We start from the raw sequence: 57,671 nt of genomic DNA, 5'->3' as shown, positions 1-57,671 counted from the left end.
TTCGACAACTAATTCACTGGATGTTTTCTCTAGATTTTGAATTGCTGATGATTCTTGTAACCACTTTTCAGCAGTTTGAAGATTAAAATTAAGTTTTTCTAGTTGTTGCAAGCGCTCGATTAAATGAGAGCGTTCAGCATCAATTCTGCTTGCTTCTTTTTGGAGGGGTGGTGATTGCAAATCGGCAATACATAACTTTTGTGTCATGGCACGAATTGCCGGTGAGTTGCCATCATCTAATACATAAACGTGCAACTTAGTAGCAGGATAATCTATAGCTAACGCGGACTGAGCAGTTTGTTCGATAATTTCTGCTGGCTCATTGTAGCAGGTGATAAATACATCTACTGTTGGCCAGTCAATTTGCGGCAGAGGTGGCATCATTTGGTCAAGAGACTTAACTTGTCTGACTAAAGGCCGCCATAAACCAATGACAAACATCACACCACCACAATAGCTATAAATTTCTGCTAATAGCAGCGGTATTGAAAGCCACAAAGCATCAAAATTAATCGAATGGGTGATGCGCCATTGTAAATACCAAAAGCCAAAAATTAAATTAATTTCGGCTAGATAGCGAAATAATAGAGTTCTTTTTTTGAGGATTGAGCAACTGTTACCAAAAAAGTTGACAGAATTATTAATAGATGCAGAATTCATGGGAACACCAAAAATAAAAAAACCGTCTAAAATAATCTCGAATCCTTACGATTTATCTGTGGGGTCAGTCCAAAATCTAAAATTATTTGACTTGATTATTTGGTAACTTTTGTATTTTCACTAGATGCCCAATAATTGCCATAACTATCAGAAATTAAGCGAATTTTGGGTTTAGCAATCCTGGGGAGACCGCGGCCGGAATCTCCTTGGGCGACAGTTTCCCACCAGGGAGAGTTAAGGGAAGTCGTTGGCGAAATTAAGGGTTGATGATTTGTGAGTGTGTACAGTAAGGATTGCAAAATCATGCTGTTGGTGCTGCTGGTGAAACCCACGGCTGTCTTACCTGTAGTTTCATAAAAGCCTTCGTAAAAACCTGTCAGCGGATTATATAAGTCAGTGGTTCCTTGCAGTAACTTTTGACTATATTGATTGTCTGGCAGTAGGGCATGATAGGCAAAAGCTACGGCTGTACTGACCATTCGCCCTTGAGGTAAAGTTTTTCCGTCATCGCCTATAGCTTCCCAAGATTTACCCTGGGCGGTAATGGCGCTATGGACTGTGTAAGGCTTGCGGTCAATTAAGGTAGTCGCCGAGGCTGTGAGAGTGCCAGTGCGGCGGTAGCGTTCGGCTTGGGCTTGGAAAATTGGCTCAAAGAGCGATCGCATTTTTGGATCTAAACCAAACTCTAACCCATAAAGAATGAAAGGATTGCTAACAGTATATTGATTGACTTTGGAGTTGGTATCTTTGCGTTGGCGCTGAGTTGGTATTTTCACTCCTTCTACTACACTAGTTTGATATTCACCGCCCACAGCGGAACCTTCTACGTCAAATCCCCACAATTGAAAAGCCCGCGCCGCATATTCTTCATAACCCAAACGAGTATCCAGGTTAACACGGGTCAGATATCGCCCTTGAGTATTTTTAATTACAGTCGCACTGGAGAGAACTCCATCCCGAACTATCCGCAGGTATGACCAATCCAAAACAATTTGATCAACGGCTTTGGTATATTCGGGATGATTGCTTTTTAAGTTATACAGCCCGGCTAAAAGTCTGCCAATATCCAGGGCTGACCAACCATTGCCTTCGATTACTGGGTTTCCGCCGTAATCTATAGGTTGGAGTGTCCGCGTATCATAACCGCGATTCGGTAATTCCCCAGCAAACAACGGTAGTTTTCCTAACGCTGCTAAAATATGGCGGGTGCGCTGGTCAAATTCTTTAGCAGAAATTACATCAAGCGATCGCGCGGTGTGCAGTGCGGCGAGATAATCTCCTAATCCCCACAGAGTTGCACCTTTAAAATCGCTGCGATCGTCAGTTAACCCATTCTTAGGATGATAATTTGCTTGAAAATACCTCCATGCGGCCTCTGCATAACGCCTTTCCACCACTGTTAAAGGTCGAGTTAATTTCAACTTAGATGCAGCATCTGGTTGATCAACTGGGGGAATCGGTGTAACCGCCACTTCCTCGACTTGAGAACTATTGGCTGGTGGCGTGGGAACTTTTACCTCCACCACTTTCGGAGTATTCCCAGATGTTTGCGGCGGATTTGTGGGTGTAGGTGTGGGAGTCGCCGCAGAAGTATTGTTACTTGGCGCTTTGGCTGTTGTATTTACATAACCAGCAATTAAAGAACGATTCCCTCTGGCTTTGTAGTACAAAATCTCTAAAATTAGCCCGTTAGTATTACCAGTTAACGCTTTATTTGGCTGCTTCGATTCCTCATAAATACCTGCATAATAACCACTGTCATCAGGACTGCGGAGATCCTTAACTGCATCAAACAGTTTTTGGGCGTAAGTATTATCTGGGTAGAGATAACGCCAACCAAAAGCAGCTTTTGTACTCACGCTGCGAAACTGGGGGTAAGGTTGGTTGTTGTCTGTAATTGTCGCCCAGGCGTTACCGTTGGCGTAAACAGTGTTATAGAGAAAATAAGGTGCTTGGTCGATGTTGTCTTCTGTGACTGCTGTTAACTGACCTGTAGCTTCGTAACGCCGCTTCTGCACTTCGAGAACTCTCGTAGCAAAATCGGCTAACTCACCTTGTAGACCAAATTCGATGCCATCTAAAATATAAGACTCGCTAACAACGTAATTGTTGGCGTTAGTACTTTGGAAATCACGGGTATCAACAGGAATTTGTACACCATTAATCTCAACCATTTTATAGGGTTCTAAAGCCAGCGCCTTGGGCGCAGCAAAACCCCAAAGTTGATATCCCCTAACGGCATATTCTTCGTAACCCAGTCGCCCTTCTTGGACTAATAATGTTTTACTATCTGGGAGAACAGTAGCGCCATAAAGTTGTCCATCTTTGAGCGATCGCGCTACTTGCCATTTTGCGACAATTCCTTTGAGCCAATCATTATATTGAGGATGACAAGTGCGAATGACATCAAAGGCTGCTAAAACCCGACCAATATCTAAAGCAGACCAACCAATACCGCGTTCAATCGGATTGTTGCCATAATCAACCATCTGTCCGGTAGCTGTGTTGTAAACTTTATTGGGTAAAGCATCTTCAAACAACTTGAGATTGCCCAAACCCGTTAAAAACTTATTCAGACGAGAGTCAAAATCTGCTTGGTCAGTGAGATTCATCCATCGCGCCGCATTCAACGCCATCAGGTAATTCCCCATATCCCAAAGTGTTCCCGAAGGATAACCCCCAGCAGCATTGGTCAATCCCGTTGCTGGCTGATAATTTTTGACAAAATACTGCCAAGCCGCACGAGCATAAATTTGTTCTTCAGGGGTGAGTGGGGCTGTAATATTGCTACAACTACTAGAATTTTGGGACAAGACTGGTGTCGGGATGTAAAACAATAATTGCAGAAATGTCCCAGCTAGGAACAATGCAATCCATTTCAACAGCTTTTGTTGATGGTGCTTGTATGGATACATAAATAAGGAGTTAGGAGCGTTATAGCGCGATCGCACAGATGAGTCAAGTAGCGCTAGTGAATGATATTCGTAAAAACTCTGAGTAGCAGGGTGAATAATACGGAAATTTTCTATATCGTCTTTTTAATAGGGTCTGTATACGGAAAAAGTTGATATTTTGCTCAGATAGAAATTTGATAGTGTTAGGTATGCTTATCCATAAGATACTTAGACGAAAATTTTATATTTAATGAATAATTTGTTTTTGCTGTGTTTCTGGTTTTGGTTCGTGGGAATACTAGTTTGTGTTAATACATTAGTCCCAATACCATGATGAAGTCAGAAATTAAAGATATTCGTCCCTCAAAACACAAAGATGGCAGCTTTTATGGATTTATTGCCGCACTGGATAATGGAAATGATTACTACTTTGCAACGCAGGATATTTTAGAAAACCAGCCTATTAATCTTGGAGTAAAAGTAGAATTTGAACCCATTGAAGAAGGTGGAAAACGAAAAGCTCGTAATGTCCGTGTTCTTGAAGCTACTGTAAGTGAAGCAAAGCTGATCAAAAAGAAAAAAATTATCCCTGAGTTAGTTCAAGCACCTGAGGCAATCAAAACTTGTGAGGAATTAAAATCAAGAGTCCTTGCTCAAGTTGAAGTTTTATCTTCTATTACTGATCCTTATTTGTTCGAGGATGGAGTTTTTCTGTTACTGCGTTTATTGGGAATTCATACTGCTTACCAATATCCACGTTCAGAACAATCAGGAGAAGCAGATGGATTTTTCATGATCGAAAGCCTTGCTGTCATGTACGACTGCACACTCCGAGATAATTTTGAAAGCCGCAAGCAAACTCAGATAGAAAACTATAGGAATAGGCTTTCCCAGAAAACTCAACTCACTTTTGAGTTTCGTAAACCAGACGGTGGAGTGGGCAGAAAAACAGTACCTCTACCAGGAAAAAAGCAAGTTTGGATTATTACAAGAGGTGAAACTCGTGAGTTAGAAGATTTTGGAGGAATTAAAGTTAAAGAGATTGCCGTTGCTGACTTGTGTCAGGTTCTAGAGCGGAGACTTCGTGATATTGCTTATGATGTTGATCGTTTAGCAACTGATTTAACACTCATAGGAAATGCCTAATTAGTTATTTTTCTGCAAGGTGTAACAATTCTGGTACGGTGGGCTGATCGAAGCCGCTTGAATAAGATACAAGGCTCTTGGCAATCACTGACCAGGAACGTTATGCATCTTAGAGCTAAATTCCAACCGAAAGATAAAGTTATGCAAGCTAAATTTCAAGAGCAACTGTCTCTAGCTGATGCCGGAAGTAATTTTGGAACGTTTGCCTCAAAGGATTCGAGAAGCTCTATTTGCTCGTGGTGCTGAAATTGAATATCCAATTGAAGCTGTAATTGAGATGGCGTTCACGTAGTGTCTCTGAAAGAGAATCGCCAGTTTCTTAGATACGGAGGCATTAGGCTTTGCAGATTGCAAAGGCTTTGTTGCATGAAAGAAAAAAAAGACATATCAATCCTGCATTAGAGCAGAAGTTAGTTTTCCACTTTGTAACTGTCCGGCTTGCCCAACTGGATCATGCGATTAAGGGCAGCACATTGTAAAAATAACTCGACAGCCTGATTATCAAAAAAACGTCGTCTTAACTTACCACCAAAGATGATTTTGAGCCGAAAAATTGCATTTTCGGACGCATATCGGCGATGATAACCAGACTCTTGTTTCCACTGCTTATGTCCCACTTGGTTACAGTAGCGCAGGTTTTCATCTCTAGGATGCGGCTGTACCATCTCGTCTGGTTGTTGAATTTTGGCGTTGCTACGAGGTGGAATTGTGGCTTTGGCTCCTCGTTCGGCAATAGTGTCATAACAACCAAATGTGTCATAGCCACCATCACCAGAAACTTGCTCTATCGGCTTCACAATCTGCTCCAATATGTCAGGTAGTACCTCACAATCAGCTACATCATTAGTCGTTACAACCGCACCGAGAATTTCGCCACTGCTCTCATCAATTCCTAGATGCAACTTGCGCCACGTCCGTCGTTTTCCTACTCCATGTGTGCGGACTTTCCACTCGCCTTCACCATAGACTTTTACACCAGTTGAATCCACTACCAGATGAACAGGTTTGTCCTTTGGTATAACTGGCAGTTCCACAGACAGCTTGCTCAAACGACGAGATAGCGTGGAATGGTCTGGTACTTCTAGCTCAATTCCCATGAGCGTGAACAGCGATTCTAAAAACCCCTCTGCTTGTCGCCCTGGTAAATGAAACACTGACTGAATCGTTCCCATTGTGGCAATCGCCGTATCAGAGTAATAATTCGATGCTCCCTTTTTTCCTGTTTTCTGTTCGTTGTGCCACTGCTCGATTACTTCTTCATTCACCCAGAAAGTTATACTGCCTCGTTGCTTTAGTGCTGCATCATAGGCATTCCAATTCTTGACTTTGTACTGGGCTTTCGTTTTCATCTTTCAACGGCGGTGGGCAGAATCTATAGGTGATAAGTAAAATTTACCATCTTCCCTATTCATGCAACAACGCCGATTGCAAACCAGGACGTGGACAGTAAAGTAGTAACGCGTTATACCCAATACCTAATAACATTGCAGGAATTGCAAAACCGAGCATTGCAGTTGCCAATTAGCGATCGCTGCTTAAACAAGATAACAACAAGCGATCGCATTAACGACTATAAGAAAATAAAGAAGTTGCACATTTTCTCATCAGTGGAAGTTTCAACACTGCTAGATAATACAAAAGGCTACTACACAAGTTTCTTACAGATGCAACCAGTTATCTAACACTTGCTCTTGCAAGCTATCTTACTTTATTTTTGATGTAGTCTTTTGTGTTGAGAATTTTTTGGGCATCCTAAACCTAAACACTAATCTTTGCTGCCCCATGCTTATCCAGTTTAGGAATACCCTTGTCAAACAGTGGTCTACAATATGCAATTATTTTAACAAAAAGTACCCTAACTCACTGACTCACAAAACGCTGATCAATATGACTCTACGAGTCACAGGGGTCATACTCGTATCGGCGGGGGTCAGCTATGTTCATGTCATCTCTAATTTGGAAACCCAAACCCAAAAGCAGCTAGAAAAATACATTGGCGGTCGAGGAAAGCAAGAAAGCAGCACCTTTCAATTGGCGCATGATAATCTGCTACTGCTGCGCGAGCAACTTTTGTTCAGACTCAAGCAACCCATAACAATTAATCTCCAAGCGGAATTCAAGCGACATTATTTCCGGTGGAACGATGGAACCTGGCGCAATTTTCCGCAAAATCGATCGCCCAAAGAGTTTGATTCGGTTCGATATACCGGAGTATACATTGGGCGCAATGTGCAAATTACTCAAGAACTACAACATCGCTTGCTAATGGCTGACCCCTTAGTTAGTGCCTACGGACTGGCGTGGTCGAATCGATTTGTCGATACCTATTTCGTTATGCCAGAAAATGCGGCGGTTACTTATTGGAAAGGGATACCGCTTGTATTGGAAGCACCTCCTGATGTGTATAATCCGGAGCAAGAATATTTCTATATTGCTGATCCTACCCATAACCCTTCTCGGCTACCCAAGTGGACAGGCGTTTATCTCGATCCAAGTATTAACGTCTGGATGGTTTCAGGAATTTTACCTGTATATGATGGCGATCGCTTTTTGGGCGTTGTGGGTCATGATGTGGTGTTGAATGAATTGATGGAGCGCACAATTAAAGATCAGTTACCAGGCACTTACAATCTAATTTTTCGGGCTGATGGGCGCTTAATTGTTCACCCCCAACGCACGGCAGAAATTCAGCAATCCCAAGGTCAACTCAATATTGATAAGATTAACGATCCTCATCTCAAACGCATTTTTCAGTTAGTCACCAACGCTCAATCAGTGACTCACGTTCTGGAAAATACCCAAGACCGTGAATATTTAGCAATTACTCGCCTTGCAGGCCCAGAATGGTATTTTGTGACAGTTTATCCCAAATCACTGCTATCAGAACAAGCTTGGAACACGGCTCGATTTATCTTAACTTCCGGTGCAGTGGCACTGTTGATTGAAGTGTTGTTACTTTTGTCGGTGTTATATCAACAAATTACCAAACCCCTCCAGCAACTCACCATTGCGAGCAACCAACTTGCCAAAGGTGATTTTGAGATTGATCTGGATACCTCACGGCGAGATGAATTTGGTCAACTCGCAAGTTCTTTCAACAGTATGGTTAGTCAATTAAAGGCTTCCTTCACCCAGCTAGAACAAGCTAATAATGAATTAGAGCAACGAGTTGAGGAGCGCACAAAAACATTAAAACAGACCGTGCAAGAACTACACCGTACTCAAGCACAGATGGTACAAAGTGAAAAAATGTCAGCCTTGGGACAAATGGTAGCGGGAATTGCTCACGAAATTAATAATCCGATCAACTTCATTCATGGCAATCTTACCCATGTCAATACTTACACACAAGACTTGTTGAATTTAGTGTGGGTTTACCAACAGAATGTACCTCATCCTCCAGAAGTTGTTCAAGCACAGTTAGAAGAAACAGATCTCGACTTCATTAGTCAAGATCTGTTCAGTTTGCTGCAATCAATGCGAGTTGGATCTGATCGCATTCGAGAAATTGTCTTATCCTTACGCAACTTTTCTCGCTTAGATGAAGCAGAATTCAAAGCGGTGAATCTGCATGAGGGCATTGATAATACGCTGCTAATTTTACGTCATCGTTTAGAGGCAACCGTCGCTCGTCCTGCTATTCAAATTATCAAAGATTATGGTAATTTTCCCCTGGTAGAATGCTACGCTGGACAGATTAATCAAGCGTTTCTGAATATCTTGAGTAATGCAATTGATGCTCTGGAAGCATCTAACACAGGGAAAGATTATAAAGTTATTGAAGAATCTCCAAATATTATAAACATATCTACAAAGTTGACTCAAGAGAATTACGTTCAGATCATCATCTCCGATAATGGTGTAGGAATTCCAGAGCAGATCCAATCAAATATCTTTGATCCATTTTTTACGACCAAACCTGTTGGCAAAGGAACAGGATTAGGACTCTCTATCAGCTATCAGATTATTACAGAGAAACACAACGGTAAATTATTCTGTTATTCCATGCAAGGACAAGGAACCCAATTTATCATAGAAATCCCAGTTCACCACTAACGAACAGCGACTCGCGACTCGCGATCGCAGTTGTCCGCCTATACAATAATCTGCATGGAAGAACATAGAACATTCTTTTCTAGGCTAATATTTCCACAGTGTTAGCGATCGCTTCATAAATCTATTTTTGCAACTCGCTAACTTGCTTTTCTAATTAATTTCAGCAAAAATAATTTTCTTTATGGAAATTTATTTAACCCAACGCTTTGATCATACCAAAAGAAAGCATGTCAAACAGCTAATCAAACAGTAATATCTGCCGAGTAATACCATTTCACCAAATAAATGATCCAAATAATTTCTCCTCTGCTCACGCCAGTCGCTACAAGTCGGGAAACCCGCCCAACGCGCTGGCTCCCCTGCGGCCTATTTGTATCAAACTTAAAGTGAAACGGTATAAGGCATTCTGTGATTTTGTTTTGCTAGTTTTCAGGATATTTAAGCCCCTCTCCGCGTCGGAGAGGGGTTGGGGTGAGGTTCATGAATTCAGGTTAATTCTTAACGCCTGCCCAAACAGTCAATGGTTTACCAACTTGCTTGTAAAGTAAACTCTCTAAAATTACACCATTATTGTTAGCTGTGAGAGATTTATTTGGCTGACGTAGATATTCGTATAAGCCGTTGTACCAACCTTTATCAGATTTTAGTTTGGTGAAAACTGTATCAGCGAGAGAACTTGTGTAATCAGTGTTGTAAAGTACGTGCCAACCGATCGCAGCTTTGGCACTGAGAAAACGTAAATTATTATGCTGTGCTTGAGTATCGGTAATTGTCGCCCAAGGTTTACCATTCACAAATAAGCTGTTATAGACAAAGTAAGGGGGACGATCTAAATTGTCTTCTGTCAGGGCAGTTAATTCTTGTGTGGCTTGATAACGCGCTGCTTGAGCAGCTAAAATTCTATCAGCGTAAGCTTTTGGTAGTGCTTGAAATCCTGTTTCTATGCCATCAAGAATATAAGGTTCACTGAGGACGTAGTTATTCCCCCCAGAGTTATTCGCGTCCCGGCGATCGTAGGGAATGCCTTGACCGTAAAGATTCACAAAGGCCGTATTTGACTGATAATCTAAGGCTTGTTTGACATCTAAACCCCACAGTTTCAAACCGTAGGCGGCGTAGTTTTCATAGCCCAAGCGACCTTCTTGGTTATACTGTTCTTTACCTTGAACAACAGATGTACCGTACATTTGTCCGTTTTTTGTCAGGCGCTTGACTTTCCAGTGTTGCCAAACAGCTTGTACAGGCGATCGCATTTTCGGATACTTGGCTTCGACAATTTTCAGCCAAATCGCCATTCGTCCCAAATCAATCGCTGACCAACCAATTTCTTCTTGTTTATCTAGCTGACCGTAATTCACCGGGATGAGAGTTTGGGCGTTGTAGACTTTGTTCGGCAGTTCACCTTTATATAAAGGTAGGGATGCGAGAGTCTGCAACATCCGAGTCATCTTCACTTCAAATTCTTTGGTGGTAATAATGTTGAGTTCTTTCGCACTCACCAAAGCGGCGATCGCAGCTGCTTGATCCCAAATAGTGACAGATGCAAAACCATCCGCAGAATTCACTAAGCCAGTTTTATCATTCCAGTTATGTTGGAAATATAACCAAGCCTGACGCGCAGCTGCTATGTCAACTGCATCCAGTTTTTTGAATCCAGGCGTAATAAAAGGTGTTTTGCTTACTAGTTCACTAGGAGTAATTGGCGTTCCTGGTGAAACTACAGAGTTAGCATCCAGCTTGGCTACTTTTTGCGCTTGTGTTTTCAAGTTTGCTGTAGAAGTAACAGTTTTAGGTGTTGATACTGCTGTAGTTTGTGTCTTTTGAGCAAGATGTCCAGACCAAAAATTTAAACCTGCGATCGCAATTACCGCCGTCACCACCCCTCCGACAGAAGTAAGGATGGATAAGCCTTTTGGCGGTGGTTGAAAGTCAGAACTCATGCTTTCTAAAGCCTTATTTTGTAAATCATTTTTGCTGTTAAAGTCTTAACAACTTCATTTTTCCCTGCTTTCAGCGCTAACTAACATCCTTTTCAAAGTTAAAATTTGACACGAAGCTGTCCTGTGAAAGAGTTACCACTGTAGGCACTTCCCCCTGTGTTCTGATTCCGCACATTAGTAAAGCCATAGTCAAGATCGGCTTCTAATTGGGGCGAAAGCTTGGCTGTACAGCGAGATTCATAACCATAAGCGTTATCAAATTCTCCATTCAGGCGTTGCTGTCCTACAGTTGCAGACAGGCGACAACGCAAGAAACTAGTAATTTCTCCTTCCCAAGCCACTTCTGCGTTGTATACCAAAAAATCTGGGGGAGAAAAATAGCCATTTGTGGTTTCTACATTGCGATCGTAACTCCAGTTGAATAAGTTAGCCACTAAAGAAAATTGTCCTAACTTGCGTTCTAACCGACTGAACGATTGAATTTCCGCGTTCCCATCGTTGTAGTTACCCAAGCGCAAGGAAGAGAATAAACTCGTATCTCGATTAATCTGCCAATATAAATCAGGGCCAAAGCGCCAAGCCGTAATTTGATTGTCTAAAGTAAGAGCATTAAATTTATAAGGACTTTGGTCTAAGTTGGCTGATATAGTTAAACCCGACAGTAACTTTCCAGTGGAGGACACTTTCGGCGGGACAATTGGGATTTCAACTTTAGTATGGAAATTGATCGCTGTGGGTAAGCGATCGAAAACATCAACCCCGGCTGCTGTTTGTAAAGTTATTTGGCCAATTTTTCCTTGCCAACCAATTTGTAAAGGAATATTACTAACTGATTCCACACCTCGTTGTTCAAAAAAATCAAAGCCTGTTTTGAAAAATATTTTATTCCCATTAGGCGATCGCCACTGAAATGTGGGTTCAATAAACAAATTACGTTGACCGAAATTATCTGTATCATTCCGAAAGTTAGTCTGAATCCCTTCTAACACTGCAAATGGCTTAACTGGTTCTGAAGGAGTTGATACTGGAGGTGGACTAGGCTTTGGTGGTAATGGTGGCGGTACACGCAAACCAGGATTAAAATTTTCAGGCGCAGCAATCAAAATGGGTGCTGTGTCTAATTGCTTAAGCAATCTTATTTCATCATTTTCTTCGGACTTGCTAATTGAGTTTACTTGTTCTTTCAATCCTGAGAGTAAAGCCAAACTTTGATACGTTTGAGCAGCTTGTGAATTAGCTCCTGATAAAGTCCAAAAGCTCAATATCAAAATTAATTTTCCTGGAATATGTTGAGAAATCCAAATCCAGTTTGTGTAAAAATTACCGCGAAACCCAAAATTGTAACATCTAAATTCATCTGTCATTAGTCAACACTACAATTTAATACAGAAAAAGTTACCAACCAATTATTTGGTAGCAACTAAATTTCTGAGACTTGGCATTATAATTCCCAATAAATTACTCTTATCAAGCCACGTAACTCATGAAGTTGTAAAAAGTTCAATGCAACTATATAGCTTTTCCGACTCTGGTGAGGTATAAAATTACCCCTCCCCAACCCTCCCCTTGCCAAGGGGAGGGTTGGGGAGGGGTGTATTTTATGTGCTTGGAAATTGCTATATCAGGACTTACGCACCAAAATTGTCTGTGGGGATTGGGTGTAGGGGTGTAAGGGTTTTGAATACTGCACCCTTACCCTTACACCCTGCTCTAAAACCTTAATTTTCCGTTTTTTTGCGTAAGCCATATAAGCTTTTTGACTTTTGACTTCCCCCTTGCTAATTTTCTATTCAGCCCTCATCACTTTGCAATACTTAATGTTCGACAAACTAACAATTAGGCTTTCATGATATTGTGTTTTACAGCACATATTTTTTGAGTCTATATGTGTAAACTGTATATGCTGAGTCAGACTACTACATATATTTGTGGTTGTTTGATCGCCAAGCAACAGCAAAACTAGTAATGCTGTGATATTAACCTGACTTACAGTTTGGTTATTTAATTTCTTGTAGAGCAATTAATCGGCTTCTGCAAACAAGTTTGGTTGTTGAAAGAGCATTTCATTACTACATCCAGTGTCTGGCAAGAGGTGAACACCGCAATGCCTGATACAAATTCCGTAAAGCTTTACAAGAAAAAATTTTATTGATCTGCCATTCGAGTAGTTTTTGAGCAGACATCAGCGGTTAAAAGCCTAATCTTGTCACTGTCTCATCAGTAACTTGCCATATAACCATGCACATTTAACAAAGATGATCAGGTTCCGGCAAAAGTGAATATATGAGTTTTGACTAGTTAGGAATTAGCCAACTTATCGTAGCGTCATTTATTTGACTGACGTTGCACAAACAGCCTTTAGCTATACGCATAGAAAAGAAAAAAGCAGATGAGCAAAACACGCAAGTTTCGTTTAGGTGCATTTATTCAAGCCACTGGACATCATGTTTCCGCATGGCGGCACCCCGATTCACAAGCAGATGCTGGGTTTAATTTTGAGCATTACAAAGAAATTACCCAGACCGCCCAACGTGGCTTGTTCGATGCAGTTTTTCTGGCAGATAGCCCAGGAGTTTGGGGTGGCGCTCCAGAAACACAAAAACGCAATGGTAAACTTGTGCATTTTGAGCCAGTCACGCTCTTTTCGTCCTTGTCTTCTGTAACTCAAAACATTGGCTTCATTGCTACCGCCTCGACTACTTACGAAGAACCTTACACCCTCGCACGTAAGTTTGCCTCGCTGGACTACCTAAGCAACGGCCGAGCAGGCTGGAATGTAGTCACCACAGGTAATGAAAACGCCGCCGCAAATTTTGGCTTGCAACATCACCCAGAACATAGCCAACGATATGAACGGGCTGAAGAATTTGTCGAAGTAGTCAAAGGTCTGTGGGATAGCTGGGACGATGATGCTTTTATCCGTGACAAAGAATCGGGGATTTATTTTGATCCCGATAAACTACACATACTCAACCACCAAGGCAAACATTTTTCCGTCAAAGGCCCTTTAAACGTTGGTCGTCCGCCTCAAGGTTATCCTGTCATTGTCCAGGCTGGAGCCTCGGAAGCCGGAAGAGACTTAGCAGCACGTACCGCTGAAGTCATCTTCACCGCCAATCAAACCCTCGCTGATGCCCAAGAATTTTATGCTGATGTTAAAGGTCGGTTGGCGCAATATGGGCGCTCTCCAGAGGATCTGAAAATCATGCCTGGAGCTTTCCCCATCATTGGCCGCACTGAAGCAGAAGCCCAAGAAAAATACGAATTTCTGCAATCGTTAATTCATCCTGATGTAGCTTGGGGTATTTTAAAAACCTATTACAAAGGTGTCGATCTGTCGAAATATTCCTTAGATGATCTAGCCCCCGAACTGCCCAACGAAACCAACAACAACAAGAGTCGTCTAAAACTAGTCAAAGATTTGGCAACTCGTGGCACTCTAACACTCCGCCAGTTATATCTTGCTCTGGCGACTGCGCGGGGTCATCGCACCATACTTGGTACTCCAGAAACCATTGCCGACCAACTAGAAGAATGGTTCACCAATGGTGCCGCAGATGGCTTTAATATCATGCCGCCCGTCTTACCTACAGGGTTGGATGACTTCGTGAACTTAGTCGTTCCCGTCCTCCAAAAACGCGGACTATTCCGCACCGAATACGAAGGTAGTACCTTACGGGAAAATCTCGGTTTGCGTCGTCCAGTCAATCGTTTTGTTACCAAACAACTGGATGAAAGATTAGTTTTAGCGTAAATAAGTTTTTCATGTATGCACAAGGTTTACCTGAAGCATAAATCAAGGTTTTAGAGATGGTTAAACCACACCTTTTAAAGAAATCCTTCTGTAGATCTCCACCCTACAGAACTTGAAAATCCTAGTCATTAGTTAATGGTATTTACGAAGGACTAATGACAAAGGAAAATTCTCCGCTCCATTGGATGGAAAAAACTGTGATTTTTTGAAGGAAAAAATATGACTGAATATAGCAGATTGAAAACTTCTCCCTCTGCCGCAATCAGAGCCACTCTTGATTATCCAGTAATCGATACTGACGTTCACACTAATGATTTCACCCCAGCTTTTGAAGATTACATTGCTAAGTACGGCGGGTCAAAACTGGTAGATGAATTACGCAAGGCAGAATCTTCTCGGCTGAACTCTAAGAGCAATGGTAAAGACTGGTATCAACAAACTCCAGAGGAACGTCAATACAACCGCACAATTCGATCGCCTTGGTGGGCGAGAGTCACCCGCAATACTCTAGACCTCGCTACTTACACTTTGCCTGCACTACTCTATGAACGCCAAGCAGAGCAAGGTTCAGACTATTCGGTATTGTTTCCGAATAATGTGCTTGCACCTGCTGGAGCCAGCCCAGAAAACCGTCAGGCATTGCAACGAGCGGTGAATCATTACCACGCTGATATCTATCGCAAATATAGCGATCGCTTGACACCTGTAGCTGGTATCCCGATGGGTAATCCTCAAGAAGCCATTGAGGAGCTAGAATTTGCTGTAAAAACACTAGGTTTAAAAGTAGCAAATATTCCTGGTGGCGTGAAACGACCAATTAAGGCGATCGCGGATAAATATCCCGCAGATAAATTCCCCGAAATCGCCAGATATGCTTCTTACATTGACTTCTATGGATTAGATAGCGAATACGACTACGATCCATTCTGGGCTAAGGCTGTGGAATTGGGTGTGCCAATTACTACCCACTATGGTAGCCAAGGTTGGACGGGACGCTCTTCCATCAGTAACTATATGAACAACCACATCGGTCACTTTGCCGATGGTTCCCAAGCATTTGCCAAGGCGTTGTTCTTCGGCGGTGTTACCAGACGTTTCCCTCAGTTGCGTGTGGGGATGCTGGAAGGTGGTGCAGATTGGGGCGCTCACGTCTACATTCATTTAGTAGACCGCTTCTCCAAGCGCAATCTCAAAGCACTGCAAAACTACAATCCAGACCTCACCAATGCAGATGAGTTGTTCGAGTTGTTTGAGCGTTTCGGTGGCGAGATTACTGAAGGATATTCCCTCAGTAAAGAAGAATTAACCAAGACTGTACTCGGTTCTTCCTTTAGCCGTCATAGCCGTGCGCCAATTGGTAGCGAACTGGAAGATTTTGCTGCGGCTGGAATTGAAACCATTGAAGACATCCGCGATCGCTGGGTGAATAGCTTCTTCTTTGGTTCTGAATCTGATGATCGCACCATCGCCGCAGCATTCAACAACCGAGCTAATCCCTTGGGTGTGAAGATTAACGCCATCTATTCTTCTGACGTGGGTCACTGGGATGTACCCGACCTCACCTCCCCATTGGCTGAAAGCTGGGATCTCGTGAAAGAAGGCGTAATTTCTGAAGACGACTTCAAAGCTTACGTATTTGGCAATCCCTACAAGTTCTATACCGAAGCTAACGCCAATTTCTTCAAGGGTACAGCCATTGAATCGAAGGTAGGTAACATCGAATCTACACAAGTAGATAAGAGTTTGGTCGTGGTTTGAAGAATTCAGAAGTCAGAATTCAGGAGTCAGAATACAATCAGTGGGGGATTCAGACCCGCCACTGATTGTAGAACACCAAATCAGAGATTTGGCTCCGTGCTTAAACCCATTTATACTCCTACGGAGAAGCAAGCTACATCCACCAGCGATGCACTGAGCCGGTCGAAGTGTCGCACAGAATTCAGTATGAATTCTGGCTCCTGACTACTGAATTCTGTTTGATAAGGGACTGTCAACATCCAAAGAAAGCCTCTCTAATCCTTTAATTCTTGTGGGGCGGGCAAAGATTGCCCACCCTGAATCTAGGAAACCCCACAAGATGTTTCTTACCTAAATACATACTTCAGGAGTCAAAACTATGGCTATCGAACAACGCTCCGGTTTATTGCCTTATCTGTTCTCGGCTGTTTCTGAAGATGCTAACAAACCTGCGCCTTTAGTATTGTTTTTGCATGGCGCACGCGATCGCGGTAATGATTTAAATGTGCTGCTGAAATGGGGTTTACCTCGGTTTGTGAATGAATCAAGCTCTTTACCTTACTTCTTTTTAGCGCCTCAACTTCCTGAAGGGCAGACTTGGGTAGAGCGAGAATCAGATGTCATTGCTTTGTTGGATAATTTTATCGCCTCCCGTTCCATCGACCCGTCCCGTGTGATTATCTCTGGGTTCAGCCTGGGAACGACTGGGGCTTGGCATATCGCTGCTTCCCATCCTGGTCGCTTTGCTGGTTTGGTAGCGGTGTCTGGTCGTGTTCCTCAAACCTTAGAATCGAAGCAACTAGATGCACTCAAGGAAATTCCCATCCAAATATTCCAAGGTGCTAAGGACGAAAAACTCTCAATTGAGAGTACACAGCAGATTGTGGATACCTTGCGCGGACTAGGTGGAACAGTGGATTTTACGGTACTACCTGAAGGTGATCACTTTATTGCCGATGAAGTTTACACTGACTTGAAATTGCAACAGTGGCTGATTTCACAGAGCCGTCGTGCATCTGTAGCTGTTTGAAGTGAAGTGTATATCTAGAAACTCAGATGTTATCACTCTTACGGTAGACATTTTTATCCAAGATCAAAATCAGTAAGTATTTGCGTGAGGTGAAAAACAAAATTATGACTATCATACTTAATTCTAAGTAAAAATCGTAAAATTTCAGTTGACTCATGTCAGACTCTCGCAAAGAAATCAGAATTTGTTTTATTGGTGAGTCATTCGTCAATGGCACAGGTGATCCAGAGTTTCTCGGTTGGACAGGTAGAGTATGCCGCAATGCTGAATTAAAAGGATATGCAATCACCCACTACAACTTGGGAGTGCGGGCTGAGACAAGTCGTTATCTCAAACAACGTTGGTACTCTGAAGTTTCCTATCGTCTTCCGCGTGAATATGATGGTCGAGTAGTCTTTTCTTTTGGGGTAAACGATTCAGGATGGGCAGGTAAAAAGCAAGGAATCGAACTTTCAGAATCTATTGCAAATGCTCGCAGCATTCTGACTGAAGCAAAACAAATTTATCCTGTCTTGATGGTAGGCCCGCCCCCATGTGGTGATGTCGAGCAAGAGAAAAGAAATCAAATTATCGCAAATATGTCACAGGAATTTGCCTTGGTTTGTGATGAATTAGATGTTCCATATCTCGATGTATTTTCCAGTTTATTGAAATCACCAATCTGGCTAACAGAAGCAAAAGCTAATGATGGCGCTCATCCAAAGGCAAGTGGTTATGGAGAATTTGCAACGCTCGTCCAAAACTGGGAAGGTTGGTTAAATTGGTTCACATCTTAGTCACTGCATCATATACGCATTCTATTTAACGCCGTGCAACTTTATCTCAAACCTAACCCCCAGCCCCTTCCCTACAAGGGAAAGGGAGCAAGAATCAAAGCCTCTCTCCGTTGCGGGGCTGTGGTATACACACAAATAAATGTTCGTTAAGTGCATCTGTCCCGCCTCGGAATTCATTCCGAGTCTCATAGCGTAAGTCATCTTCAGATGACTCAACCAAAAATCTCTTCCAGTCCACGCTTTGTGGACTTTGGCTATGAGCCTGGAACTTTAGTTCTAGGCGGAATACGGTTTCAGACTGCAAATTCTCGACTTGTGTGTACACGGTAGCCATTGCGGGAAGAGGAATGGAAGTGGGGTTTCAAAAATAAGTCGCACATCGCGTTATCGAGGAATGCCAACACTTTTTCACTCAGCAACTTTTAATTAACAACATCACTATGACATTACCAACTACTAAGCTTGGTCAAACCGGATTGACTGTTTCCCGCCTTGTTCTAGGCACAATGACCTTTGGGTTGCAGACTGATGAAGAAACTTCGATTAAAATTCTCGATACTGCGGCTGAGGCGGGAATTAACTTTTTAGATACAGCCGATGTTTATCCCCTTGGGGGTGGATTACCTACTGCTGGACGTACCGAAGAAATTATTGGGCGCTGGTTAAAAGGGAAGCGCGAACATTTTATTTTGGCTACCAAGGCTGTTGGCAAGGTTGGCCCTGCACCTTGGGATCAGGGAGCTTCACGCAAACATATTTTAGATGCGATCGATGCTTCCTTAAAAAGATTAGGAACTGATTATGTTGACTTGTATCAATTGCATTCTGATGATGCGTCAACTCCGCTTGATGAAACACTAGAAGCACTAGATACAATAGTTCGGGCGGGGAAAGTGCGTTACATCGGAGTTTCTAACTACTTAGCTTACCGTCTTGCTCGTGCTTTGGGTCGGGCTGATGTACGAAATTTAACTCGCTTCGTCTCAATTCAACCCCGCTACAATTTGTTATTCCGTGAAATTGAGCGAGAATTATTACCTCTGGCGAAAGAAGAAGGACTGGGTGTCACTCCTTATAATCCTTTGGCGGGTGGTTTGCTGACAGGGAAACATAATTTTACTCAAGGCCCCACCGCTGGTACTCGTTTTACCTTGGGTACTGCGGCCGAACGTTATCAAGAGCGTTACTGGCGCGATCGCGAGTTCAATACTGTGGAAGAATTACGCACAGTGGCGGATCATGCTGGTTTATCTCTGACAACCTTAGCCTTAGCTTGGGTGTTGGCAAATCCAATTATCACAGCCCCCATCATTGGCGCGAGTCGTCCCGAACAACTAAGTGACAGTCTCAAGGCTTTGGAAGTAACACTTGACGACAATTTAAAACAAAAACTCGACGATATTACCGCCGAATACAGAAGAGGCGATTCTCTGCGTTAGCAATTCCCATCTCATGATTGCAACAAATGAAGTTCCCAAAATCTGATGAACTAATTCTTCCATCATCCAAAATTTAAAATCCAAAATTCAAAATGGAATTAGCTTATGATTAAACGCCGTCGTTTTCTCAATGTTGCTACATCAAGTCTAGGTGGTTTTTCGATGGCATATCTGTTGGGAAGTTGTAGCCAACAAAGCCAACAGAAAGTCATAAATAGTTCCTCTTTCTCGGATATTAAAACGAAAGTTCTCCGCATGGGTTATCAAAGTGCAGGGGATTTAGTGCGAAATCGGAAAGTTTTAGAGAAACGCTTGGAACCATTGGGAATTAAGGTAGAATGGGCGCAATTTGTCCAGGGGCCGCAACTCATGGAAGGGATGCGTGCTGGCAAAGTTGATGTGGGATCAGTGGGCGAAACACCACCAATTTTTGCTCAAGTGGCTGGGACAGAACTTGTTTATGTCGTTGGTACACAAAGAACTGCTACGACAGGCACAAGTAGTGTGATTGCTGTACCACCAGAGTCTCCGCTGCGGAAGTTTGAGGAAATTAAAGGGCAAGAAGTATATTTTCAAAAAGGCTCGGCATCACACTATTTTATTCTCAGAGCTTTGCAGTCCATTGGCTTGACAATCAAAGATATTAAAATCAAGAGTCTGCCAACTATCGAAGCACGGGCGGCTTTTCTGGAAGGGAGGATTCCTGTGTGGATGACAGGAGATCCACATTATGCGATCGCCGAAAAGTTAGGTCGAATTCGTGTCCTCAGAGATTCTGTTGGGTTAGATTCACCAGGGAGTTACTACATTGCTGATAGAAAATTTGCCGAAGCAAACCCTGGCTTGCTCAAAATTATTATTGAGGAACTTCATGTTTTAGATAAGTGGTCAGAACAGAATCGAGGTGAAGTTGCCAAATTAATGATCACGGAACAAAAGCTGGATGAAGATGTGGTGGCTAGAGTCATGTCTCGCCGGACTTTTGCCGGACGCAGAGGTCTTAGCCCAGCCCTAATTGCCGAACAACAACGTGTCGCAGATTTATTCTTTGAGGCGGGTGTGATCCCCAAGAAAATCAATATTCAAGAAGCCTTACTTCCGGCTGAGTTATATGCAGCAATCACACCGCAAGAAATTATGGTTTAGTCCGAATTACTAATAATTTTTTCAGCCTGGGGACGGCGTATTTAGTCGTCAATTTTTATTCCGCCCATAAATTCAAACGATGCTACGATATCGACTTTCATGACGAAGAAGATCAGAAAATCTAAATCTTTTCAACGTGCTGCGAATGCGCCAAACTTGCCTGATACGGCATTCAGGTTTATTTGTTATTTTGTGAACCAGTTTCGCTGGTGGTATTTATTAATGGTAATTTTGGAGATAATGCACGCAACCTGCGGCATTATGTTGCCTTATGCCATTGGCGAGATTATTCGCAGTGTGACGCGATCGCCTAATAACAATCAGCAAATTTTTGAGATAGTGAGTCAACCGCTGATGCTATTCACCGCTTTAAGCATTGGTGAAGTGGTATTCGGGCGATCGGCTGGACTGTTGCAAACTATCCTTCATCCCATCCACCGACAACACATCGTCAGATCTCTATACGCCTACTTGCAACATCACTCTCATCGCTATATGAGCAGTAGTTTTGCTGGGGCTTTAGCACATCGCATCGGTGAAACTTCTCTGGGTGTAACCCAAACGATGCAAATGCTGATTACGGAATTTATGTCCGTAATTGTTGTGTATATAGTTGCTGCGATTTTACTATATCGTGCTTATCCGCCGCTGGCGGCATTTGTCGGCGTGTGGGCTGTTCTCTTCATTAGTATTTCGTTTTGGTTAGCTACTCGCTGCCGAACTTACTCCCGCAACGCCGCCGCCGCCAGAAGTGAAACTACTGGTATGATTGTCGATTCGGTGACAAATCTCAGCAGTAGTCGGCTGTTTGCTCGTTTGGGTTTTGAACGACGCTATTTGAATGACCAATTAAAGCGCGAACTCAAACAGGTGAGAAAGTCCAACTGGTATTCAGAGCGAATTCGCTGGTTTCAGTTCATCTTCGCAGCTATTCTGAAAATCGGTACTTTGTATTACTCTCTCACTCTTTGGAGTCAAGGAATAATTGCTACGGCTGATTTTGTTGTCGCAACTAGTTTGTCATTATTAATCATCAGTGAAGCGCGGAATTTAAGCCGAAGGTTTTTAGAATTTTTTGAACATATCGGGAATATTGCCAATGGTGTATCGACAATTGTCCAACCCCATGAGTTAATTGACCGAGATCAAGCGATCGCTCATCCCATCACCCAAGGTAAAATCGAGTTTCGCCAAGTCAATTTCAACTATACAGAAGGAAAGAAAGTATTTGACAATCTTTCGATCACCATTCAACCAGGTGAGCGCGTCGGCTTGGTAGGGTTTTCTGGTTCGGGAAAATCCACCTTTGTAAATTTGATTTTGCGTTTGTTTGACCCCCAATCAGGACAAATTTTGATTGATGGGGTGGAGATTCAAGATATGACTCAAGATGCTCTACACGCTCAGATCAGCTTGATTCCTCAAGATCCGGCTTTGTTCCATCGCACATTGATGGAAAATATTCGTTATGGGCGATTGGAAGCAACTGACGAAGAAGTGGTTGAAGCCGCACGCAAAGCTTATGCTCACGATTTCATCAGCCAAATTCGGGAAGGCTATGATTCTCTGGTGGGTGAACGCGGTGTCAAACTTTCGGGAGGGCAAAGACAAAGAATTGTGATCGCACGAGTTATCCTCAAAGATGCACCAATCCTCATTTTAGATGAGGCTACTTCCAGTCTCGATTCCATCACCGAAAGAGCAATTCAAGACACCCTAGATTTGGCGATGAATGGCAAAACAGTCATCGTCGTCGCGCATCGTCTCTCAACAATTGCCCATTTAGACCGCATTTTGGTATTTGACCAAGGTCGGATTGTCGAAGATGGTACTCACGCCAAATTGTTGGCACGCAGCGGGGCTTACTACAGACTATGGAAAATGCAAGCTGGTGGATTCCTCCCTGTAGAAGCCAGCAATAAAAATGTATCTGACCTGCAAATTAAATCGTTGTGATTGAATAATTCACGCCGTGTGCAACTTTATCTCACATCTAACCCCCAACCCCTTCCCTACAAGGGAAGGGGAGCAAGAATCAAAGCCTCTCACCGTTGCGGGGAGAGGAATGGAAGTGGGGTTTCAAAAATAAGTCGCACATCGCGTTAATTCAGCACAGAATAGGCTACGTATGCCTTGACTAAAAAACCTGCTAATCTTAAATACAAGATTAGCAGGCTAGGGATTTTATCAATCGGAGCGGCGGGATTCGAACCCACGACCTCCACTACCCCAAAGTGGCGCGCTACCAAGCTGCGCTACGCCCCGGTCAGAATTATCATTCTATCGTAAAGCTGTAGGATAATCAAGGGGCAAGTTCAAAAAACTTTCAGCATTCCCGCAGCTTGCAACAAACCAGGTATAGCAGAGGCGTTCCATCTACCTTCCGCACAGCGTCCTGTATTGAGGATGAAGCGCAGACCATATTCATGGGGATAACCTTCTACTTCCATCCATAATAAATCGCTTTCGGCTTCACAAGCAATCTTTTCTTCATCCATTAACTCGGCGGCGAGTTGTTTCATCGTGTCTGCTAACTGCGCTAACAAACGGCAAAATTCATTCAACTCAGCTTCAGTTAACTCAATCGCCCAATCATCCGTACCCACTAACCCTTTATATTCTGCTGCATTCTGGTTCCAACCAATTCGCCAACCAGAACCGCTTTTAATTAGACGTTCCATCTGCAAATTTTAGATTGTAAATTCAAAATCACTTCAGGAGGTCTGCACCGCCTGTTTGGGGTTTTTGGGGAGTGCTGGAAGTTGTCGGAGTAGGTTGATTGCTAGTATTTGGGGAATTGGGATTAAAGATGTTGACTAAGGTTTGAACTAAAGCATCTCGTTGACGACGACTGAGGCGGGTAATGGCAGCGCGATCGCCTTCTATGGGATTTTCGCGTAATGTATCATTACCTGGATAGGTGGTGTCATACATAATTTCATTCGCACCCAGATAATCAGCCAATGTTAGCTTCCAGTCTAGGCGATAAATAGGCGATCGCTCTTTTACATAAACGTGATAACGAATCAGGCGATTAGCTAAAGTGTTAGTCTGTGCAACTTTGCCAGTTTCTTTGTTGACGTAGGCGTTTTCTTTGGGCAGGTCGGGTAATTGCTGATATACTAACTGCCAAACATCAGAAGGACTGATTCTTTGAGCTACAGCAGGCTGAATACCCAAGAAACTAGACTGGTGTAATTGACTTGTGCCTAAACTCACAACAAGCCCACCCACAACCAACAACATTATTAATGCTGAATTAAACTTCACAACCATCAGCGGGATAATTGAGCAACGCAGAATTATTTTCTTTTTTAATTAACAAAAAAATTTGAGATAAAGGTGCAATCATACAAATACTCAGGTACTCAGCACCTTCACCCCAGGACTACTTTTACATTTCACCTATAATTTCTGGCTGAGTTAATTCATCAGACATTTCGATGATTGCTCTTAAAACAGGCTTCATCATAATATCTTCAGAACTTTCAAAATCTTCGTAACGCCGACGCTTGGCTCGATTTGCCACCTGAACCGTGATGCGGTAGCGATTCGAGGCTGCACTAATTAAATCCTCGGCACGGTGCATAATCTGAGATTGGGTTGTCTCGAACTTAGAACGCTTGAGCATAGTTAATGGTTCTGGGGGACATTCCCCAGTTTAGCAGTACTATAGGAATCCGACTTGATGATGGAGGGAATAGGAAATAGGGGACAGGGGACAGGGGACAGGAAAAGAAGTAACAGAGGTGTACTGAGTTTTTTTCTCCAAATCAAATATGATTCCTAATATTGGTTTTATACTCAGCACTCAGCACTCAGCACTCAGCACTCAACACTCAGCACTCAACACTTTGCTATATATTGTCAGCGGCCTCTCTATTGATAGAGGTGCATAACTTGGTATCAATTTATAACTAATTTGTAAGACTACCTGAATATCATAATGGCCAATCTTTTAGAAACTGCTGTGAATGCAGGCAATTTCACCACTTTAATAGAAGCTGCTAAGGCTGCACAAATTATCGATACTCTCCAAAGCCCTAACTTTTTTACAGTCTTTGCACCTACAGATGAGGCCTTTGCCAAACTACCAGCAGGAACCTTAGACGCGCTACTACAAGATACTGCCAAACTGAAGAAAATTGTTAGCTATCATGTTGCTTTTGGCGATGTTAGATCTGATGACTTAGTGCAGATTCAAGAAGCAGAGACACTTGAGGGATCTGTTTTAGCAATTGAGTCTGCTAACGGAGGTTTTAAAGTCAATGATGCCAACATCCTGAAAACAGATATTCTGGCAGATAATGGTGTGATTCATGTAATTGATGCAGTTTTGATGCCTGCGATGGTGGCTGGACATTGAGAAATTAGGGAGTAATATCAAGTCTGCTTGATTACTTATAAAAACCGAAAAACCCCACCTCTCCCCTCTACCGTGTACACACAAGTCAAAAATTTGCCGTCTGAAACCGTATCTCGCCTAGAAGTTCCAGGTTTATAGCCAAAGTCCACCCTTTGTGGACTGGAAGACATTTTTGGTTGAGTCATCTTCAGATGACTTTGGCTATGAGACTCGGAATTCATTCCGAGGCGGGACAGATGCACTCAACGAACATTTGTGTGTACACCGTAGCTTTCCAAGGGGGGTAAGAATTATCACTAAAATTACAGCTAAACACTTTTAGAGGATGTCTGAAAACTTTTTGGTGTTGTATTTGAGACTTGTAGATCCCCCTAAATCCCCCTTAAAAAGGGGGACTTTGATTCATTTTCCCCCTTTTTTAAGGGGGGCTAGGGGGGATCAAGCACAAGATTTAATACTTCTCAGACATCCTCTTAAAACAACCCCTTACACCCAATCTCCACAGAAAATTTTGTACGTAACTACTTATGCTGTGTGATTGATCGCCTTTACCAGTGGGAATCATAACAAAAATTCACTAAGGTAAAGAGCCTATGGCTTACCAAAATATCACCGCCTCCCTTTCTCCAGAAGATATCCAAGAAATCAAAGCCGCCTTTGCAACCATTCAGGCAAAGTTGCCGTTTCTGGTAACGCTGAGTGTCGAAGAACGACGCAAGTTATTTAAAATGGGCGATAAAAGCCTCGCTTTCGTCAACAATAGCCTGACTGCTGCCCAATCTAACCGCGACATTTTACCAGCCAGCTTTGATGTTGATGAATTTGTCCGGGATTATCAACTAGCCGCCACCCTCACCGAATTGTTAATTGGGTTGCGACAACTGACAGAACAAGTCGATGATACTTTATTGGCAGTTGGCAGCGAAGCAATGGGAAGCAGTTTAACAGTTTATGATTACGTCAAGACTGCGGCGAAGAAAACACCAGGGTTAAAAACTGTTGCTGAACAATTGGGCGAACGGTTTAAAGCAATGAAAGCTAAACCTGCGAAAGCTGCATCTAATTCATAAGTTGTAGGGGCGAACGGCTGTCTTGATTGTCAAGAGTAACGAATAACATCGTAGGGGCAAACGGCCGTTTGCCCCTACATTCGGGGAAAAATAAAAATATTTGATTGAATAGCTAATCGATTAAAAGGCAAGAACAAAAATGAACGAGTGTTTAATACTGGCGTGAGAGTCTTTGATACTCGTGAGCGAGTCTTTGATACTGGCGTGAGAGTGTTTAATACTCGTGAGCGAGTCTTTGATACTGGTGCGAGAGTCTTTGATACTCGTGGGCGAGTGTTTGATACTGGCGTGAGAGTGTTTGATACTCGTGCGAGAGTCTTTAATACTGGTGAACGAGTCTTTGATACTGGCGTGAGAGTGTTTAATACTCGTGAATGAGTCTTTGATACTCGTGAATGAGTCTTTAATACTGGCGCGAGAGTGTTTGATACTCACGGGCGAGTATTAGAAATTCGTAAATGAACTTGAGTTTGATGAACCTCTCCCCAACCCCTCTCCGACGCGGAGAGGGGCAGAAATATTCCTCGTTTTACACAAAAAATAGGAGTTTCAAAGCCTCTCTCCTTGCAGGGGAGAGGTTTGGAGAGGGGTTTTCATATCCGCCGAATTCACGTCAAACTAAATCCGATTTTTTCACTACGAATCAGGAATTACAAATTGCCAGCCTGATATTATACCGATAACCCCGTGTAATCTGCCAGCTTACCCCAAATATGCTGCTAACTCACCGCCGCACCCGCAAACCTTCCCCTTTTATCCTGTATCCTTTAGCCTTCATCCTTTCCTTTTTTCTCACCTTGACTTGGGTGAGCGCTAAAGAACCACCCAAACCCAAGCCAGAAGCATGGCAGATTAACAGCATAGTAGCCTCCCTTGACGACAGCTACCTCAAAGTGAAGCAATATCGACTAAGGCGTGATAACATTCAGCTTCAACATTTTTGGTCAGGATAAAGACAAATTTCTTGTGGCGAACTTCGGGCAACAATATATTCCATCACTTCCTGCCCACAATTAACCGGACAATGCACGACACCAGTTTTAATATAGAGGAAATCGCCTGCTTTGATATCTACAAATGTATCATTCTCAACACCTATCAAAACTCTGCACGTTCCCGTAATAATGTATATCGCAGTCTCAAAAGGATGGTAGTGTGGGGTTGCACCTGCTCCTGGAGGAATTATGCCGTGAGCCATACTAAGGTGCTTCGATCCGACAGTTTCTTCAGTTACACCCCAGCCTCGAACATAGCCATGATCTGTATCACAAATTCTTTCTGGCTCCTGAACAACTACAACACTACTCACTTGCTGTGAGATGCAAGTATCTAAAATTTCAGAACTCATAAACTATCACCCTAAAGACTATACTATTCAAAAGAAATTAGTCGTTAGATTTCTTAACATCTCAGACTCTAAATAAGAATACAAGGACAGTTAAGACAGTTAAAAAAATATTTATTTAGGAGCGATATTCTAGTTATTCATTGCCTAAAAGAGAAGCTGATACCTCATCAGAGAAATGCCCAAAACCCTGATGATTGCAAAGAATAGTTATTAAACATTGTCTAAATTGGCTCAAACTAGGCAATGTTGATTCATAACTAATAAGTACCGTATAGCTAAAAGCTGAAAACCTTTTCAAGTAAGGATTTTCAGCTATATGGCAGAATTTTTTGTGAATCGTTGCACTACCCAAGCTTGGGTCGCGTCAGTCTGGCAACGATGCTTGAGTAGGTCATCTTGTCTTGCTGCCGACAACCACCGTATTGTCCCAAACGTCGCCGTACAGCCAGTTGCCTCGCGCATTTTGGTCGCTACTGGTGTAGTATTCCTGCCACGCGATCAGGAGTTCATCGACCGTAAGCTGTCCGTTGCCGTTGCTGTCGAGCTTCTGGAAAGCTAGCTGGCTGTTCGCCGCCTTACAGCCAAAAGCTTGGTGGAATTTGGCGAACTCACTTTGTTCGAGGAAACCGTTGTCGTCTCGATCGCAGATTGTGAAAATCGCTTTTGCAAGGGGATGGAAGGCTGATTTATAGGCTTCTGAATCTTCGGCGAAGGACTTTAAGCCATTGCGCCATTCCTCCGGAGTCACTTGGCCATCGTTATCAACATCCATCTTGGCTTGTACATGAGTCCAAAAGTGTTCAAACGTTTGGAACAGTTTCTGTGTTTTGGGGCTGCCCATAGGCTCGCCGAGATAAGTAGCAACACGAGCGGCGAGAGCGAGTACATCGGCTTGTTCTAGAACGCCGTTACCGTTCACGTCAGCATGAGTAAAACAAACATCGAATTTTCGATCCAACAAATCTTGAGTTTCAACAAGAGGCATATTTAATCTCCGTTATATGAAATGTTGTATCAACTTTGCTGTTCAACTATTCCGCGCGGATGAACTTATTTGAGAGTATTTCACAATATTTTATTTAAAACAAGGAAAGTTAAGACAGTTAAGACAGTTAAGAAAAAATATAAAATAAATCGTAACCGCTCAGGGGGGTTGAAGTTATAGACCTGATCTTCGCCTACCCGAAATTTCCCCAAGTCCAAGCCATCTTCTTCTGGAACCCTTGGGTACGCCGCATTTTAGGCGTGGGCTACGTCGGCTTTCTCCTCACCTGGGTTCCCTTTTTCCGCCGCAAATTATTTGAACCTTTCAAACCTTCCCTACTAGCCGATGCCGGGTTAGATAACTTTCATGACGAATCATATTTCCCAGAGTCTCAAGTCAAAGTCCCCGTTTCTGGCGACATCCTCCCAGTTACCGCCGCCCTCCCCAAAATTCACGGGCAAATTATCTTAGAAGGAGATTCCGGCTTAGGCAAGTCGATGTTTCTCCGCCATCTGCTGACAAACTCCCAGCGCATTATCGTTTACCTCCCCGCCCAAAAATGCCATAAGGGTGTAATTGAAGCGGTTCAAGACAAGCTACACGGCCAAGCCCAAGATGCCAACTTCCTGAAAAACCTGATTTACAGTGGTGCAATAGACATCTGCATCGACGGACTCAACGAAGTCACCGCCGACACTAGGGCGAAAATCTGCCAATTTGTCGAAAGCTATTTCCGGGGCAACATTATTATGACTACCCAGCCCCTAGAGTGGACACCACCCTCCACCGCCAAAACCTACGAACTAAAGCCTTTAGAACAAACCCAAATTCAAGAGTTTTTGCTTTCCCGCCAGCCGCTACTACCCAAAGATGCGAAAATTCAAGGTGCTGATTACACCCAAGCCTGCACCAACTATTTAACAGAAGTCCTCAAAGACCAGCAAGCCCAAGAAGAGTTAGATGCTGTCCGGCGCATTCTTTCCAACCCAATGGATTTAAATGTAGTCGCGCTGATGTTATCCCAAGGCAAACATCCCAACTTATTCCGCCTGCAAGAACAGCAATACAATCTAATAGCGGCAGAATACCTGAAGGAATGGAATCAGGAATTTCCGTTAAAAAAATTCGCCACCGCCGTCTACGAAATGCGACTGCAAGACAAACAAGCTTTACCCGCCGATGAATTTTATCAAGTTGTCAAATCTTTAGAAGACGAGAAATACAAAATGGTTGTCAGCCGTCAATGGCAAGATGAAAAAGGCGAACCCAAGCAAGAATGGTATTTCCGCCACGATAAAATCATGGACTTTTTCTTAGTGCATAACTTCCTGGGCGAAAGTGATGAAGCGGAAGGATTATTAGTTGATAGAATGGGCGACCCCCGTTTTCGTGGTGTGTACTTCTTGTTAGCCAGCTTACTCCCGTTAGATGCAGCTAAGGAATTGCGGGAAAAGTTGATTCAATACGCGGCGGATACTAAAGACAATACGGTGAGTAATACCTTTGTGCAGTTGTTACGAACTCGGTAAGCATATAAGCTATTCAGCGCCTAATTTGCAGTGTAGACCACATGGGAGTAGAGGAGAGAATTTTTAACATCACCCCCAGCCCCTCTCCTACGAGGATATGGTGTACACACAAATAAATTTCGTTGAGTGCATCTGTCCCGCCTCGGAATCAATTCCGAGTCTCATAGCGCAAGTCATCTGAAGATGACTGAACTAAAAATATCTTCCAGTCCACGCTTTGTGGACTTTGGCTATGAGCCTGGAACTTTAGTTCTAGGCGGGATGTGGTTAAACACGAAAATTTGCGACTTGTGTGTACACGGCTACGAGGAGAGGGGAGTAAAATCCACGTTATGTTTAAGCCAAAATACAACCAGTACGGGGAGGAACTGTGAGAGAAAGCTGTTTAGTTTCTCCGGCGTTATTCCACTCGTATTCTGCGTAGCCGAATAAAAGCTTGCTGGGTTGAGTTGGCAAACTAGTAATATCTATGTTTGCTATAGCTGATCCTGTACCAGTATTCACCGCAATGATTAATTCTTCTGTGCCTAAAGTGCGAGCAAAAACGTATAGTGTTCCTTGGGCATAAAGAACTTGATAATCTCCTATCCGCAAAGCTGGGTAAGCATGACGAATGTCAATTAATTGGCGGTGAATTTGGAGAATTTCTTGATCCCAATTCGCTTCTAAGGGAAAGCTGCGCCGGGAGTCGGGATCTATTGCACCGGGTAAACCCACTTCATCACCATAATAAATACTCGGCGCACCCGGAAAGGTGAGTAACAGTAAAGTTGATAATTCAATGCTGGCTTTATCACCACCTGCAATAGTCATTAAACGGGCGGTATCGTGACTAGCAAGTAAGTTGAGTTGCGTTAGCTGAATGTCCCAAGGGTAGAATTGCAGTAGTTCTTGGATTTTTGTGGCGTACTCAGCCGCAAATAAAGGTGGATAAGGTTGATAGTCTCGACTTTGGACTTGTTCTAAGACTACGCGATCGCCTGCGGTAAAGGCAATTGTCGGCCCAGCAAATAAATAATTCATCACGCCGTCAAATTGCGTCCCATCTAACCACTCGCGGGAATCTCCCCAGACTTCGCCCACAATATAAGCTTCGGGGTTAATGGCTTTGACTCGCTCTCGAAATTCTTGCCAAAAACCAGGAGTTTTAATTTCAAATGGCACATCTAACCGCCAGCCATCAATGCCGAGTTTAATCCAATATTCGGCAATTTCCATGATGTATTCTCTCACTTCTGGGTTGTCGTGGTTAAAGGCTGGCAAAGCTCGATTATCCGCCCAACCCTCATAATTAGCTGGAAAATCACCATTGTAAGCAGACAGCGGCCAGCCATGAATTTTAAACCAATTCATCCAAGGCGAATGAGGGCCATTTTCCAACACATCATGGAAAAAGAAAAACCCGCGACTTGAATGATTAAACACTCCATCCAAAACTACTTTAATATTCCGTTGATGGGCTGCTTCTAACAATTCTTTAAACGCCTCATTTCCTCCCAACAACGGATCAACTTGGTAATAATCGTGAGTGTGATAACGGTGATTACTAGCCGATTGAAAAATTGGCGTGAAATAAATCGCGTTAATTCCTAAACCTTGGATATAGTCTAATTCCTCAATAATGCCCCACAAATCGCCGCCTTTATAACCTTGGAGTGTGGGCATTGCTTCCCAATCTTCCCAACGGGCTTCATGTAACAATCGTTTACGCGGCTGTTTGCTTCTAGCAAAGCGATCGGGAAAGATTTGGTAAAAAACCGCGTGCTTAACCCAGTCTGGTGTTTGAACTTGCATAGGTAATTATTTGTATCTTTAGGAGAGATTGTGGCAAATATTTCTACAGTTATGACTCTCACCTATGATGGAGAAATACCAAAGAGTTTAATGCGAATTTTAGATTTTAAATTTTAGATTGTAGCGTTACTTAGCTTAATTTTTACGAGAAATACCCACCTAAGTTTGTTCACGCAGAGACGCAGAGGTGTAGAGAATCCGAGTCTAGTAGGGGGCTTGATCGCAATTCTCTAAAATCTTGATACACATACAAGCTACTATCGTTGAAGGTGAAACTTTATTTAACAATGTGGCTGCTTGAGTCTTATTCAACCTGATTTTGCAAGTATATTAGACAGTTTCACTCACGTTAGTAGGGGGAATTCAACAACTACTATTTATCTCTTTAGATGATTGCGTTGCGGCTGATAAGTTGACACACAATTCGAGGGTTGATGATTTGGGTCGATTTTTAACTGTAACTTTGGAGTTTCAGCTTCAGGCTGTTCACTATCTCTTCGACTTTTCCCACAACCTATTATTTTGGTAACGGTATTGATTAAAAAACTTATAATTTAAGATTCACAACTCAGCGCTTTCAGAATATGAAATTCATCGATCAAGTAGAAATTCAAGTTGAAGCAGGTAAAGGTGGCGATGGTATTGTCGCCTTCCGCCGAGAAAAGTATGTCCCTGCGGGTGGCCCCTCTGGCGGAAATGGTGGACGGGGTGGTTCTGTGATTTTTAAGGCTGTAGAAAGCCTCCAAACCCTATTAGACTTTAGATATAACCATCTTTTTAAGGCAGAAAACGGTGGTCGAGGCGGCCCTAATAACCGCACTGGCGCATCTGGCGAAGATTTAATCATCGAAGTTCCCTGCGGGACAACAATTTATGATGCCGAAACTGATGACATCATTGGCGATTTAATTAAACCTGAACAAACTCTAGTAATTGCTGAAGGCGGTAAAGGTGGGCTAGGAAATCAGTATTTCTTAAGTAACCGCAACCGCGCCCCAGAATACGCCCTCCCTGGTTTAGAAGGGGAAAGAAAAATGCTCCGTCTGGAGTTGAAACTATTAGCAGAAGTTGGAATTATTGGATTGCCAAACGCAGGTAAATCAACCTTAATTTCTTCTTTATCTGCTGCGCGACCAAAAATTGCCGATTATCCTTTCACTACCCTGGTGCCAAATTTGGGTGTAGTGCGAAAACCTAGTGGTGATGGTACAGTTTTTGCCGACATTCCCGGACTGATTGAAGGCGCAGCCGAAGGCGCAGGTTTAGGACATGATTTTTTACGTCACATTGAGCGCACACGAGTGCTATTACACTTGATTGATGCAACTAGTGATGATGTCATCAGAGATTACAATACAATTCAACAAGAGTTGGAAGCTTATGGACGAGGTTTAGCAAATCGTCCGCAAATTTTAGCACTGAATAAAATTGATGCAGTTGATAGAGAAGAAGTTGATTTAGAAGCACTATCCACCCAATTAAATCATCTTGGTGATGCTCCGGTTTTTGTGATTTCTGCGGTTACGCGTACTGGCTTAGACCCAATGTTACAGGAACTTTGGGGAATTCTCGATCAAATGAATGCTGTTGAAGCAGAGCAAGTCTTGAGTTGAGTTAACTTAAAATAAAACAACAGATATACTCAGATAAATTATCTGTGTCTATCTGCGGTTAATTACGCATTATTTGGGCTTTTGTTAAAAGTCTTATAGTTATGCAGTTACAAGAACAACGCTATTATTCGCCTGAAGAATACCTCGAACTAGAGGTGGATTCTGAGGAAAAACATGAATATATTGATGGGCAAATCATTCTAATGGCAGGTGGAACACCAAATCATAACAAACTTGCTGGTAATTTATATGCGGCAATCCTTTATGCTATCAAGCGTCAGCCTTATGAGGTTTATTCTAGTGACCAGCGTCTATGGATACCTAACAGGCGAATTCTCACTTACCCTGATGTGATGGTGGTGAAAACTCCTTTGGAATTTCAAGAAGGAAGACGAGACACGTTAGTTAACCCAGTATTTATTGCTGAGGTGTTGTCAAAATCTACTAAAAGTTATGACCGCGATGAAAAGTTTGCTGCTTATCGGACAATTCCTAGCTTTCAAGAATATGTTCTGATTGATCAGTATAAAATGCACGTTGAGCAATATTGCAAAACAGAGAATAATAAGTGGATATTTTCTGAGTATGACGATGCAGATGTGTTATTAAGTTTAGCTGCTGTTCCTTGTCAGGTTTTGCTGGGAGATATTTACGATAAGGTAGATTTTAGTGTGGAGGAGTGAGAATCTCAGGCAATAGCGCAAAGGTTAAACTTTGAGAAACCAGCGTTGTTTGTACATGAACACGGCTACAGCCCACCATAATAAGACTGTAACTAAAGCAAATAGTAGTGAACCGTTAAAAGTTCCTGCCCATGATGCGAAGATGTTTTGATAAATCCAGTTGTAAGTGCTGAGGGCGGTTTCGCCTGTACCGATTTTGGTTTTAGCGAGGATTTTAATTAATAATACAGATGCGACGAAAAGAGCGATCGCATTTAAGCCCATAACCTCAAAAGGTTTACTCCAGCGTTTGATTAATCGCACTTCGATAAGTTCATAACAAGCGGCTAATAAGAGTAATGCCCAACCACTGGCAAAAATCACATAAGAACTCGTCCACAGTTTTTTGTTAATGGGGAATACCCAACCCCACGCCCAACCAATAATTAAGCAACCAATCCCAAATAAAGCTAATCCTACACTTGTCCTTGTCTGCACAGGCTGTTTACGTATCCATTGCCCTGTGAAGTAACCAGCCAGGACACTAACAACAGCAGGTATGGTGCTAAAAAGTCCCTCTGGATCTCCCATATTTTTGAACCCATCACCAGCATACAGATGTGCTTGTGGGATAATGAGGCGGTCAATATATGCACCAAAGTTACTTTCCCGTGTCAGTATACCAGCACCATAGTCGGGAACTGTTACATACATCATGCTTAACCAGTAACCAATGAGTAAAACTGCGGCTAGTATCCATTGTCCTTTGCGTGGGAGGTTGAGAACAGCTAGGGAAGCTAACAGGTAAGTTAAGCTAATGCGCTGTAAAACTCCCATAATGCGGATACTGCTGAAATCAAAAGTCCAAACACCTTTATTCCAAAAGCCGTTTAATAATAAACCTAAAGCAAATAAAATTGCTGCGCGGCGAAAAATTCGCCAATAAACAGCAGCAGTTGGTTTATTCTCTGCGGTGTATTTTGACAACGAAAATGTCATAGCTACACCAACAATAAATAAAAAGAAGGGAAATACTAAATCAGTTGGTGTGCAACCATGCCAGTCAGCATGAGCTAGAGGAGGATAAACATCATCTGCGACTCCTGCCATGTTGACAAGAATCATACCAGCAATGGTGATGCCACGAAAAACATCCAGTGAGGTCAGGCGCATAGGTGGAATTTTATCTTTGATCAGAGTCTAAACTGTTGCTTGCGTTAGGACTAGTGTTTGATTTTTACACATTGCTGAATTAGGAGATGAAATTTTCCACCATTTCACTGGATAAATAATACAAATACAGGTGTAGGGGCGTAGACAAAGCCTACACTTCCACACACAAGATGAGAAAACGCTATCAGAATTTGGCTCACTTAAGTGATTTTTTGTATGATTATACACCAGTCCACTTGATGGTTACAATTTTTAGAACACACTAAAGTTGGTAATAGAGAGTCTGGTTTGTATTGATTGAATTGGCTACTGGCTTGGTTTTAGATGTGGGGAAACTTGCCGTAGTAACCGCCTAGGATAAATGTTTGTGGAGATGCACCACAGACCGACGCGCACGGTAGGAGTGAGATTTGAGCCTAATTTTGCAGTGGAGTGGCTCATTTCACAAAGCCAAGTTTAGTATTTAGGTAAATACACCTTATTTACTATTTGTTTCTGAACTAAATGATTTTTCCTGCTTGGCTTTTTTGGTTAATTCCATATAAATATTAATCTCACTCACTTCTACATCATGTTCAATTCTAGTGACCTTCCAATTTTCTTTATTGATGTAAATTTCTTCGCCTATTCTGGGAATAAATTGTAAATCATAGATTTTTTTGAGATAATCTTTTTGTTTTTCTTCCCATAAAATGACTTTAACTACATCTCTACTCATAACTTATCCTGTGTTGTGGCTAAATGAAAGTCAGTGTTTAATGACATTGATTTCGCAAGTTTATCTTACTTATTCAATCTAATAGCGTAGTTTAAACCACATTATTGATAATATTAAAGTTAAATTTGGGGAGAATTTTTAGGTGTAATCTGATGTTTAAGGTTGAGCGATCGCATCGGATACCCTTCTACCGTAGTGCATTGAGTAGTATCGCTGAAAATTGCGCGATCGCATCTCTTAATTGATTTTCAGAATCGGTTCCTTGCTGTTATTAATAGCGGGAATGTCTCTTACTTTGCCTATGTCTAGCAACTTCTTTGCGCTTGTGCTTTTCTAATGGCGTTTCAAAATGACGATGCTTCCGCATATCTGGAAAAATCCCAGCTTTGGAAACTTCTCGTTTAAATCGACGTAGGGCAGACTCAATGTGTTCATTTTCGCCTACTATTACTTGGGTCATGATCTCTCCTAATAAATTTACTCAATTAATGACACTAGCCAACAGTAACAGTGCGAAGAAAAACAAGCGCCTGATTCTCAATCTCAGGACTTAACTTGTGAGCAAAAATTTGGTTTTAACGCTGATTAGCGTCTGCGACCACCGCCGGAGTATCCCCCACGATTACCACCACCAAAAGAACCTCTATCTTCCCTAGGCCTAGCTTTATTTACTTTTAAATCTCGTCCCATCCACTCAGCACCGTCTAGTGCTTCAATCGCAGCAGTTTCTTCAGCTTCTGTACCCATGTCTACAAAAGCGAAGCCGCGCAATTGACCTGTTTCTCGATCAGTAGGAAGTTTAACCTGCTTTACCGAACCATATTCTGCGAATACCGCAGTTAAACTATCTTGTGTGACCTCATAAGAGAGGTTGCCTACATACAATGACATAAATTGTCTCCAAAATCATAAGTGTGCAGAGATTTAGATTTGGGAGAAATGTCTGTCATCTTAAAAACAAACGCCGCAACCGAATTTAATTCTCATTTTCTATACTAGCGGATTATTCACTTTTCAGTTTCTAGAATATCCAACAATAACTGGGGGGTTAAACTTCGCAAGTAAATGAAGAGATTGATGATGTTTTTGACTTATGGAATCATCAGTCTCTTCTCAAACTAAACAAATTTAAAGTATGAAATATTCAATCTTGGATAATCAGAATTTTCTGCTTTAAATAATGCTGAAGTAATCGATCATTCTTAATACAATCCCGAATTTCAGTTAACTGTTCACTGCTAATTTCAGTTTCTCCAGGCACAAAACACATCCCTAAAATAAGTATACTAGGGGGAAGATATTTGCCTGTTTGTTTATATTTTACTGTTGCCACACATTCACCATTTTTTATCTTCTATAAGGGCATTGCTATATATAAGTAGACTGTGCTAATTCATGTAACTAATGCCCAAGAGCAAGATACCTATTAGATAGTCCTGTGATTAAGTCAAATCACTCCTGTAGCACAATCCCTTAATTAATATATTTTTAAGAGATTTTGGATGTTTAGTTACTGTCACGGGCTGACAATTTTACGGAAAAATTGCAGTTTTAACTAGAGACATAGAAAAAAGTGCTAGGTGAATTCAATCACATAGCCGAAAATTATTCTCGACCATCTAATCATAACATCATCTCAAAGAAAGCTATGTGTAAATATCGGGTAATTAAACTCTACAATCCTGATGCAGAGTAGGTTTTAGGAGAAAATTACAAGCAGGCCATTCGTACCGATTAAATTTAAATTATTGAAATAGAAACCTTTCTTTACTCTTTTAGCGGCTAATACCTTGATTTTGCTGGGGTTTTGCTAATTAATTAATTTTTAAACACAAATTACGCATAAACAAGAAAACTGTGCAAATATAAAGAAAAGCTTAAGAGGTTATAGACTGATGATCACCACCAAAATGATGCAACAGCTTTGGACTGTAATAGAGTCTACTAATGTCAGCACCTTGCTCCAGTTTGATGATGTAGCTTTAGTACAATTGCTATTCCAGCAATTAAACACCCAGCAGGAAGAAGATATACAGACAGAGAGTAGCCTTAACGCTTATATACAATCTAAACTGCCTCTAATTCGTGACACTGCTGAAGGCAGATTATCGTTTGGGACAGATAATCATTAATACAAAAGTAATACAAAAGTTTACCAATCAAATATGATGAGTCACTGGCTCGGTATTGCGCTTGTAGCTTATCTAATTGGCGCGGCGATTGAAGGGATAAGTACAGCCAGTCAGCTATCTCATTCATTGCCAGAAATAACCAAAGATATGCAATCCCAGCCATCAGAATCTGCTAATCAACTTGAGGAAAAGTGGCGTGTTTTGGCGGCTATTTCCTCTGTAAGTGTTTGTGGAGCTTGCATTTGGCCTTGCCGTCTGCTTCACCGTTTAATTAAAAAGAAAGTTCCGTCTGAGAATTCATCTGATTGAAGTATCTTGATATCATACTGGGGATAGTGACAAATTTCCCAATATTACCAATATTAAACTTTAAAATATTTATGGTATTCCCGCTTGTTGAAAAATTTGTGCGGGTGTAATTTGTAGGGCTTCAAATAAAGAATCTTCTAAACTATCTTCACCAGCTTTTGTTTGTGGATGTGCATCAGGATAAAACACAGGAACGGTTTTAGCTTTTGCATCTACAACCCAAACTCTCATCACACCTGCTTCTAGATAATCTGTTGCTTTTGCACTCATTTCACCAAAAGTTTGGTCAGGTGAGATAATTTCAATGGCTAAATCTGGCGGTATGGGACAAGGTTCATCTTCAATGACATCACTATTGAAGCGAGAGTAAGAAACATAAAGTAAGTCTGGTACAGGAACCCAGTCTCGACTTTGGCGTTTTAACGTAACGGCCCATTCAACACCAACTTCACCGCGATTTTTCGCCCACGGCGTTAAAAGTTGAGTCAAAGCCAAAGTTAAACGTGAATGAAATCTTTTTGGTGCCATTTTAGGTTTTGCTTCTCCATTAACTAATTCGTAGGTGATATCGCCTTGCGGTAGGGTGAGGAATTCTTTGAGTGTCAGTTGAGATTTGATTTGAGTCATAAATATCGCATCTCCTTGGCAGTTAAGTTTATTATCTCCGATCGCCTAACAGTAGGCATTGCTGAAAAAATCAAGATACTTTTGATGCTGAGATAATTGATATAAAACCGCTAAACCAAGAGTTTACACTGAGAAATGTAAAAAAATAGAGAAGTTTTGGCACAATAGCAGCTAAATCAGCAAAAGAGAAAATAAAGTATTATGGGATACATTTAGAAGACAGCGATCGCGTCATTCTAACAAAACAGTGTGAGGAAGAAAGAATATGTCTCATTTATTGTGGAAAACACTAGTGTTATCTCCAGTATGCTTAGGCGTAGCTGTTTTATGTTCACCCAAGGTAATAGCGGCTGAAATTGAAACCAATTCGCCCACACCTCAACAGCAGTTACTTTCTCAAGCCAAAACTGAAGAAAATCAAGTTTTAGAACAAGTCAACCAATATAGTCTTGACGGTAAAAACCAAAATTCTCTATCTCAAGTCACTTCAGTTTCACAATTCTCTGATGTACAGCCTACAGATTGGGCATTCCAAGCATTGCAATCTTTAGTTGAGCGCTACGGATGTATTGCTGGTTATCCTAACGGAACTTATCGTGGTAATCGTGCTTTGACACGTTATGAATTCGCCGCTGGTTTAAATGCTTGTTTAGATAGAGTTAATGAACTAATTGCAACTGCAACTGCTGATTTAGTAAAAAAAGAAGACTTAGCTACCCTTCAGCGTTTGCAAGAAGAATTTTCCGCAGAATTGGCAACTTTACGCGGCAGAGTAGATGCGTTAGAGTCACGCACAGCTGAGTTAGAAGCCAATCAATTTTCCACCACTACCAAACTCGTTGGTGAAGCTGTCTTTGCTGTCACCGATAGCTTTGGCGACAACGACACTAACAACACCGTTTTCCAAGATAGGGTACGTCTCGATTTTCAAACCAGCTTCACAGGTAAAGATATCCTACATACCCGGATTGCTACAGGGAATGCCAGTGTGTTGCCTTTAGCAAACAATACCTATGAGGGAACGCAAACATTTAACGTGTTCCTCGGTGGTAACAATAGCGCGTTTATCGATTGGTTAGCATATTACTTCCCGGTGGGTAACTCACAAGTTTATGTTGCAGCCACTGGCGGTATTCATAGTGATTATGTTCCTACCGTTAACCCCTACTTTGAAGATTTTGACGGTGGTAATGGTGCCTTATCTACCTTTGCTGGAGAAAGCCCAATTTATCGTATCGGCGGCGGTGCTGGTGCGGCGCTAAACTTAGCCTTTGGTGGTAGTGGAACTTTTAAACCTTCATTAACCTTGGGTTATTTGGCGGCTGAAGCAAATAGCCCCAATTCGGGTTCAGGTTTATTTGCGGGTAACTATGCAGCCTTAGCACAATTGAACTTGAATGTGGGCGATCGCCTGACTTTAGCTGCAACCTACGTTAACGGGTATCATGGTGCAGGTAGTGCTTTATTCGATTTTGGCTCAGTCACCACTGGTGTTGTTGGTACTCGACAAGCTAACCGTCAAGACTTTGCTGGTAGCGGTAGCGCCTACGTGAGTAATTCCTATGGTTTTGAAGCAGCTTTCAAACCTAGCGACAAACTTTCCATTAGTGGTTTTGTGCTGTATAGCCAAGTTACAGGCTTTGGTGCAAACGATGATGATGATATTTGGAGTTATGGATTGGGCGTAGCTCTACCAGATCTAGGTAAAAAAGGCAACGTTTTAGGCATTTTTGGCGGCGCTCAACCTTACGCGGGGAGTGGGAATAATAACACTCCATACCACATTGAAGGTTTCTATAAATACCGCGTCAGCGATAACATTTCCATTACGCCTGGTGTTATTTGGTTAACCAATCCTGGTCAAACTTCTGATGATGCAATCATTGGTACTTTAAGAACAACCTTCGTTTTCTAAAAAGTTCTCATCAATGATAGCGGTTCTCGGTTGAGTGAGGTAAAAGAATCGCCCCAGCCCCTCCTCGCTTGCGGGGAGGGTGTACACACAAATCTTCGTTGAGTGCATCTGTCCCGCCTCGGAATGAATTCCGAGTCTCATAGCGCAAGTCATCTGAAGATGACTCAAGCAAAAATATCTTCCAGTCCACGTTTTGTGGACTTTGGCTATCAGCCTGGAACTTTAGTTCAAGGCGGGACACGGTTTCAGACTGAAAATTTTCGACTTGTGTGTACACGGTAGCGCGATCGCGTAACAACAGAATCATGGAAATGCTATTTTACTGTTATGAATTATTCTTAGAGAATATAGCTAAATCTGTTTCTGGGTCGAAAAAATGAATTTTTTCGGGATTTATTGATAACCATAATTGTTCACCAACACTTAGCTGTCGGTCTGTGGGGACTCTGACTTGCAAGTAAGGCGCATCAGAAGATATTGGCGAGTCTGGTTCAGTTAGTCTGACACTCAAGAAAGCATCATTACCCAGATTTTCTACTAAGTCTACTTTGACTGGCAGATTTTTCGTAGCAGGTAAACTTAGGTTGAGGTGTTCGGGACGAATGCCCAAAAGTAAAGTTTGTTTATCATATTTTTGCAGTGCTTTTCCCCAAATTTCTGGGAGTGTGAAACGAAATAGGGAATGGCTAATTAACAATGGTGCATGAAATTCTACAGGAATAAAATTCATTGGTGGTGAACCAATGAATTCAGCGACAAAGCGATTAGCCGGGCGGTTATATAGTTCTAATGGGGAAGCAAGCTGTTGAATTTGCCCTTGATTCATAATGGCGATGCGATCGCCCATTGTCATAGCTTCGGTTTGATCGTGAGTCACATAAATCGTTGTTGTGCCTAATTGTCGTTGCAATTTGACAATTTGAGCGCGAGTTTCTGCCCGCAATTTGGCATCTAAGTTAGATAATGGCTCATCCATTAAAAATACTTGAGGATCACGGGCGATCGCTCTTCCCAATGCAACCCGTTGTCTTTGTCCCCCAGATAGTTGTTTGGGTAAGCGATTCAGCAGCATTTCAATTTGTAACAACTGCGCCACAGACCGCACCTGTGTCTCAATTAATTTTTCTTTTGGCGAAACATAACGCAACCCTTTGGGTAATTTCTTCGTTCCCCCCACCAAAAGATTTTCCGCCCAATGAGGAATTTTATCTCCCCTGCTTCCCTGTTCCCTGCGACGCAACCCAAAAGCAATGTTGTCATACACCGTCATATGAGGATAGAGAGCGTAATTTTGAAACACCATTGCAATGTCTCGTTCTTTGGGTGGTAAATCATTGATTAAGCGATCGCCTATCAAAATATTGCCACCTGTCAGGGTTTCCAAGCCAGCAATTAATCGCAATAGGGTGCTTTTACCACAGCCAGAAGGCCCCACCAGCACCATAAATTCACCATCGGCGATAGTCAGGTTAATGCGTCGCAAAACATTAAGATTATCTGCACGTTCTTGGGCTGCATTACTTTCGCCCTTACGGGGGGGGAAACTTTTATAAACGTTTTCTAAAATTACTTGTGCCACAGGTATTAGTTATTGTCATAAGTCATTAATCATAAGTCATTGATCATTACTAAAAAATAAACGACCAATGACCAAGGACATTTTAGCGATAATACATCTTCCCTATGACTACAAAAAGTTAAAAAAATCGCCCCTGCCAAAAAAAGCCAACTACCCTTGATTTTAGGGCTACCTAAAGGTGTTGTGATGACTAACCATCTACCGACGAATCCTATCCCAGACTCAAGTGTTCACCCAGCCCATGAGGTTGTAGACGTACAAACCACCAATTGTTGCATTGTGGGTGGTGGCCCAGCCGGGGCTGTTTTAGCGTTGTTATTGGCGCGTCAAGGTATACCTGTAATCCTGCTAGAAGCGCATAAAGATTTTGACCGCGACTTTCGGGGAGACACAATTCATCCATCAGTAATGCAAATTATGGATGAATTAGGTTTAAGCGATCGCTTATTACAATTACCCCATACCAAAATGCGCCAAATTAACATCAAAACCCCAGAAGGCACTTTTACTTTGGCAGATTTTAGTCACCTAAAAACACCTTATCCTTACATCACAATGTTGCCGCAAGTGAAATTTCTGGAGTTCATCATCCAAGAAGCGCAACAATATGCCAATTTTCAGTTAGTTATGGGTGCAAATGTCCAAGAATTAATTGAGGAAGATGGCGTAGTCAAAGGTGTGCGTTATCGTGGTGGTGGTGGTTGGCACGAAATTCGCGCTATTTTGACAGTTGGTGCAGATGGTCGCCACTCACGACTCAGACAGATGGGCGGATTTGAATCTATTGAAACTTCCCCACCAATGGATATTCTCTGGTTTCGCTTACCCCGCTATCCCGAAGATTTTGCAGGGGGAATGGGGCGTTTTGCGGCTGGTCATATCGTAGCGATGCTTGACCGTGGTGATGAGTGGCAAATTGCCTATGTAATTCCCAAAGGAGGATATCACAAACTACGGGCGGAGGGTTTGGCGGAGTTACAAAAATCTGTAGTTGAAGTTGTGCCAGAATTAAGCGAACGCATCCATAATTTACAAGATTGGTCACAAGTCGCCTTTCTATCAGTAGAATCAAGCCGTGTGAAGCGTTGGTATCGTTCGGGATTGTTACTCATTGGTGATGCGGCTCATATTATGTCACCAGTTGGAGGTGTGGGGATTAACTACGCTATTCAAGATGCAGTCGTAGCCGCCAACGTTTTGAGTAAACCTCTGCAACGCAAACACGTAGAACTAGATGATTTGGCAAAAGTGCAGCGTCAACGAGAGTTACCCACACGCATCATCCAAGCATTTCAGACATTGATTCAAAAGCGAGTATTTGCCCCAGTACTATCTACTAATCGCACTTTTCAACCCCCAACGTTTTTACGTTTGCCATTTTTGCGCGACTTACCCGCCAGATTGATTGCTTTGGGGGTGTTTCCTGTTCATGTTAAATAGTCAATAAACTCCTTATTCTCTCTGCGCCTCTGCGTCTCTGCGTGAGATATATCATCCCGCAATTATGTAAGATCCTTTCTTCTTGAAAAAGAAGAATTTTGAGTCTCACGCAAAGGCGCAAAGACGCAAAGAATTAAATGCTAATAGAGTTTAGTGCAAGTTGAAACTCTTTTTTTTAAACGAACCACAAAGGGCGCAAAGGACACAAAGAGAAGAACAGATACTCCACTAAATTGTATTGAATCCCTAAGCCGCCAAACTTAATTCATTCTCTAAAAAGTACCCTTTATCAAGTTGCTAAGTCCATAGCCGCACAACAATAGCAATGTTGTCACCAAGATGATGCACGTCAGTCCCGTGAATAATTGAACCATTATCGCCAGCCGTCCCAAGTAGAATTGGTGTTTCTGTGGTGATATTGTGCAGAAATACTTGCGCTGCTAGTTTGGTTTTCCACCTGATAATCTCACGGGGATAAATCGGCTGAGTATTCGCGGATACTGTAATGGTAGCCATATAAAAACTTTACATAACATCCTTAAAGTTCCTGATGAAAAACTGCTAACGCTTGGACGATAGTGAACTTTTAAAGAGTTAATTATGTTGCGTCAATTATTTACGGCTAGTTGCTTAATTGTTTTATCCGCTGTTCCTGCTGTTGCTGTTAACTGGGAATATTTAGGAACGCCAACAAACCATAGTTTTAGATATTATATAGACTTGGATTCTATTACAAAAGAAGGTGAATTTTTTTATTATAACGATGCTTATGTGGATGATAGTACTAATTTTTATACTGGGAATAAATTAAGTTGCCGCACAGCAAAAAGAATTGTGTTATCCAAAACGGAAATTGATCACAATGGGAATGTTCTACGCTCATTTGATATCCCCTTAAATAAGCAAATTGCTGTACAAGTACTTCCTGGAAGAATAGATGCACTTGCTTACGAAAGGCTTTGTAACAATTAACATCCAAAACTTCCAGCTAATTCCCTAAACTCCAGCCGACGGCTAGATATTGCTGTATCGGCTGGCCTTGGAATTGCGCGGATAAAAGCTTTATGCTAATCGCTCAGTTTCAATCCCTAATAGGGATTATTTGAAAGTTCAACCCGAAACCTATACAGAATAATGAGCGCGGATGATTTTAATTTATTTTTTCTGCAAAACCATGCACTGAAAGGAATACAGGCATTTTAGCGGAATGCTAATTTTCTACACCTACCCATCCGCGCCTTTAGTCAAAATCAACAACCAATTAACTAATCAAATTCTCCAATGCTACCTGCAAATCTTGTGTCAAAGTACTGGCTGCTTGTCTGGCTGCGTGACGGTTATTTTGTGCCTTTTCCCAGCGTTCGGTGACAGAAATTGGTTCACCTACAGTAATTTGCACTTGTCGCAAACCTAAGCTTGGTCTTCCTGGTAATGTGGAGTCTTTGATTCGAGTCAGCATATCATACATAAGTAAGGCTGTTTCCGCAAACCGTTCGGATGTAGGTTGTTCTTGGAGATATGTTTCGGTGACGGCGACAAAACTTTCTACTATCCTCATGTGCTGCATTCGCAAATCTGCTTCTTCGGCAATCCAATCAGCCAATCCGCGTTTCAAGGATGGTAATTTATTAATATCGGCAATGTCTTCTCGGTAAATATAATTCCATCCTGCATCTTCTAAACGCCGACAGCGGTCGATAAAGTTTCCCTGTGCTTGGATATTAAAATATTGTTCAGCAACTTTTAAGCCTGTATCTAATAAACGATGCAGTCGAGGAATTAATGTTTGATTAGGTATTGCGGGTAAGTCTTGATGATAAAAGCGGCGATAAAATTCTTCCATCTCGGTAATGAGATGTTCACCCAGCCGACAAATGCGTTGATGATAAATTTCGGTTGAGTTGTTAATTGCAGACTGAGAAATTGACTGTACTGTTAAACCGCTATCTGCTTCTAATTTACTTAACAACCAATTTAGTTTTGTCCAAGGTGGCTGAACATAACGATATTGAATGGCAACTGGTACTATAAATACTGTTTCAGTGCGATCGCTTTTTTGCAAGTCTTCTACACACCAAAAACCTAATTGCGCCACACCGGGTTCTAAGGGGCTAACTATGCCACTATGGCCATTAGTACCACCTTCTGGGGCAACAGAGATCGGCATTTTCCCATTAGCAAATAAATCTCGCGCTGTTTGAATAGCCAACCTATCAACACGTCTCCCCCGCCGTACAGGAACACCGCCAACACGGGAAAATAACCAACCCAGCCAGTTTCCCGCCCATAATGTCATCCCTCGTTCATAAATAAAGTGGCTGTGAATTGGTTCTTGTAATTTGATACTATGCTGACGCGCAGCTTTGGGGACAAGGCGCGACAACAAATACAGCATACACAGGGGATCTTCTACCTCTGGGTGGCGAAATGCGATCAAAAAGCGGATTTTGCCTGCTTGGAATTTTTGATATAGTTCGGCTAATATCTCTGCATTCTCGGCTTCTATTTTCACCACACCCGCAGTTAACCAAGGTCTGGTGCGAAAACGTAAGATAAATGGTAATAACCACCGCATCATCTGGAGTGCCAGGGGGTTAAAATTTTGGGGAATAAATTTTAATGGTGGTTGAGTGGAGTGTATTGTTTTAGGCAAGCGTCTCTCCAGATGATGTTTCTTGCGATTGTACAATATGGACTTTAGGTTGTAGCTTGGGCGTTGACACGTTCGCCCAGTGTCTCGAAGAAAAGCGTCTTGTCGTGAGACATCGCGCCCATTTTTTCCCGCCAACTACAGTTTATAATCAACCATCCACCGCAGAAAATAAGCTCATGTCTAAAAAGCAGTCTCCCAGTTTTCCATTGAATGCCAATAATCCTCACTCCGATAAATGGCAGGAAAGAACATCACAAGTAGCTTATCGCTTCAACCGCCAATATCAAAACCAAACTTTTGAACTGCCACCAGAAGTCCAATCCATGCCAATATATCAAGAATGGAAAGCAGGAATATTGGCTGGGAGGGCTGTTTCTCCTTTTTGGGAAATTGCACAACCGCAGAAAAATCAACATTGCTTAGATATTGGTTGCGGTGTCAGCTTTTTGATTTATCCTTGGCGTGATTGGCAAGCATTCTTCTATGGGCAAGAAATTAGTAATATAGCGCGAGATACCCTCAATTCTCGTGGTTCTCAACTTAACTCCAAGCTATTCAAAGGTGTTGAGTTAGGCGGGGCGCATCATTTAAATTATGGTTTAGATCAGTTTGATTTGGCGATCGCTACCGGATTTAGTTGTTATTTTCCCTTGGAATACTGGAATATTGTTTTGGGAGAAGTCCAACGAGTTCTCAAACCTGGTGGACATTTTGTCTTTGATATCCTCAACCCACAACAGCCTTTAGCCGAAGATTGGGCGGTGTTAGAAACTTATTTAGGTGCAGAAGTATTTTTAGAACCTTTGGCTGAGTGGGAAAAAATGATCAAAGCTGCTGGTGCTAAAGTCGTTGCACAGCAATCAGGCGAATTATTTGAGTTGTATAAGGTGAAGTTTTGAAGTGATATTGTCATCAATGAATCAATCATCAGCAATATAGTCAATAGTCACTTTATTTTGACTATTGACTATGGACTTTTGACTATTTTAAAACTGTCGTAAAAATCGCAAATCGCTGGCATACAAACGACGAATATCATCAATTTGGTGTAACACCATTGCAAAGCGTTCGACACCAAAACCAGCAGCAAACCCAGTGTAAACTTCTGGGTCATAGCCTACAGCTTTCAAGACATTTGGATCAACCATACCGCAACCCATCACTTCCAGCCAGCGACCGTTCCACTGCAAATCAACCTCAGCCGAAGGTTCAGTAAACGGGAAGTAACTAGCACGGAAGCGAATTGGCAAGTCACCAAACATCGCTTGCAAAAACATTTTAATTGTGCCTTTGAGGTCTGTAAAAGTCAGTCCCTCATCAATGGCTAAAAGTTCTATTTGATGGAAAACGGCTGAGTGAGTTGCATCTACATTATCACGCCGATAAACTCGCCCTGGCGCTACAACTCGAATTGGTGGTTCCTCTTTTTCCATGTAACGGATTTGCACTGAGGAAGTATGAGTCCGCAGTAAATTACCGTCAGGTAGATAAAAAGTATCCTGCATATCGCGTGCTGGATGGTCGGGCGGGGTATTGAGAGCCTCAAAATTATAATAGTCGGTTTCCATCTCTGACCCTTGGGCTACGGTATAGCCCATACCGACAAAAATATCTAGCGCCCGGTCGATAATGCCGTTGAGGGGATGAATACGACCTTGGGGGCGAAAAATTCCCGGCATAGTCACATCTAGGGTTTCTGCTTCTAGCTGTGCCTGAATTTGCGCGGCTTCCAAAGCAGTGCGTTGCTTATCTAGACTAGTTTGCAGGGACTCTTTAACTGTATTGGCGATCGCACCAATTTTCGGACGTTCCTCTGCACTCATCTGCCCCATACTGCGTAACAGCGCCCCTAGTTGCCCTTTTTTACCCAGATAATTCACTCTGAGTTCCTCTAGACGTTCTAGGGTATCAGCAGCAGCGATCGCCTTTTCTCCTTCCTGCTGTAATGCTAAAAGTTGAGTCTCTAAATTGCTAGTCATTAGTTAATAGTCAATAGTCAATGGTCAATAGCAAGCAGCTTGAACAAAGAACAAATAAATTGATTTCTTTCTATCAGTTTAGAGGCGATCGCGCTTGGCAGGATTTTTTTCTTTTGTATTTGTGATGTCAAACATTGACAATTTAGCTTTAACTGTTGACTATGGACTCTTGACCTTCCAAATTTTAGATTTTAAATTTGGGATTTTAAATGATTCTTGCGGTTCATAACCCAACGCTAGTTCTCTTAAGTCAGCGAAGCCACCCACGAGACTGGCTCCCCCTTGTGGGTGGAATAAATCTAAAATCCCCAAACTGCATCCCAAAAGTAGGCGCAGTCAATCTAAAATCTAAAATCCGTCTGGAAAAGTTTGCTCAAGTCGGGAAACCCGCCTACGCAACTTTTCGCAAAATTCAAAATTGTTTGAGCCATGAGATTACTCATTAGTAATGATGACGGTATTTTTGCCTTGGGTGTTCGTACCCTAGCTAATTGCTTGGCAGAAGCCGGTCATGATGTCACTGTAGTATGTCCAGATCGAGAGCGATCGGCCACTGGACATGGACTTACCTTGCACCAGCCAATTCGCGCGGAAATTGTTGAATCAATTTTTCATCCCGCTATCAAAGCTTGGGCTTGTGATGGCACGCCTTCAGATTGTGTGAAATTAGCACTCTGGGCTTTATTAGATTCACCCCCAGACTTGGTGCTTTCTGGCATTAACCAAGGTGCTAATTTGGGAACGGAAATTCTCTATTCTGGCACTGTTTCGGCAGCGATGGAAGGGGTGATTGAAGGCATTTCCAGTATTGCTTTTAGCCTGACTAGTCATCTCTACAAAGATTTTCAACCTGCGGCGAAGTTTGCCAAAATTTTAGTTGAGCAATTAGCCGCTAAACCTTTGCCAGATTTGATGTTGCTCAATGTTAATGTGCCTGCGGTGCAGTGGTCAGAAATTGCTGGAGTTACTTTTACTAGGCAAGGAGTCAGGCGCTATGTTGATGTGTTTGACAAGCGCATTGATCCACGGGGTAAAACTTACTACTGGTTAACAGGAGAAGTTCTAGAAGATGTAGAACCGCCAATCAATTTAAATTTATCGCAAAATATACCTATTGATGTGCATGTAATCCGTAAAAACCATATCAGTATTACGCCGTTGCAATACAATCTCACTTATGCAACAGGACTAGATAAATTATCCCACTGGGAAATTCCTTTAGAATAAGTAATATTATATACACTTAAACTAAAGGCTACTACATAATTGAGGGTATCCACTAACTGCAAAAATAAATAGGAGCATTTTAGCCTGCTGCTTACTGTCTACCGCTTTCTGTCCTTGGCATTTTTTGTACCATTTAAATGCATCACAACAAAATTTAGGTTATAAAGTAGGAGCGCTTTGATATTACTGATACATATAATGTGGGAAAAATTAAGGTAACTCTTTTGCAGTATTTCTTGTACGTTTACAAAATCTACTCCAAACAAGGTATGCTGTTTTACCAAGAAAAACATTCTCTACCAAATGTGGTAAAACAGCATAGACTTAACCAAACAAGTAACATTTTTGTTCTTGATCGCCCGCTCAGTCCAGCAAGCAACACCCATGTCTAGGATAGAGAACCAATTTACCGTACAATTTTGGGGTGTTCGTGGCAGCATCCCCAGTCCAGGGCCACACACTGTCCGCTATGGCGGTAATACCCCTTGCATTGAGATGCAAGCGGGCGGTAAACGCTTAATTTTCGATGGTGGTACAGGGCTGCATGTTTTGGGACAATCTTTATTGCGCCAAATGCCAATAGAAGCTCATCTGTTGTTTACTCATTCCCACTGGGATCACATGCAGGGTTTTCCCTTTTTTGTGCCTGGGTTTGTCAGAGGGAATAATTTTCATATTTATGGCGCGATCGCTCCTGATGGTTCAACTATCGAGCAACGCCTCAACGACCAGATGCTTCACCCTAATTTCCCCGTGCCGTTGCAGATTATGCAAGCTAATTTGCATTTCCACGATGTCAAACCAGGGCAACCTATTCACATTAATGACATTACCATAGAAACGGCATCGCTCAATCATCCAGGTGAAGCAGTAGGCTATCGAGTTAACTGGCGTGGTGGTGCTGCTGTATATATCACCGATACAGAACATTTTCCGGACAGAATGGATGAAAATGTTCTATGGCTATCTCGCAATGCGGACATTCTTATCTACGATTGTACTTACACTGACGAGGAATATTATTCGCCAAAATCTCCGAAAATCGGCTGGGGACATTCTACCTGGCAAGAAGCGGTGAAAATTGCCAAAGCAGCTAATGTCAAGACCCTGGTAATCTTCCACCATGATCCGGCTCATGATGATGACTTTTTGGATGCTGTAGGAGAAGAAGCCGCTAAGGAATTCCCCGGCGCGATTATGGCACGGGAAAGAATGGTACTTCAAGTCTCTACATCTGTCCCGTTATCAGAATCTTTTCCTGTTAGTAAATTGTCTGGGTAAAAGTTACCTGTCAAGCGATTGTAGATTTTAGATTAGATTGGTGATCAAGAGCTATAAGCGCGAGAGTGTACCTGACAAGGACACTGAAAAAACTGGAGGACAAAGGTGTGGGTTCATTCAAGTTACATCTGTTACATAGAGAACTTACGCATCTAAACGTGAAATCAAAGGTTTGAGCAGTTAGGGAGTATGGAGATGTATGGATATAGGTGTTCATCATCTTTAAATTCCTATATCGAAAATACTTACACCTTGATACAGCTTGTCTTCCTCTCAGCAGTGTCTCATCAGGTTGCTTATGACTTATGGCTAAATAAACCTCAAATTCCAGAATCTACGTGCTAAATTTGTCTCAAAATGGATGTTCTGTGTGGGTTGCATCTTCAACCGCATCGGTTCTCAGGCCAACTACTGTTGCGCTGGGCAAATTTGATGGCGTACATCTTGGCCATCAAAGGGTAATTCAGCCGATTCTACAACCAGCACCGAACAAAGATGGAGAAATCGCCAGAGGGGGCGATGAGGCTAATTCACCCCAGAACTCGCTAACTCCACCACCACGAGAACTGACATACTCGACAGTTGTAACTTTCCGCCCCCATCCACAGGAATTTTTTACAGGAACACCCCGTACTTGGTTGACTCCACTTGATGAAAAAGTTCAACAATTGCGATCGCTTGGGGTTGAACAGCTAGTACTATTACCCTTCGACAAGGAATTATCAGCTTTGTCTCCAGAAGAGTTTGTTGATAAAATTCTCGTCCAACAATTGCAATGTCAGCGAATTAGTGTTGGGCAAGATTTTTGTTTTGGCAAACAACGTCAAGGTACTGCTAAGGATTTGCAATTAATCGCGGCTAAGTACAATATTCCCGTTACTATTGTTCCATTACAAACTCATACAGATAATCTCTCCGACAGTGGATTTGTCAGTCTTCCTCCCATTAGCACTTCCCTGATTCGCCAATGTCTCGAAAGTGGCGATATTAAAAACGCCAATTTATGCCTAGGAAGACCCTACACTCTCTTCGGTGTTGTTATTCAAGGTCAACAACTAGGTAGAACAATTGGTTTTCCTACTGCTAATCTCCAAATACCCGGCGATAAGTTCTTACCGCGTCAAGGTGTTTATGCTGTCAGGGTATATATTTCGGGTGAGACACCAGATGTGACTATTCCCCAGTTGATTTTGGGAGTCATGAATATTGGTAATCGCCCCACAGTCAATGGTACGAATTCATCTGTGGAAGTACATCTGTTTGATTGGTCTGGAGATATATATGGTAAACAATTGGCTGTACAGCTAATCGAATTTTTACGCCCAGAACAGAAATTTGCATCTTTAGAAGCCCTGAAAACTCAAATTCAGCAAGACTCTACCATCGCTCGAAAAATTTTGAGTGGAGAATGCTAACTTCCATTGGTGAATTGGGAATACTGAACATCAGGGAGTGGGGAATAAGGCATAGGTTATTCTCCATTCCAGTTCCTAATCGCCAATTCCTTAATCATTCTGTGGTGCATGAGAGAACAAATAGAAGCTTTAACCCAAAATCTCGCTCATACCATTGTCGGTAAAACCGAGGCAATTCGCTTGGTATTAGTAGCCTTATTAAGTGGTGGTCATGCATTATTAGAAGATGTCCCTGGAGTTGGTAAGACGCTACTGGCTAAATCTCTGGCGCGTTCTCTGGATGGTAAGTTTCAACGGCTGCAATGCACTCCTGATTTATTACCCACAGATATTACTGGTACTAATATTTGGAACCCAAAAACTGGTGAATTTACCTTTCTTCCTGGGCCAGTATTTGCCAATATACTTCTAGCTGATGAGATTAACCGCGCTACACCCCGTACCCAGTCAGCTTTACTGGAAGTGATGGAAGAAAATCAGGTGACAGTTGATGGTGTTTCTCGTACAGTTCCTCAGCCATTTTTTGTGATTGCTACCCAGAACCCCATTGAGTATCAAGGTACTTTCCCGTTACCTGAAGCTCAGATGGATAGATTTATGCTGTCCTTGAGTTTGGGTTATCCTTCGGCACAAGAAGAATTACAAATGCTGCAAAATCTTCAACAAAGGGCAAATATGACCGAATTGCAGCCTTGTATCAGCTTGGCAGAATTACAACAATTACGTCAAATCTGTTCTCAGGTAAGAGTCGAAGCGTCTTTGCAAGAGTATATTTTGGAATTGGTACGCGCAACGCGCCATGATGAAGAAATTACGTTGGGTGTCAGTCCGCGCGGAACTGTCGCATTACAAAAAGCAACTCAAGCATTAGCATTTATTTCTGGGCGTGATTATGCCATTCCTGATGATATAAAATTTCTTGTGCCTTACGTTCTCTGCCATCGCCTCATCCCCAGAGGAGGACGTAATTCTAGAACGATTGTAGAAAGATTATTGCGATCGCTGCCTATTCCGTAACTCAAGTACAATACACTTCGATTCCTTGACTCTGCTTAGATTTGCCCGTGTTAGGATCACCAACAAATGAGGTGGATAGCAATGAAAGCGATCGAAGTAACTGGCAAAATTGACTCTGAAGGAAACTTAATTTTAGATCAGCCGATTCGGGAAATCACTTATCCTCATCAAGTGCGGGTGATTGTGTTAGTTCCAGAACCCACAGCAGCAGAAGTTGATCCTGATGATACACCCGTTGAGGAAATTAAAGCCAGCTTAAAGAGAGCCTTACAGCAAGCTAAAACGGGTCAAACTAGACCAATTAGTGAGCTATGGGACAGGATTGATGCAGAGTAATGAACCAGTTTCAATTAGGTTCTCAGATGAGTTTGAGCAGAAGCTTTACAGACTCTCAAAGAGATTTCGTAATATTCGTTCTGATGTTGAACCAATTATTGAGGAACTACAGCGAAAAAATATTGTCGGAGACAGAATTGGGGGTATTGGTGAGGAGTACGTTGTTTATAAGGTAAGAGTTCGCAATAGTAATATTCAAACAAAAAGGTAAAAGTGCTGGATATCGCTTAATTTATCAACTTGAGTCGCCTATAAGTATTTTGTTACTCACGATTTATGCCAAGTCTGACCGAGAAGATATTAGTGCAAATGAAATTCGAGATATCTTGGCTAGTTTTGATAATGAAGAAAGCTAAAAATTGATAAGTCGCCAACAAAAAACCCCGCCATTAGGCGGGGTTTTTTGTTGACAGTTATCTCAAGATTTTCAACTTCTTAGAATGTGAAGGTTGTTCTGAGAGTACCAATGAACGCATCGTCATTACTGTCGTTTTGGCCAGGAGAAGACAACCAGATTACACCAGGAGTGATGGAAATGTTGTCAGAGACGCGATATTTGTAGAAGCCTTCGACTTGGAATGGTAAATCGTTGTTACCGCCTGATACTGAGGTTCGACCAATAGCATAAGGTTGAACGCCACCAAAAATACCCAGAACGTTTCCTCTTTTACCAAAGTCAGGTAGTGCTATACCAGCACCATAGCTCCAAACTTCTTTGTCATCACCTACACCAAAGCCTGTGACATCGCTGTAAGAGATAAAGCCACTGATGGATAGTTTTTCGCTGGGTCTAAATGCTGCTGACAGACCGAAGGAATTTGTTGAAGATGCGTTTGGCAGATTATTGGCGAAGCTAGTGCCTACAACACCTGCACCAGTTGTTCCACCAGCTAGTGTCAGACCTTCACCATTATCAAATAACGCACTACCTGCGCCATTATAACTGTGAACGTAGGTAGCAGCGACAGCTACGCGATCGCCGATGCCAAAGTTCAATTGTCCTAAAGCAGAGTAGTTACCGTTAAACAGACCTTCACCAGAAGTTGGACTATCAGCTTCCGATGCTAAGTAACCTACTGTGATAGAACTGGGCTTGATAATACTGCCACCTTGGCCAAAAGGTATGTTGAATGCGATACCTGCGCCACCACCAATGCGGTAAATTGGGTTTTCGGAGGAGAAGGTGGACAATGCACCGTTACCACCGTCAGTTTTGTCAAAGAAGTAGGGGTTATTAACGGCAGCGTAGTGGCTGTGTTTACCACCAGCAGCAGCTAAATAAACTTGGACTGGGCCAAGGGGAGCTTCGTAGGTTAAGCGGTCTATTTCTACACCGTTGTTACGGGCATCGTTACCGCCTACATTAAAGGTTTGAGTAGCTTCTGAACTACCGATAGAAGCATTATTGCGGTCTGTTAAATTAAAAGCACTTGAGTTGCTTGCTGTCAAACGGGTAGTCAATACATCTCTACCTGTGAAGCTGGTTTGCAAGCCTAAACGTACTCTATCTTGGAAGACAGTGTTATTGTTATTACCGCTGTTATCGCCAAATACATCGCTAACAGCAAAAATTGCTTCACCAACGAGTTTGGTTGTGGTTGAGAATTGATTAGCTTCTAATTCAGCAGTGCGTGCTTCTAAAGCATCTACACGACCACGCAAGGTTGCCAGTTCAGCGGAAAATTCTTCTTGTAACCGCTGTAAAGTTGCTAAATCTTGTTTGGTTACTAAGTCAGCTGTTGCTGTCGCAATCAATTCGTTTACCCGATCTAAACAAGCGTTCAAACCAGCAGCGAATTCATAACGGGTGAGAGCGCGATTACCACGGTAAGTACCGTTGGGATAACCTGCAATACAACCGTAACGTTCTACCAAGGACTGTAATGCTTGGAATGCCCAGTCTGTGGGTTGTACGTCAGAAAACTGGGAGACTGAAGTTACTTGAGACAGCGAATTGTTGGTTTTACCTTCGTTGCTGTAACGGTTAACTTGGTCTAAAACTTTGCTGTCGTTGTTGGTAGGAGCAGCTTGTGCCAAAATTTCTGGCTGGGCAACTTCTATGGCAACGGTTTTTTCAGTTGTTGAAACTTCTGCACTGGCATTAGGAGCTGCAATCGCTGTTGCTGAAACGAGTAGGGTTGCTCCTAAAACTGCCGGGCTAACCACGAGTGATTTCCACAAGAGATTAGACATTTTTACTTTTCTCCTCACACCTTGTATAGACAATTGTTTTGTAGCACTTCTTCTCAAAAGTACGATATTTTTTGAAATCTCGTTAATGAGTCACAGTGGCACTATTACAATTTTAGTTTTTGTAAAGCCAACATCTAATTAACTTAATGTTAAAAATTGATGTAATTACTTTATACAAAAACATACCTTTATAGTTTGTTATTATAGAGCATTAGCGGCAGATGACAAGCTATGTGCGATCGCCTGCTAAACTGTCACAATGAAACCTCTGTCTTTCCTGGGCAAGAGTAGGCTCAAGATTATTTAAATTTCTTATTCATCGTCACTTGATAAATGTCCATCCCCCAGTTATGAATCGGCAAAGCATTTTAACAGATTTGAGAAATTATAGATGCTAGTTCTAAGTCTTTTTGGGTTAAACCACCTGCATCATGTGTGGTGAGTGTTACCTTGACTTTGTTATAAGAAATTTCTATGTCTGGATGATGTCCAGCTGATTCAGCTGGTGCCAATAATTTATTCACGAATTCAATGGCTGCCACAAAATCTTTAAATTTCCGTATGGTCTGCAACTTATTACCTTCTATAGTCCAACCTGACAGACTATTTGCACATTCTTGAATTTCTGCTTCAGTCAGTAGTTGTGCCATACCACAAAATCCTAATTTATATTTTTGTCAGCACGATTTGAAATATCTGGACTTGAAACAACTCAGCTTGATGTTTTCAGTGAGTCTTCGTGATTAAAAAGTTATTGTACGGTTTATATTGTCCAAAAATTAGTACATCAATCAATAGCAAAACGCTGACAGAGAGAATCTTAGCTTTTTTCTCAATGATTGCTTTTTTCTCCGAGCAGAATTTTTACTTGAGTGCAGATGCGATCGCATCTGTAATTTTTTGATGAGCTAAATTTCTGGTAATTAATTATAAGTTGAATAGTTTCAACTGCTTCAGCTTTGCTCAGTATAAGTTAGCTCAAGTCTCACTCAGTTGGTTGAACAGAGCCGAAACCAACTTTTATGGTAAGGTAAATTTATTACTAGAATTCACCTTATTTAAATAGTATAATTCTGCTGCGTATCTGGATGCTCATCAATAATCCTAGCAGCCTTAATGATTAAAATTATCTATAAAAAACTATCCGCTCTGATTTAGATCTGTTGACCTAATATCAGAGCGGTCTAGCGGGTCTTCAGGTTGCAACCTAACTGCCGGGAGGAACTCCCAGAATTGCCTAGTTAATTGAGATAACTTAAGTTTCTCAATTTAACTAAAGCTAACTTTAGAGAACAGCCCCGGCGCACAGCCGGCTAACTGCAACCTGATGACCCATGCGTTTACTACTTTCTATCATGGGCATCACCTCCTTGTTGCCTAAACGGACTTAGTTTCAATAAGGCAGAGTAATTACTCTCGCTTTTAACCTGGAATCAATATAACACATTAAATTTTAGAAAGATATACGCTATATAAAAAATCCCCCGCCCAAGAGCGGAGGATAAATCAAAAATCACTGAGTAACGAATGATTCCATCCAAAATTCAGGAAAATTAGAGTGCATTACCACGAGGTAAGACTTCTTCAGGGAAGATAAATTGTTCATGAGGCTGATCTTGAGGAGCCATCCAAGCGCGGATACCCTCGTTCAGCAAAATGTTTTTGGTATAGAAAGTTTCAAATTCTGGATCTTCGGCTGCCCGCAATTCTTGGGACACGAAGTCATAAGCCC

52 protein-coding genes, 1 tRNA gene and 2 pseudogenes (1 of these 55 running past the window's edge) are annotated in these 57,671 nt (G+C 42.2%); 28 read left to right on the top strand and 27 right to left on the bottom strand.

The annotated features are described in order from the left end of the window. Together IQ244_RS14820 and IQ244_RS14815 are read right to left on the bottom strand one after the other, a co-directional pair. Positions 1 to 660: the 5' portion of a glycosyltransferase gene (locus tag IQ244_RS14820; RefSeq protein ID WP_193895270.1), read on the bottom strand. The gene continues 1,326 nt to the left of window position 1, outside the view; 660 of the gene's 1,986 nt are visible here — the first part of the coding sequence; the start codon lies at positions 658 to 660; the stop codon falls past the left edge of the window. 95 nt (positions 661 to 755) lie between these two features. After that, complete coding sequence (locus IQ244_RS14815) at positions 756 to 3,575, bottom strand: DUF3131 domain-containing protein (protein WP_193895268.1); 2,820 nt, start codon at positions 3,573 to 3,575, stop codon at positions 756 to 758. Positions 3,576 to 3,884: 309 nt separating this feature from the next. Between IQ244_RS14815 and IQ244_RS14810 the strand changes: the two genes are divergently transcribed. Then, complete coding sequence (locus tag IQ244_RS14810; RefSeq protein WP_193895266.1) at positions 3,885 to 4,700, top strand: hypothetical protein; 816 nt, start codon at positions 3,885 to 3,887, stop codon at positions 4,698 to 4,700. 410 nt (positions 4,701 to 5,110) lie between these two features. Here the strand turns inward: IQ244_RS14810 and IQ244_RS14805 are convergent, their stop codons facing one another. Further along, entirely contained in the window at positions 5,111 to 6,049 is a 939-nt protein-coding gene (locus tag IQ244_RS14805) for an IS5 family transposase (protein WP_193895264.1), read from the bottom strand. A gap of 90 nt (positions 6,050 to 6,139) precedes the next feature. Here IQ244_RS14805 and IQ244_RS14800 point away from each other — a divergent pair, with 90 nt between their 5' ends. Both IQ244_RS14800 and IQ244_RS14795 read left to right on the top strand, forming a co-directional pair. Next, positions 6,140 to 6,382, top strand: coding sequence for a hypothetical protein (locus IQ244_RS14800; protein WP_193895262.1), 243 nt, complete (start codon positions 6,140 to 6,142; stop codon positions 6,380 to 6,382). Positions 6,383 to 6,587: 205 nt separating this feature from the next. Further along, positions 6,588 to 8,756, top strand: coding sequence for an ATP-binding protein (locus tag IQ244_RS14795; RefSeq protein WP_193895260.1), 2,169 nt, complete (start codon positions 6,588 to 6,590; stop codon positions 8,754 to 8,756). Positions 8,757 to 9,247: 491 nt separating this feature from the next. On the opposite strand, the gene IQ244_RS14790 is transcribed toward IQ244_RS14795, so the two are convergent. Together IQ244_RS14790 and IQ244_RS14785 are read right to left on the bottom strand one after the other, a co-directional pair. Then, a complete protein-coding gene (locus IQ244_RS14790; protein ID WP_193895258.1) occupies positions 9,248 to 10,696 on the bottom strand; it encodes a DUF3131 domain-containing protein in 1,449 nt (482 codons plus the stop codon). Between the two features lie 98 nt (positions 10,697 to 10,794). Next, the gene (locus tag IQ244_RS14785; RefSeq protein WP_193895256.1) at positions 10,795 to 12,060 is read right to left on the bottom strand and encodes a hypothetical protein; all 1,266 of its coding nucleotides are present in this window, start codon (positions 12,058 to 12,060) and stop codon (positions 10,795 to 10,797) included. A 1,025-nt stretch (positions 12,061 to 13,085) separates the two neighbouring features. Here IQ244_RS14785 and IQ244_RS14780 point away from each other — a divergent pair. The 4 genes from IQ244_RS14780 to IQ244_RS14765 all read left to right on the top strand — a co-directional run bounded on the left by IQ244_RS14780 (position 13,086) and on the right by IQ244_RS14765 (position 17,993). Then, positions 13,086 to 14,450, top strand: coding sequence for an LLM class flavin-dependent oxidoreductase (locus tag IQ244_RS14780; protein WP_193895253.1), 1,365 nt, complete (start codon positions 13,086 to 13,088; stop codon positions 14,448 to 14,450). 219 nt (positions 14,451 to 14,669) lie between these two features. Further along, entirely contained in the window at positions 14,670 to 16,208 is a 1,539-nt protein-coding gene (locus IQ244_RS14775; RefSeq protein ID WP_193895251.1) for an amidohydrolase family protein, read from the top strand. 358 nt (positions 16,209 to 16,566) lie between these two features. Next, positions 16,567 to 17,217, top strand: coding sequence for a dienelactone hydrolase family protein (locus tag IQ244_RS14770; RefSeq protein WP_193895249.1), 651 nt, complete (start codon positions 16,567 to 16,569; stop codon positions 17,215 to 17,217). A 155-nt stretch (positions 17,218 to 17,372) separates the two neighbouring features. Continuing rightward, on the top strand, positions 17,373 to 17,993 hold the full coding sequence (locus tag IQ244_RS14765; RefSeq protein ID WP_193895247.1) for a GDSL-type esterase/lipase family protein: 621 nt from the start codon (positions 17,373 to 17,375) through the stop codon (positions 17,991 to 17,993). A gap of 94 nt (positions 17,994 to 18,087) precedes the next feature. Here IQ244_RS14765 and IQ244_RS14760 read toward each other — a convergent pair whose 3' ends face one another. Then, a complete protein-coding gene (locus tag IQ244_RS14760) occupies positions 18,088 to 18,327 on the bottom strand; it encodes a hypothetical protein (protein WP_193895245.1) in 240 nt (79 codons plus the stop codon). A 106-nt stretch (positions 18,328 to 18,433) separates the two neighbouring features. Here IQ244_RS14760 and IQ244_RS14755 point away from each other — a divergent pair, with 106 nt between their 5' ends. The 3 genes from IQ244_RS14755 to IQ244_RS14745 all read left to right on the top strand — a co-directional run bounded on the left by IQ244_RS14755 (position 18,434) and on the right by IQ244_RS14745 (position 22,534). Beyond that, positions 18,434 to 19,432, top strand: coding sequence for an aldo/keto reductase (locus IQ244_RS14755; protein ID WP_193895243.1), 999 nt, complete (start codon positions 18,434 to 18,436; stop codon positions 19,430 to 19,432). A 105-nt stretch (positions 19,433 to 19,537) separates the two neighbouring features. Then, positions 19,538 to 20,578 carry an aliphatic sulfonate ABC transporter substrate-binding protein gene (locus IQ244_RS14750; RefSeq protein ID WP_193895241.1) on the top strand — a complete coding sequence of 347 codons (1,041 nt, stop codon included), beginning with the start codon at positions 19,538 to 19,540 and terminating at the stop codon, positions 20,576 to 20,578. Between the two features lie 99 nt (positions 20,579 to 20,677). Beyond that, the gene (locus tag IQ244_RS14745; protein ID WP_193895239.1) at positions 20,678 to 22,534 is read left to right on the top strand and encodes an ABC transporter ATP-binding protein; all 1,857 of its coding nucleotides are present in this window, start codon (positions 20,678 to 20,680) and stop codon (positions 22,532 to 22,534) included. A 235-nt stretch (positions 22,535 to 22,769) separates the two neighbouring features. On the opposite strand, the gene IQ244_RS14740 is transcribed toward IQ244_RS14745, so the two are convergent. From IQ244_RS14740 to IQ244_RS14725, 4 genes are all read right to left on the bottom strand, one after another. Continuing rightward, positions 22,770 to 22,843 (bottom strand) — tRNA-Pro (locus IQ244_RS14740). Positions 22,844 to 22,893: 50 nt separating this feature from the next. Further along, positions 22,894 to 23,259, bottom strand: a complete 366-nt coding sequence (locus IQ244_RS14735; protein WP_193895237.1) for a DUF1818 family protein — start codon at positions 23,257 to 23,259, stop codon at positions 22,894 to 22,896. Positions 23,260 to 23,287: 28 nt separating this feature from the next. After that, on the bottom strand, positions 23,288 to 23,854 hold the full coding sequence (locus IQ244_RS14730) for a hypothetical protein (protein ID WP_193895235.1): 567 nt from the start codon (positions 23,852 to 23,854) through the stop codon (positions 23,288 to 23,290). 118 nt (positions 23,855 to 23,972) lie between these two features. Continuing rightward, complete coding sequence (locus IQ244_RS14725; RefSeq protein WP_015114011.1) at positions 23,973 to 24,209, bottom strand: DNA-directed RNA polymerase subunit omega; 237 nt, start codon at positions 24,207 to 24,209, stop codon at positions 23,973 to 23,975. A 315-nt stretch (positions 24,210 to 24,524) separates the two neighbouring features. Here IQ244_RS14725 and IQ244_RS14720 point away from each other — a divergent pair, with 315 nt between their 5' ends. The 4 genes from IQ244_RS14720 to IQ244_RS14705 all read left to right on the top strand — a co-directional run bounded on the left by IQ244_RS14720 (position 24,525) and on the right by IQ244_RS14705 (position 26,967). Beyond that, complete coding sequence (locus tag IQ244_RS14720) at positions 24,525 to 24,944, top strand: fasciclin domain-containing protein (protein WP_193895233.1); 420 nt, start codon at positions 24,525 to 24,527, stop codon at positions 24,942 to 24,944. A 593-nt stretch (positions 24,945 to 25,537) separates the two neighbouring features. Then, positions 25,538 to 26,014: a hypothetical protein gene (locus IQ244_RS14715; RefSeq protein WP_193895231.1), complete on the top strand. Its 477-nt coding sequence runs from the start codon at positions 25,538 to 25,540 to the stop codon at positions 26,012 to 26,014. Positions 26,015 to 26,161: 147 nt separating this feature from the next. After that, positions 26,162 to 26,392 carry a hypothetical protein gene (locus tag IQ244_RS14710; protein WP_193895228.1) on the top strand — a complete coding sequence of 77 codons (231 nt, stop codon included), beginning with the start codon at positions 26,162 to 26,164 and terminating at the stop codon, positions 26,390 to 26,392. A 335-nt stretch (positions 26,393 to 26,727) separates the two neighbouring features. Next, positions 26,728 to 26,967: a hypothetical protein gene (locus IQ244_RS14705; protein ID WP_193895226.1), complete on the top strand. Its 240-nt coding sequence runs from the start codon at positions 26,728 to 26,730 to the stop codon at positions 26,965 to 26,967. Here IQ244_RS14705 and IQ244_RS14700 read toward each other — a convergent pair. Both IQ244_RS14700 and IQ244_RS14695 read right to left on the bottom strand, forming a co-directional pair. Continuing rightward, the gene (locus tag IQ244_RS14700; RefSeq protein WP_193895224.1) at positions 26,946 to 27,362 is read right to left on the bottom strand and encodes a cupin domain-containing protein; all 417 of its coding nucleotides are present in this window, start codon (positions 27,360 to 27,362) and stop codon (positions 26,946 to 26,948) included. The genes IQ244_RS14705 and IQ244_RS14700 overlap by 22 nt on opposite strands. A gap of 391 nt (positions 27,363 to 27,753) precedes the next feature. Further along, positions 27,754 to 28,347, bottom strand: coding sequence for an EF-hand domain-containing protein (locus IQ244_RS14695; protein ID WP_193895222.1), 594 nt, complete (start codon positions 28,345 to 28,347; stop codon positions 27,754 to 27,756). Between the two features lie 182 nt (positions 28,348 to 28,529). On the opposite strand from IQ244_RS14695, the pseudogene IQ244_RS14690 reads away from it, so the two are divergent. Continuing rightward, positions 28,530 to 29,876: pseudogene (locus tag IQ244_RS14690) on the top strand (NACHT domain-containing protein); the annotation flags it as partial. 336 nt (positions 29,877 to 30,212) lie between these two features. On the opposite strand, the gene IQ244_RS14685 reads toward IQ244_RS14690, so the two are convergent. Further along, positions 30,213 to 31,670: a glycoside hydrolase family 13 protein gene (locus IQ244_RS14685; RefSeq protein ID WP_193895220.1), complete on the bottom strand. Its 1,458-nt coding sequence runs from the start codon at positions 31,668 to 31,670 to the stop codon at positions 30,213 to 30,215. Between the two features lie 584 nt (positions 31,671 to 32,254). On the opposite strand from IQ244_RS14685, the gene obgE reads away from it, so the two are divergent. After that, positions 32,255 to 33,283, top strand: coding sequence for a GTPase ObgE (obgE, locus tag IQ244_RS14680; protein WP_193895218.1), 1,029 nt, complete (start codon positions 32,255 to 32,257; stop codon positions 33,281 to 33,283). Between the two features lie 101 nt (positions 33,284 to 33,384). Continuing rightward, positions 33,385 to 33,966 carry a Uma2 family endonuclease gene (locus IQ244_RS14675; protein WP_193895216.1) on the top strand — a complete coding sequence of 194 codons (582 nt, stop codon included), beginning with the start codon at positions 33,385 to 33,387 and terminating at the stop codon, positions 33,964 to 33,966. Positions 33,967 to 33,990: 24 nt separating this feature from the next. Here IQ244_RS14675 and IQ244_RS14670 read toward each other — a convergent pair whose 3' ends face one another. From IQ244_RS14670 to IQ244_RS32510, 5 genes are all read right to left on the bottom strand, one after another. Further along, positions 33,991 to 35,118 (bottom strand): acyltransferase family protein, encoded by a 1,128-nt coding sequence (locus IQ244_RS14670; protein WP_193895214.1) that lies wholly within the window; start codon positions 35,116 to 35,118, stop codon positions 33,991 to 33,993. Positions 35,119 to 35,596: 478 nt separating this feature from the next. After that, the gene (locus tag IQ244_RS14665; RefSeq protein WP_193895212.1) at positions 35,597 to 35,836 is read right to left on the bottom strand and encodes a hypothetical protein; all 240 of its coding nucleotides are present in this window, start codon (positions 35,834 to 35,836) and stop codon (positions 35,597 to 35,599) included. A 271-nt stretch (positions 35,837 to 36,107) separates the two neighbouring features. Continuing rightward, the gene (rpsU, locus tag IQ244_RS14660) at positions 36,108 to 36,296 is read right to left on the bottom strand and encodes a 30S ribosomal protein S21 (RefSeq protein WP_193895210.1); all 189 of its coding nucleotides are present in this window, start codon (positions 36,294 to 36,296) and stop codon (positions 36,108 to 36,110) included. Between the two features lie 125 nt (positions 36,297 to 36,421). Further along, positions 36,422 to 36,727, bottom strand: a complete 306-nt coding sequence (locus IQ244_RS14655) for an RNA recognition motif domain-containing protein (protein ID WP_193895208.1) — start codon at positions 36,725 to 36,727, stop codon at positions 36,422 to 36,424. 253 nt (positions 36,728 to 36,980) lie between these two features. Continuing rightward, complete coding sequence (locus IQ244_RS32510) at positions 36,981 to 37,169, bottom strand: hypothetical protein (RefSeq protein ID WP_322746069.1); 189 nt, start codon at positions 37,167 to 37,169, stop codon at positions 36,981 to 36,983. A gap of 562 nt (positions 37,170 to 37,731) precedes the next feature. Between IQ244_RS32510 and IQ244_RS14650 the strand changes: the two genes are divergently transcribed. Together IQ244_RS14650 and IQ244_RS14645 are read left to right on the top strand one after the other, a co-directional pair. Next, positions 37,732 to 37,968, top strand: a complete 237-nt coding sequence (locus IQ244_RS14650; protein ID WP_193895206.1) for a hypothetical protein — start codon at positions 37,732 to 37,734, stop codon at positions 37,966 to 37,968. A gap of 33 nt (positions 37,969 to 38,001) precedes the next feature. After that, complete coding sequence (locus IQ244_RS14645) at positions 38,002 to 38,277, top strand: hypothetical protein (RefSeq protein ID WP_193895204.1); 276 nt, start codon at positions 38,002 to 38,004, stop codon at positions 38,275 to 38,277. A gap of 69 nt (positions 38,278 to 38,346) precedes the next feature. Here IQ244_RS14645 and IQ244_RS14640 read toward each other — a convergent pair whose 3' ends face one another. Then, positions 38,347 to 38,904: a Uma2 family endonuclease gene (locus IQ244_RS14640; protein ID WP_193895202.1), complete on the bottom strand. Its 558-nt coding sequence runs from the start codon at positions 38,902 to 38,904 to the stop codon at positions 38,347 to 38,349. Between the two features lie 265 nt (positions 38,905 to 39,169). Here IQ244_RS14640 and IQ244_RS14635 point away from each other — a divergent pair, with 265 nt between their 5' ends. Then, positions 39,170 to 40,819: an iron uptake porin gene (locus IQ244_RS14635; protein ID WP_193895200.1), complete on the top strand. Its 1,650-nt coding sequence runs from the start codon at positions 39,170 to 39,172 to the stop codon at positions 40,817 to 40,819. Positions 40,820 to 40,829: 10 nt separating this feature from the next. Here IQ244_RS14635 and IQ244_RS14630 read toward each other — a convergent pair whose 3' ends face one another. Then, positions 40,830 to 41,126 (bottom strand): hypothetical protein, encoded by a 297-nt coding sequence (locus tag IQ244_RS14630; RefSeq protein ID WP_193895197.1) that lies wholly within the window; start codon positions 41,124 to 41,126, stop codon positions 40,830 to 40,832. 18 nt (positions 41,127 to 41,144) lie between these two features. Continuing rightward, positions 41,145 to 42,398: an ABC transporter ATP-binding protein gene (locus IQ244_RS14625; RefSeq protein ID WP_193895195.1), complete on the bottom strand. Its 1,254-nt coding sequence runs from the start codon at positions 42,396 to 42,398 to the stop codon at positions 41,145 to 41,147. A gap of 186 nt (positions 42,399 to 42,584) precedes the next feature. Here IQ244_RS14625 and IQ244_RS14620 point away from each other — a divergent pair, with 186 nt between their 5' ends. Continuing rightward, positions 42,585 to 43,838 (top strand): FAD-dependent oxidoreductase, encoded by a 1,254-nt coding sequence (locus tag IQ244_RS14620; protein ID WP_193895193.1) that lies wholly within the window; start codon positions 42,585 to 42,587, stop codon positions 43,836 to 43,838. Between the two features lie 297 nt (positions 43,839 to 44,135). Here the strand turns inward: IQ244_RS14620 and IQ244_RS14615 are convergent, their stop codons facing one another. After that, the gene (locus IQ244_RS14615; protein WP_193895191.1) at positions 44,136 to 44,354 is read right to left on the bottom strand and encodes a hypothetical protein; all 219 of its coding nucleotides are present in this window, start codon (positions 44,352 to 44,354) and stop codon (positions 44,136 to 44,138) included. An 84-nt stretch (positions 44,355 to 44,438) separates the two neighbouring features. Here IQ244_RS14615 and IQ244_RS14610 point away from each other — a divergent pair, with 84 nt between their 5' ends. Continuing rightward, entirely contained in the window at positions 44,439 to 44,810 is a 372-nt protein-coding gene (locus IQ244_RS14610; RefSeq protein WP_193895189.1) for a hypothetical protein, read from the top strand. A gap of 289 nt (positions 44,811 to 45,099) precedes the next feature. Here the strand turns inward: IQ244_RS14610 and IQ244_RS14605 are convergent, their stop codons facing one another. Then, positions 45,100 to 46,491, bottom strand: a complete 1,392-nt coding sequence (locus IQ244_RS14605; RefSeq protein ID WP_193895187.1) for a lysophospholipid acyltransferase family protein — start codon at positions 46,489 to 46,491, stop codon at positions 45,100 to 45,102. A gap of 176 nt (positions 46,492 to 46,667) precedes the next feature. On the opposite strand from IQ244_RS14605, the gene IQ244_RS14600 reads away from it, so the two are divergent. Further along, positions 46,668 to 47,390, top strand: a complete 723-nt coding sequence (locus tag IQ244_RS14600; RefSeq protein ID WP_193895336.1) for a class I SAM-dependent methyltransferase — start codon at positions 46,668 to 46,670, stop codon at positions 47,388 to 47,390. A gap of 87 nt (positions 47,391 to 47,477) precedes the next feature. Here IQ244_RS14600 and pheS read toward each other — a convergent pair whose 3' ends face one another. After that, positions 47,478 to 48,470: a phenylalanine--tRNA ligase subunit alpha gene (pheS, locus tag IQ244_RS14595; RefSeq protein WP_193895185.1), complete on the bottom strand. Its 993-nt coding sequence runs from the start codon at positions 48,468 to 48,470 to the stop codon at positions 47,478 to 47,480. A gap of 429 nt (positions 48,471 to 48,899) precedes the next feature. On the opposite strand from pheS, the gene surE reads away from it, so the two are divergent. From surE to IQ244_RS14570, 5 genes are all read left to right on the top strand, one after another. Then, a complete protein-coding gene (gene surE / locus IQ244_RS14590; RefSeq protein ID WP_193895183.1) occupies positions 48,900 to 49,697 on the top strand; it encodes a 5'/3'-nucleotidase SurE in 798 nt (265 codons plus the stop codon). Between the two features lie 384 nt (positions 49,698 to 50,081). Continuing rightward, positions 50,082 to 50,978: an MBL fold metallo-hydrolase gene (locus IQ244_RS14585; protein ID WP_193895181.1), complete on the top strand. Its 897-nt coding sequence runs from the start codon at positions 50,082 to 50,084 to the stop codon at positions 50,976 to 50,978. A 338-nt stretch (positions 50,979 to 51,316) separates the two neighbouring features. After that, positions 51,317 to 52,393 carry a bifunctional riboflavin kinase/FAD synthetase gene (locus IQ244_RS14580; RefSeq protein ID WP_193895179.1) on the top strand — a complete coding sequence of 359 codons (1,077 nt, stop codon included), beginning with the start codon at positions 51,317 to 51,319 and terminating at the stop codon, positions 52,391 to 52,393. A gap of 108 nt (positions 52,394 to 52,501) precedes the next feature. Next, the gene (locus IQ244_RS14575; protein ID WP_193895177.1) at positions 52,502 to 53,410 is read left to right on the top strand and encodes an AAA family ATPase; all 909 of its coding nucleotides are present in this window, start codon (positions 52,502 to 52,504) and stop codon (positions 53,408 to 53,410) included. Between the two features lie 81 nt (positions 53,411 to 53,491). Continuing rightward, a complete protein-coding gene (locus IQ244_RS14570; protein WP_193895334.1) occupies positions 53,492 to 53,746 on the top strand; it encodes a hypothetical protein in 255 nt (84 codons plus the stop codon). A gap of 435 nt (positions 53,747 to 54,181) precedes the next feature. Here the strand turns inward: IQ244_RS14570 and IQ244_RS14565 are convergent, their stop codons facing one another. The 3 genes and pseudogenes from IQ244_RS14565 to IQ244_RS14555 form a co-directional block, all read right to left on the bottom strand. Beyond that, on the bottom strand, positions 54,182 to 55,939 hold the full coding sequence (locus tag IQ244_RS14565; protein WP_193895175.1) for an iron uptake porin: 1,758 nt from the start codon (positions 55,937 to 55,939) through the stop codon (positions 54,182 to 54,184). Between the two features lie 368 nt (positions 55,940 to 56,307). Then, positions 56,308 to 56,589 (bottom strand): 4a-hydroxytetrahydrobiopterin dehydratase, encoded by a 282-nt coding sequence (locus tag IQ244_RS14560; protein ID WP_193895173.1) that lies wholly within the window; start codon positions 56,587 to 56,589, stop codon positions 56,308 to 56,310. A 903-nt stretch (positions 56,590 to 57,492) separates the two neighbouring features. Beyond that, positions 57,493 to 57,671 (bottom strand): annotated as a pseudogene (locus IQ244_RS14555) (photosystem II D2 protein (photosystem q(a) protein)); the annotation flags it as partial.

The organism is Nostoc sp. LEGE 06077, assembly GCF_015207705.1.
GTDB lineage: Bacteria > Cyanobacteriota > Cyanobacteriia > Cyanobacteriales > Nostocaceae > Nostoc_B.
Note: the sequence above shows the minus strand (reverse complement) of the source record. Positions and strands in the feature narration are given on the sequence as shown.

Bases quoted from the DNA above. Each gene is read 5' to 3' on its own strand.
- IQ244_RS14695 (WP_193895222.1), bottom strand. From the start codon at position 28,347: ATGCCTCTTGTTGAAACTCAAGATTTGTTGGATCGAAAATTCGATGTT.
- IQ244_RS14655 (WP_193895208.1), bottom strand. From the start codon at position 36,727: ATGTCATTGTATGTAGGCAACCTCTCTTATGAGGTCACACAAGATAGT.
- IQ244_RS14725 (WP_015114011.1), bottom strand. From the start codon at position 24,209: ATGCTCAAGCGTTCTAAGTTCGAGACAACCCAATCTCAGATTATGCAC.
- IQ244_RS14585 (WP_193895181.1), top strand. From the start codon at position 50,082: ATGTCTAGGATAGAGAACCAATTTACCGTACAATTTTGGGGTGTTCGT.
- rpsU (WP_193895210.1), bottom strand. From the start codon at position 36,296: ATGACCCAAGTAATAGTAGGCGAAAATGAACACATTGAGTCTGCCCTA.
- IQ244_RS14775 (WP_193895251.1), top strand. From the start codon at position 14,670: ATGACTGAATATAGCAGATTGAAAACTTCTCCCTCTGCCGCAATCAGA.
- IQ244_RS14815 (WP_193895268.1), bottom strand. From the start codon at position 3,575: ATGTATCCATACAAGCACCATCAACAAAAGCTGTTGAAATGGATTGCA.
- IQ244_RS14620 (WP_193895193.1), top strand. From the start codon at position 42,585: ATGACTAACCATCTACCGACGAATCCTATCCCAGACTCAAGTGTTCAC.
- IQ244_RS14675 (WP_193895216.1), top strand. From the start codon at position 33,385: ATGCAGTTACAAGAACAACGCTATTATTCGCCTGAAGAATACCTCGAA.
- surE (WP_193895183.1), top strand. From the start codon at position 48,900: ATGAGATTACTCATTAGTAATGATGACGGTATTTTTGCCTTGGGTGTT.
- IQ244_RS14780 (WP_193895253.1), top strand. From the start codon at position 13,086: ATGAGCAAAACACGCAAGTTTCGTTTAGGTGCATTTATTCAAGCCACT.
- IQ244_RS14670 (WP_193895214.1), bottom strand. From the start codon at position 35,118: ATGCGCCTGACCTCACTGGATGTTTTTCGTGGCATCACCATTGCTGGT.
- IQ244_RS14785 (WP_193895256.1), bottom strand. From the start codon at position 12,060: ATGACAGATGAATTTAGATGTTACAATTTTGGGTTTCGCGGTAATTTT.
- IQ244_RS14700 (WP_193895224.1), bottom strand. From the start codon at position 27,362: ATGAGTTCTGAAATTTTAGATACTTGCATCTCACAGCAAGTGAGTAGT.
- IQ244_RS14805 (WP_193895264.1), bottom strand. From the start codon at position 6,049: ATGAAAACGAAAGCCCAGTACAAAGTCAAGAATTGGAATGCCTATGAT.
- IQ244_RS14685 (WP_193895220.1), bottom strand. From the start codon at position 31,670: ATGCAAGTTCAAACACCAGACTGGGTTAAGCACGCGGTTTTTTACCAA.
- IQ244_RS14760 (WP_193895245.1), bottom strand. From the start codon at position 18,327: ATGGCTACCGTGTACACACAAGTCGAGAATTTGCAGTCTGAAACCGTA.
- IQ244_RS14765 (WP_193895247.1), top strand. From the start codon at position 17,373: ATGTCAGACTCTCGCAAAGAAATCAGAATTTGTTTTATTGGTGAGTCA.
- IQ244_RS14630 (WP_193895197.1), bottom strand. From the start codon at position 41,126: ATGATTCTGTTGTTACGCGATCGCGCTACCGTGTACACACAAGTCGAA.
- IQ244_RS14600 (WP_193895336.1), top strand. From the start codon at position 46,668: ATGTCTAAAAAGCAGTCTCCCAGTTTTCCATTGAATGCCAATAATCCT.
- IQ244_RS14705 (WP_193895226.1), top strand. From the start codon at position 26,728: ATGCTGCTAACTCACCGCCGCACCCGCAAACCTTCCCCTTTTATCCTG.
- IQ244_RS14650 (WP_193895206.1), top strand. From the start codon at position 37,732: ATGATCACCACCAAAATGATGCAACAGCTTTGGACTGTAATAGAGTCT.
- IQ244_RS14745 (WP_193895239.1), top strand. From the start codon at position 20,678: ATGACGAAGAAGATCAGAAAATCTAAATCTTTTCAACGTGCTGCGAAT.
- IQ244_RS14770 (WP_193895249.1), top strand. From the start codon at position 16,567: ATGGCTATCGAACAACGCTCCGGTTTATTGCCTTATCTGTTCTCGGCT.
- IQ244_RS14570 (WP_193895334.1), top strand. From the start codon at position 53,492: ATGAAAGCGATCGAAGTAACTGGCAAAATTGACTCTGAAGGAAACTTA.
- IQ244_RS14720 (WP_193895233.1), top strand. From the start codon at position 24,525: ATGGCCAATCTTTTAGAAACTGCTGTGAATGCAGGCAATTTCACCACT.
- IQ244_RS14810 (WP_193895266.1), top strand. From the start codon at position 3,885: ATGATGAAGTCAGAAATTAAAGATATTCGTCCCTCAAAACACAAAGAT.
- IQ244_RS14730 (WP_193895235.1), bottom strand. From the start codon at position 23,854: ATGGTTGTGAAGTTTAATTCAGCATTAATAATGTTGTTGGTTGTGGGT.
- IQ244_RS14640 (WP_193895202.1), bottom strand. From the start codon at position 38,904: ATGACTCAAATCAAATCTCAACTGACACTCAAAGAATTCCTCACCCTA.
- IQ244_RS14755 (WP_193895243.1), top strand. From the start codon at position 18,434: ATGACATTACCAACTACTAAGCTTGGTCAAACCGGATTGACTGTTTCC.
- IQ244_RS14665 (WP_193895212.1), bottom strand. From the start codon at position 35,836: ATGAGTAGAGATGTAGTTAAAGTCATTTTATGGGAAGAAAAACAAAAA.
- IQ244_RS14715 (WP_193895231.1), top strand. From the start codon at position 25,538: ATGGCTTACCAAAATATCACCGCCTCCCTTTCTCCAGAAGATATCCAA.
- obgE (WP_193895218.1), top strand. From the start codon at position 32,255: ATGAAATTCATCGATCAAGTAGAAATTCAAGTTGAAGCAGGTAAAGGT.
- IQ244_RS14645 (WP_193895204.1), top strand. From the start codon at position 38,002: ATGATGAGTCACTGGCTCGGTATTGCGCTTGTAGCTTATCTAATTGGC.
- pheS (WP_193895185.1), bottom strand. From the start codon at position 48,470: ATGACTAGCAATTTAGAGACTCAACTTTTAGCATTACAGCAGGAAGGA.
- IQ244_RS14790 (WP_193895258.1), bottom strand. From the start codon at position 10,696: ATGAGTTCTGACTTTCAACCACCGCCAAAAGGCTTATCCATCCTTACT.
- IQ244_RS14615 (WP_193895191.1), bottom strand. From the start codon at position 44,354: ATGGCTACCATTACAGTATCCGCGAATACTCAGCCGATTTATCCCCGT.
- IQ244_RS14565 (WP_193895175.1), bottom strand. From the start codon at position 55,939: ATGTCTAATCTCTTGTGGAAATCACTCGTGGTTAGCCCGGCAGTTTTA.
- IQ244_RS14610 (WP_193895189.1), top strand. From the start codon at position 44,439: ATGTTGCGTCAATTATTTACGGCTAGTTGCTTAATTGTTTTATCCGCT.
- IQ244_RS14735 (WP_193895237.1), bottom strand. From the start codon at position 23,259: ATGGAACGTCTAATTAAAAGCGGTTCTGGTTGGCGAATTGGTTGGAAC.
- IQ244_RS14575 (WP_193895177.1), top strand. From the start codon at position 52,502: ATGAGAGAACAAATAGAAGCTTTAACCCAAAATCTCGCTCATACCATT.
- IQ244_RS14560 (WP_193895173.1), bottom strand. From the start codon at position 56,589: ATGGCACAACTACTGACTGAAGCAGAAATTCAAGAATGTGCAAATAGT.
- IQ244_RS14750 (WP_193895241.1), top strand. From the start codon at position 19,538: ATGATTAAACGCCGTCGTTTTCTCAATGTTGCTACATCAAGTCTAGGT.
- IQ244_RS14795 (WP_193895260.1), top strand. From the start codon at position 6,588: ATGACTCTACGAGTCACAGGGGTCATACTCGTATCGGCGGGGGTCAGC.
- IQ244_RS14635 (WP_193895200.1), top strand. From the start codon at position 39,170: ATGTCTCATTTATTGTGGAAAACACTAGTGTTATCTCCAGTATGCTTA.